The organism is Pectobacterium peruviense (assembly GCF_003312355.2).
GTDB classification, from domain to species: domain Bacteria; phylum Pseudomonadota; class Gammaproteobacteria; order Enterobacterales; family Enterobacteriaceae; genus Pectobacterium; species Pectobacterium peruviense.
In genome coordinates this window covers 518,785-576,455 of the sequence record NZ_CP161826.1, presented here as the reverse complement: position 1 = coordinate 576,455, position 57,671 = coordinate 518,785, and the positions used below count along the sequence as shown (strand labels likewise).

Sequence of the window (57,671 nt, the reverse complement as noted above, 5' to 3'; positions counted from 1 at the left end):
AACATGTTTTAATTCAAGTTGTTCTTTTCCGGCATGTGCTTTTGCCATGTCATCAGCCTGAGCAAATCCACTCATCACCAAAGCCGCCGTTGCTACAACGTGTAAAATAGAACGATTCATTGCATTCATTTTTTCTATCCTCTTTTATCTACAGGGAAACCATATGATCCATGATAACAATCTGTTAGTTATTAAATAAATCCGTTAGTTATTAAATAACTGGAATGCCTCATGAAATTTAAATGATATTTCCCAGAGAAAATAGAATAGAAAAAACAAAAAAAGATAACAACAACCAGCTTGTTTTTGAATGATGTGTTTTTACAAATGCATTCTGGTTATAAACATAGTCAAATTTCAATATTACGTCAAAATCAAATCGACGCAAAAATAAAATAAAAAAAAATATCAGAATAAATATAACCAAGCTAAGCATTTGATGAAATTATTTATCTATAATATCAACGTTCAAGGCGCAACTCGAATGTACAGCCAAGAATGCTCATCGAGTAGAAGATTGGGGATACCACAAGGCCGGTATGCGACTTAACGTACGATCGGTATCTATTTCTGTACAACGGAAGATGCACAACGGAAAAAGCTGAATAGATTTTATACGCAGTAAGGAAAGTGGTGATGTGATCAAAAAGAGAGACTAAAAGATTGGAGCGGGAAACGAGACTCGAACTCGCGACCCCGACCTTGGCAAGGTCGTGCTCTACCAACTGAGCTATTCCCGCATATCGGACAGACAGTAACAGGCGTTACGTCTTATTACTGCACACGGCTTGTATGGTGACAAACAGTGAGAAAACTTGGAGCGGGAAACGAGACTCGAACTCGCGACCCCGACCTTGGCAAGGTCGTGCTCTACCAACTGAGCTATTCCCGCTCGGGAAATCTACATACGATGTTGAAGTTCTTTAATTGAAATTCTTCATCGGTATGGGGTGCGCATTATACGAGAAATCCGTTTAACCGCAAGCCCCCGAAAATGAAAAATTGTCTGACTGCTGATAAAACCGACATCATGGCGTAAATAGCAGCAAAATCGCGGCACATCGCGCCCTACCCGTCTTGCTTAACCTACAGTCGCAGAAAATTCTCACGGTAATAGGCCAGTTCCGCCAGGGATTCACGAATATCGTCCATCGCCTGATGTGTACCTTGCTTCTTAAAGCCCGCCATGATTTCCGGCTTCCAGCGTCGCGCCAGCTCTTTGAGTGTGCTGACATCCAGATAGCGGTAGTGGAAGTAGGCTTCCAGCTCTGGCATATAGCGGAACAGGAAACGGCGATCCTGACCGATGCTGTTGCCGCAGATCGGCGATTTACCTGCCGGCACCCACTTTTGTAGAAACGCCAGCGTTTCCAGCTCGGCGGCGCGTTCATCCGCGGTGCTGGCTTTGACGCGATCCGTCAAGCCGCTGGCACCGTGCGTGCGCACATTCCAGTCATCCATCAGCGCCAGTTGGCTGTCCGACTGATGCACAGCCAATACCGGTCCTTCGGCCAATACGTTCAGATTTGCATCCGTAACCAAGGTTGCGATCTCAATGATGCGATCGTGATCCGGGTTCAGGCCGGTCATCTCAAGATCGATCCAGATCAGGTTATTTTCATCTACCATCGTGGGAATTCCTGTTGCATTGTGCCTTGTCGTCGATACAAGGATACCAGTATCAATCTCAATGCTGATACCGACAAGGTGGTATCAGTTAATTAAAATCAAATAGGGTGTATTATACACCCTAAATAATGCGAGTTGCAGGAAGGCGGCGACACAGTAAATCATCAGGAGCTTACACCAGTAAGTGACTGGGGTGAGCGAGGAAGCCAACGCACATGCAGCTTGAAGTATGACGGGTATAGTCTGTTAAAACGCGGCGGGCGATAACGCACTGCCGCGAACGATAAATCGTCTTAAGTGAGGCTCAGTGAGCAAAAAGAAACTGTCGAAAGGTCAGCAGCGTCGGGTTAGCGCCAACCACCAGCGTCGCCTGAAAAAAACGGAAAGCAAAGTTGAATGGGAAGATAGCCAACTGGGCGATGCGCAGGAAGGCATTATCATCAGCCGATTCGGCATGCATGCCGATGTAGAAGCCACCGATGGCGTGGTACACCGCTGCAACATTCGTCGGACCATTTCATCGTTGGTAACGGGCGACCGCGTCGTCTGGCGTCCCGGCCATGAATCGCTCGCAGGCATCAGCGGGATCGTGGAAGCCGTTCACCCTCGTCATTCCGTACTGACACGCCCTGACTATTACGATGGCATTAAACCGATCGCCGCCAATATCGATCAGATCGTGATCGTTTCAGCGATCTTGCCCGAACTGTCGCTGAACATTATCGATCGCTATTTGGTCGCCTGCGAAACGCTGGATGTCGAACCGCTGATCGTGCTGAACAAAATTGACTTGCTGGATGACAAATCCCGCCAGTTAGTTGATAAATCGATGGATATTTATCGCGCTCTCAAGTATCGCGTGTTGATGGTTTCCAGCCATACCCAACAAGGCATTTCCGAACTGGAGCAGGCGCTCACCGACCGAATCAGTATTTTCGCCGGACAATCAGGCGTAGGGAAATCAAGCCTGCTTAATGCGCTGCTCGCACTGGGTGAAGAACGCATTCTGGTGAATGAGGTTTCTGATAACTCAGGGTTGGGGCAACACACCACCACCGCCTCTCGGCTTTATCACTTCCCGCACGGCGGCGACGTGATCGACTCACCGGGCGTGCGCGAATTTGGTCTGTGGCATCTGGAACCTGAACAAGTTACCAGTGGTTTCATTGAGTTACGTGAATACATCGGCTCATGTAAGTTCCGCGATTGTAAACATGAAAACGATCCGGGCTGTGCGATTAATGCCGCACGTGAGCGCGGAGATATTGCTAAAGAGCGCTTTGATAACTATCACCGGATTCTGGAAAGCATGGCGCAAGTAAAAACGCGTAAAGGCTTTTCGGATACAGATAACTGACATTTATCATGACCATCGTTACAATGCGCCCCCTTTGAGGGTAAGTGAATCCGCTTACTCTCTTTCTGGGTTACCGCTGGCGGCGTCAGCGTGTTCCCCAGACAGCTTGTTTTATGGCGCACTATTAACCCAAGAGGCTCACTGTGCTGGATAATCTCAAAATCAAATTACAGTATTGGCTTCCCAAGATCTGGCTGACCCGCTTAGCGGGCTGGGGAGCAAATAAGCGTGCGGGAAAACTCACCAAACTGGTGATCGATCTGTTTGTCCGTCAATACCACGTCAACATGCAGGAAGCACAGCAACCGGATACTGCATCCTACCGCACGTTTAACGAATTTTTCGTTCGCCCGCTGCGTCCTGGTATTCGCCCTGTCGATCCGCATGCGCATCGTCTGGTGCAGCCCGCAGACGGCGTACTGTCACAGTTTGGTCCGATTACCGACGGCAAGCTGATTCAGGCGAAAAATCACGACTACACGCTGGAAGCGCTGCTGGCTGGCAACTATGTGATGGCCGATCTGTTCCGCGACGGCCTGTTTGCCACCATTTATCTTTCACCGCGTGATTATCACCGCCTCCACATGCCGTGTGACGGTGTGCTGCGTGAAATGATTTATGTCCCGGGTGACCTGTTCTCCGTCAACCTGCTGACGGCAGATAATGTGCCGAATCTGTTTGCTCGTAACGAACGTGTCATTTGCCTGTTTGATACTGAGTTTGGTCCGTTGGCACAGATTCTGGTCGGTGCGACCATTGTCGGCAGTATCGAAACCGTGTGGGCAGGCGTGGTAACGCCACCGCGCGAAGGCATCATCAAGCGTTGGACTTACCCACAGGCGGGCGAAGAAGGCGCAGTCGTGCTGGCGAAAGGCGAGGAAATGGGTCGCTTCAAACTGGGCTCAACCGTGATTAACCTGTTTACCGCAGGCGACCTTCAGTTTGCCGCACATCTTAATACCATGAGTGTGACCCGTATGGGTGAACCGTTTGCCGAAGTCCGTCAGGATGAGCAAACGCCTGTTGTCTTCCCGGAAGGAACCGAGCTGGAAGAAAACGGCACCGTGCAGACGGGTCACAAGCCCGACGCACCGTAAATAACGTCCGACTTTAGTCGCTTGTAAAAGTGTTGTTTGTAAAAGGTAGCTAACGTGCGTTTGATTCTGACTTTTCTTCTGGGATGTTTATTATCAACCGCCGCGTTGGCTGCCACTGCGCCCAATGAGTCGCAGTTACGCCAGCAGCTACAGCAGGCGGAAGCCAACAAAGGCGCAGCCGATCAGGCGAAAATTGTCGAGGAATATCAGGCTGCACTGAATACCTTACAGGATCGCAAAGAGGCGCAGGAACGCGCCACACAGTATCAGCGCGTCATTGATGATTTCCCCAAACTGGTTCAAGAGCTGCGTCGCCAGCTTAATGCCGAAGATGGCAAGTCATCGTCGATTTCAGAGAGTCTCTCCAGCAACGATCTCGAACAGCAGTTACTGCAAACAAGCAGTCAGTTGTTGGAACAGGCTCGCCAACTCCAGCAAGAACAGGATCGGCTGCGTGAAATCGGCGATTCACTGAGCCAGCTTCCACAGCAGCAAACTGAAGCCAGCCGCATGCAAAGCGATGCGGAGCGCCGTATTCAGTCTCTCGGTACGCCCGCCACCCCGCTGGGGCAAGCGCAGCTCGTCGCACTTCAGGCCGAATCCGCACTGCGCAAAAGCCGGGTGGATGAACTGGAGCTGGCGCAGCTTTCAGCCAGTAACCGTCAGGAGCTGTCTCGTTTACGCGTCGAGCTATATAAAAAGCGTCACGACAGGCTGGATCTGCTGCAACAGGATTTACGCAGCCGACTTAACAATCTGCGCCAGCGTGAAGCCGAGCAGGCATTAGAACGCACAGAACTGCTCGCTGAACAAAGTGGCGATTTACCCGCTGTCATCAGCAAGCAGTTACAGATTAACCGTGAGCTATCCGTCGCGCTGAATCAACAAGCCCAGCGGATGGATCTTATCGCCTCTCAGCAACGTCAGGCCGCGACGCACACGATTCAGGTTCGTCAGGCGCTGAGCACCATTCGCGAACAGGCGCAGTGGCTCGGTGTTTCACCGATATTGGGTGAAACGTTGCGGGCACAGATCGCCCGTCTGCCGGAAATGCCCAAACCTCAACTGCTGGATAGCGATATGGCGCAGCTGCGCGTACAGCGCCTGCACTTCGAAGACCTGATTAATAAACCGCAAGATCTTGATAACACCAAACAGGATAACGGCGATCCGTTGACCAGCGCACAGCAGCGTATCCTGACCGATCAGATGCGTACCCAGCGCGATTTGCTGACTTCACTGATCTCCGGCTGTGACTCGCAGATACTCGAACTCACCAAACTCAAAGTCGCCAATAACCAACTGGCGGATGCCTTAACCGAAACGCGCGAAGCAGCCCACCGCGATCTGTTCTGGGTTGCTGATGTTGAGCCTGTGACGTTCGCCTATCCGATCAAGCTGGTGCAGGATCTGACGCGCCTGCTGTCGCTGGATACGCTGACACAGCTGGGTAGCGCACTCGTGATGATGGTGACTAGCCAGGAAACCGTGCTGCCGCTGCTGGGCGCATTGCTACTGGTTGGCTTCAGCATCAGCTCCCGCCGTCACTATCATGCGTTCATGGAACGTGCCAGCAGCCGCGTGGGTAAAGTCACGCTCGATCACTTTATGCTGACGCTGCGTACTGTGTTCTGGTCCCTCCTTACCGCCCTGCCGCTACCGGTGCTCTGGGCGGCGCTGGGTTACGGACTGCAAAACGCCTGGCCTTACCCTATCGCTGTCGCCATCGGCGACAGCGTCACCGCCACCGTACCGTTAATGTGGCTGGTGATGATCAGCGCCTCGTTCTCGCACCCGCAGGGGCTGTTTATTGTTCACTTCCGCTGGTCGCCAGAGCACGTAGCCAGAGCGATGCGCTATTATCGCCTCTCCATCGCCTTTATCGTGCCGCTGATTATGGCGCTGATTACCTTCGATAAGCTCAACGATCGCGAATTCTCCAGCACGCTGGGGCGGCTCTGCTTCATTCTTCTCTGTATGGCGTTGAGTCTGGTCACGGCTGGGTTAAAACGCGCCGGTATTCCGCTGTATCTGGATAAAGAAGGGTCGGGAGAGAACTCCGTTAACCGCGCGATGTGGAACATCCTGATCGGCGTACCGCTCGTTGCCGCGCTGGCCTCCTGCATCGGCTATCTGGCGACAGCACAGGCGCTGTTAGCGCGATTGGAAACCTCTGTCTCCATCTGGTTTTTCCTGTTGGTGATTTACCACATTATTCGCCGCTGGATGCTGATTCAGCGGCGTCGCATCGCCTTCGATCGCGCCAAGCAACGACGTTCGGAAATTCTGGCGCAGCGTGCCAAAGGTGAAGAAGATCCGCAGTCTGCGTCATCCCATGAAAGCAGCTCGGAAGCCGTGGAAGAACCCGTCGTCGATCTGGATGCCATCAGCGCCAAATCCTTGCAGTTGGTACGATCCATTCTGACGTTGATCGCACTGGTTTCCGTGATCGCATTGTGGTCAGAGATTCATTCAGCCTTCGCGTTTCTGGAGAATATCAGCCTGTGGGATGTCTCTAGCACGGTCAAAGGCGTGGAGAGCGTGCAGGCGATTACGCTGGGGTCCGTGCTCATCGCTATTCTGATTTTCATTGTTACCGCGCAGCTGGTGCGTAACCTGCCCGCCCTGCTGGAGCTGGCGATCCTGCAACATCTGGATCTGTCGCCGGGCAGCGGCTACGCCATTACCACCATCAGCAAATATATTCTGATGCTGATCGGCTGCCTGATGGGATTCTCACTCATCGGGATCGAATGGTCGAAACTGCAATGGCTGGTTGCTGCGCTGGGTGTAGGGCTTGGGTTTGGTTTGCAGGAGATCTTCGCCAACTTTATCTCCGGCCTGATCATCCTGTTCGAGAAACCGATCCGCATCGGCGATACCGTCACAATCCGCGATCTCACGGGTAGCGTCATGCGTATTAATACCCGCGCCACCACCATTTCCGACTGGGATCGCAAAGAGATTATCGTTCCGAACAAGGCGTTTATCACCGAACAGTTTATCAACTGGTCGCTGTCAGATTCAGTCACCCGTGTCGTCATGACGGTGCCTGCTCCGGCGAATGCGAACAGTCAGGAAGTCACAGAATTGCTCATGGATGCGGTGAAGCGTTGTTCGCTGATTCTGGATACGCCAGAGCCAGAAGCCTTCCTCGTCGACCTCCAACAGGGGATTCAGATTTTCGAGCTGCGCGTTTTCGCCGCCGAAATGGGGCACCGAATGCCGCTGCGCCATGAACTGCACCAGCTGATTCTGGAAAACTACCGCAAGCACAATCTCGAGCTTCCTTTCCCACCGTTCCAGGTGAAAATGGACAATCTGTCGCGCAGTGGAAAAACGCTGACGCCACGGCAGCGAACGCCGGGCAGCTTATAAGAGAGGAAAATGGGCGGCGGCCAGATGTGGCACCGCCCTATATCAGACGGGTTACGCGCGCTCTACGGAGAACGCAATCACGTCACTCAGCTTCTCGGCATTCAGCGCCAGCATGATCAAACGATCCACACCTAACGCCACACCGGCACACTCAGGCAGACCGTGTTTCAACGCCGCCAGCAGGTTTTCATCAATCGGCTGCTGTGACAGGCCACGCGCGGCACGCTTACGGTTATCCTGCTCGAAACGCTGACGCTGCTCATCGGCATCGGTCAATTCGCGGAAGCCATTCGCCAGCTCAATCCCTTTGAAATAGACTTCAAAACGCTCGGCAACGCGATGGTCTTCCGAGCTGATCTCTGCCAGAGAGGCTTGCGTGGCTGGGAAGTGGTAGACAAATGCTGGCTTGTCGCGCCCGATGTTCGGCTCAACGCCGAAAGTAAACAGCATCTGCACCAGCGAATCGCGATCGTCTTCACGGCAGGCGATATCGCCCAGCCCGAGTTTTTCTGCCGCTTCGCGCAGTTGCGCTTTATCGACAGAAAGAGGATCAATTTCCAGATGGCGTAAAAATGCCTGCTGATAGGAAAGCATTTCCGCGCTTTCACAATCTAGCACCTGCTGTAACAGGTCATCGACCTCATTCATCAGACGATACATATCATAGTGAGGGCGATACCATTCCAGCATGGTGAATTCTGGGTTGTGGTGTCGGCCTGATTCTTCGTTGCGGAAACTGCGACACAGTTGGAAGATCGGCCCGCTACCAGCAGCCAGCAGACGCTTCATGTGGTATTCCGGACTAGTCATCAAATACAGCGTCATGCCATCCGCAGCACCGGGGCCAACGAAGCGGGTTTGGAATGGGTATAAGAAAACATCCGTTACCGTCGCCTGACTCATCGCTGGCGTTTCGACTTCCAGCACTCCACGATCGGTGAAGAAACGTCGGACAGCGGCAACTATCGACGCTCGTTTCAACAAATTAGCGACAGAAGCACTAGGTTGCCAACTTGTCGTCTCGCTCATGGTTCTTACTCCAAAGTCAAACAGGGGGTGCAGTCTACCCGCATCAGCCCAAATTTCCAGCGGAAAAAAGCCAGATGTGCTTTTCCACAAGGCGTGTCCTATCCTTTCAAAGACGGCGAAAAGAGAGCATCCATAAATTATATCCAGTGAATCATTTTCTTATATCCCTCTCAAAAGGGTTATTAAAGAAATAAAAGCATCGTTTCTCTGTAAATAAGCCTTCCGATCACGTTTTTATCAATAAATACGGTACTTGCTGAAAAAACCACAAAATGCAGGATCACATCAAATTTCGCCTACCTATAATTCGGTATAATCATTCCCACACAAAAATTATAGGTTTATCTATTCTTTATATGTCTATCACACAATTTTAATCGGGTTTGATATTAAGCTCGGATATAAAGACAGAAATGAATAGATATTATTTTTTTATTTTAACTTAATTAACTTAAGTAACTGGAGGAATGCATTGCAAACCTTTAATGCTGATTTGGCCATTATCGGGGCCGGGGGTGCTGGCCTACGAGCAGCAATAGCTGCCGCGGAAGCTAACCCTCAACTGAAAATAGCGCTGATCTCAAAAGTCTACCCAATGCGTAGCCATACCGTGGCGGCAGAAGGTGGATCGGCAGCGGTGACTCAGGAACACGATAGCTTTGATTATCACTTCAACGACACCGTATCTGGTGGCGACTGGCTGTGTGAACAAGACGTTGTTGAGCACTTCGTCAAACACTGTCCGGAAGAGATGATTCAACTGGAACAGTGGGGCTGCCCTTGGAGCCGTAAACCCGATGGTTCTGTCAACGTTCGTCGCTTTGGCGGGATGAAGATCGAACGCACTTGGTTTGCCGCCGATAAAACCGGCTTCCACATGTTGCATACGCTGTTCCAAACGTCCCTTAAATATCCACAAATCCAACGTTTTGATGAGCATTTTGTCCTCGACGTACTGGTCGATGACGGCCAGGCACGCGGTCTCGTTGCCATCAACATGATGGAAGGCTCGCTGATTCAGATCCGTGCTAACGCGGTAGTACTGGCGACTGGCGGTGCAGGACGCGTGTACCGTTATAACACCAATGGCGGTATCGTCACGGGCGACGGTATGGGCATGGCGTTCCGCCACGGCGTACCGCTGCGTGATATGGAATTCGTTCAATATCACCCGACCGGTTTACCCGGCTCCGGTATCCTGATGACCGAAGGCTGTCGCGGCGAAGGCGGCATCATGGTCAACAAAGACGGCTACCGTTACCTGCAAGACTACGGCATGGGTCCGGAAACGCCACTGGGCGAACCGAAAAACAAATACATGGAGCTGGGGCCGCGCGATAAAGTATCGCAAGCATTCTGGCACGAATGGCGCGCAGGCCGCACCGTCTCAACCCCGTTGGGCGATGTGGTTTATCTCGATTTGCGCCACCTCGGCGAGAAGAAGCTTCTGGAACGTCTGCCGTTCATCTGCGAACTGGCAAAAGCCTATGTCGGCGTCGATCCCGTGAAGGAGCCGATTCCTATCCGTCCTACCGCACACTATACGATGGGCGGCATTGAAACCGATCAGAATTGCGAAACCCGCATCAAAGGCCTGTTTGCCGTCGGCGAATGTTCTTCTGTTGGCCTGCACGGTGCGAACCGCCTTGGTTCCAACTCGCTGGCCGAACTGGTGGTCTTCGGGCGCGTCGCAGGTGAGCATGCCGTACAACGTTCACAGGCGGCAGCACCAGCCAACGGTACAGCGCTGGACGCACAAACGCGCGATATCGAACAGCGTCTGCATGACCTGATGAATCAGGAAGGCACCGAAAGCTGGGCGAAAATCCGTGACGAAATGGGCATATCGATGGAAGAAGGCTGTGGTATTTACCGCACCACCGACCTGATGCAGAAAACCGTCGATAAGATGGCGGAGCTGAAAGAACGCTTTAAACGCGTGAAAATCACCGACCGCTCCAGCGTGTTCAACACCGATCTGCTATACACCGTTGAACTGGGTCACAGCCTGGATGTTGCGGAATGTATGGCGCACTCGGCAATCAACCGTAAAGAATCCCGCGGCGCGCATCAGCGTCTGGATGACGGTTGCACCGAGCGTGATGACGTTAACTTCCTGAAGCATACGCTGGCGTTCTATAACCCGGAAGGTGCACCTCGTCTGGAGTATAGCGATGTGAAGATTACCAAACTGCCACCGGCCAAACGCGTATACGGTGCAGAAGGCGATGCTCAGGAAGCAAGTAAGAAGGAGCAGGCGAATGGCTGAGATGATCAAAACCCTGAAAATGGAAGTCATGCGCTATAACCCTGAACAGGACAGCGAACCGTATTTTGAGACATTCGACGTCCCGTACAACACGCAGACTTCCCTGCTGGATGCGCTGGGTTATATCAAAGATAACCTGGCACCGGACCTCTCTTACCGCTGGTCCTGCCGTATGGCAATCTGTGGCTCCTGCGGCATGATGGTGAATAAGGTCCCCAAATTGGCCTGTAAAACCTTTCTGCGTGAATACACGAACGGTCTAAAGGTCGAAGCGCTGGGCAACTTCCCTATTGAGCGCGATTTGGTGGTCGACATGACCCACTTCATCGAGAGTCTGGAGGCTATCAAGCCATATATCATCGGAAACGATCGTAAACCTGCTGACGGCCCGAATAAGCAGACACCTGCGCAAATGGCGAAGTATCACCAGTTCTCCGGCTGTATTAACTGTGGTCTGTGCTATGCAGCGTGTCCGCAGTTCGGCCTGAACCCTGAGTTCATCGGCCCGGCTGCGATTACGCTGGCGCACCGTTATAACCTGGACAATCGCGATCACGGCAAGAAAGAGCGTATGGCGCAGTTGAACGGTAATAACGGCGTCTGGTCCTGTACGTTTGTGGGCTACTGCTCAGAAGTGTGTCCGAAGCACGTCGACCCTGCCGCTGCCATCCAGCAAGGCAAAGTCGAAAGCGCGAAAGACTTCATGATCGCCATGCTGAAACCACAATAAGGAGGGACAAGGATGACAACTAAACGTAAAGCGTATGTTCGCGGCATGTCACCGACCTGGTGGAAAAAGCTGGGGTTCTACCGCTTTTATATGTTGCGTGAAGGGACTGCCGTTCCTGCCGTCTGGTTTAGCATCGTTTTGATGTGCGGCGTTTTCGCACTGAAAAACGGGCCTGAAGGCTGGGCAAACTTCGTCAGCTTCCTGCAAAACCCGCTGGTACTGCTGATTAATATCGTGGCTCTGCTGGCTGCTGCGCTGCACACCAAAACCTGGTTTGAGCTGGCACCGAAGGCAAGCATCATCGTCATTAAAGACGAAAAAATGGGGCCGGAGCCAATTATTAAAGGGCTTTGGGCTGTCACCGTGGTGGTAACCGTAGCCGTTCTGGCGATCGCCTTACTATTCTGAACAGGAGAAATAACGTGATTAACCCAACGCCAAAACGTTCCGACGAACCTCCTTTCTGGGGCCTGTTCGGTGCTGGTGGGATGTGGAGCGCGTTCTTCGCTCCAGTAATCATCCTGCTGGTCGGTGTGATGCTGCCTCTGGGGTTGTTCCCAGACGCGTTAACCTATGAGCGTATCGCCGCGTTCAGCCAGAGCTTTATCGGCCGCGTATTTTTACTGCTGATGATTGTGTTACCGCTCTGGTGTGGCCTGCACCGTATTCACCACGCGATGCATGACCTGAAAATCCACGTTCCTGCCGGGAAATGGGTGTTCTATGGTCTGGCGGCAATCCTAACCGTCGTCACCGTCATCGGTGTCGTCACGCTGTAAATGTAACACTACATACTCTAAATAATTCGAGTTTCAGGAAGGCGGCAAGGGAAGGAGTCCCGATGAGCTTACTCCAGTAAGTGATTCGGGTGACTGAACGAAGCCAACGCACATGCAACTTGAAGTATGACGAGTACTTAACGGCCTGTGTAATACAGGCCGTATATTTCTCCACCTGCTTACGCCCATCGTCTACACTGGAACAGAGATAAAAAACGATGAGACGTCAATATGATGCCCTTTAGCGCTATTCGCTTTAACACCACTTTCCTCAAACCTCTTATCTTCAAAATCAGACGATGCGGGAAAGCATGCATTGCCGCGCTAGTGGCACTCGTTTCCGTCGCCTGTAGCGTAATGCCCCCCGATAACGTCACCGTCGTGGAAAATTTTGACGTCAATCGTTACCTCGGTACTTGGCATGAGATCGCCCGCCTCGATCACCGCTTTGAGCGCAATCTGGAGCGCGTTACTGCAACTTACAGCCCGCGGGATGACGGCGGGATCAAGGTTATCAATCGGGGCTTTAACGTCGAAAAACAGGAATGGAAAGAAAGTATCGGGAAGGCATATTTCACGGGGTCACCTCAGCGCGGGGCGCTAAAAGTGTCGTTCTTCGGGCCGTTCTATGGTGGTTATAACATTATTGAACTGGATGACGACTACCGCTACGCCCTGATTTGCGGACCAAACCGTGACTACCTGTGGATTCTCTCACGCACGCCAACGTTAGATGCAGCGACACGCGACAAACTGGTAGCCACAGCCAAACGCTACAGCTTCCCGACAGAGGCGCTCATTTGGGTCAATCAGTAACCTGATCGTAATACGAAAATGAAACGGTGCGTTATCCCATAATCTTATCGCGGAACATAAAGAAAACCGCGCCCAGCAGGCATAACCCCGCCCAAATATAATCGGTGCGGAACGGCTCTTTTAAAATGTATATGGAGAAAGGGATAAATACGGAAAGGCTGATCACTTCCTGCAATATTTTCAATTGACCGGCAGAGGCTACCTGATAACCAATCCTATTTGCAGGTACCTGTAAGAGGTATTCAAATAATGCGATCCCCCAACTGATCAACGCAGCAATTATCCAGGTTCGGCCGCTGAAATAGCGCAAATGCCCGTACCAAGCGAACGTCATAAATATATTGCTCAACGTCAGCATGCCGACAGTAATGAAAAGAGGCGACATTATTACTTCTCCGAGTGATCCACTTTCACATTATCTCGCCGCGGGGAAGAAAACGCCATCACGGCATTTTCTTCCACTCGGAAAAGTTATTACGACTTATTTCCTAAATCATACCCTAGATAATTCGAGTTGCATGCAGGCAGCGACGCCGTGACAAATCGGTTCCAGACCGATTTGAACAGCGCTAGCGCTGGCCCGAAGGGTGGACCTCATTTATGAGGTCCATTAATCCCCAGGAGCTTACATCAGTAAGTGACTGGGGTGAGCGACAAATCTGCTGGGAGCAGATTTGAACGCTGTTCACAGCGGCCCTAAGGGGCGAGGCCCACGGATGGGCCGAGTAACAAAGCCAACACACATGCAGCGTGAAGTATAACGGGTATAGGCTATTGGGCGCTGCGCTGAATGGCCTTCCCACCCGCTTCAACATCTTCCCCAACACCTCGGGTGGTATTACACCCAACCACTGCGGAGAGAATAACCAGAGAGAAAATGGCAACAAATGCTTTCTTCAACATACTCGGTTCCTTCTTTATGAGAATAGGATTTCAACGGTACGAAAGGACTGCTTTTTAAGCGTAGCCAATTTTGATTCTTGTGGAGGTTTTTTCGGATGAAGAGCAAAGCAACGGGGAACTTTAGAGAGGAAAATATGAATTAAAAAAGCCGCCTTCACAGAAGGTCGGCTTTTTTCGCATTAATTACTTAACGCGTGAAACGTATTCGCCAGAACGCGTGTCAACTCTGACCACTTCGCCGATCTGTACAAACAATGGCACTTTAACCACGGCACCGGTGCTCAGTGTTGCTGGCTTACCACCGGTTCCTGCGGTATCGCCTTTCAGACCTGGATCGGTATCGGTAATTTCAGCTTCGATGAAATTCGGCGGCAGAACGGTGATCGGGCGACCATCCCACAGCGTAACGATACATTCTGCGTTGTCTTGTAGCCATTTTGCAGAATCACCAACGGTCTTCTCTTCAACCTGATGCTGTTCAAACGTCTCAGGGTGCATGAAGTGGTAGAACTCACCGTCGTTATACAGGTAGTTCATGTTGGTATCTACTACGTCTGCACCTTCGACTGAGTCGGTAGACTTGAAGGTTTTTTCAACGCGAGAGCCCGTCAACAGGCGACGCATTTTTACACGAGCAAAAGCCTGGCCTTTACCCGGCTTCACAAATTCACTGGATTCGATAGCATACGGCTCGCTTTCGAATATGATTTTAAGACCGGAACGGAAATCGTTGCTAGAATAAGTCGCCATAAAGGCCCTCTACAATTTTAATACTGGTACGAAGCCAAAAAAATGGCACACATTGTAACCCTAAATATACCTTCCAGAGAAGATTGGTTGCAGCAACTTGCAGACGTAATTACCGATCCTGATGAATTACTGCAACTTTTGGCACTGAACGATCACGCAAAACTCCGGCAAGGCAATGATGCACGTAGGCTTTTTGCTCTGCGAGTACCACGCGCATTCGCCGCCCGTATGCAAAAAGGTAATCCTGACGATCCGTTATTGCTACAAGTATTGACCGCCCGCGAGGAGTTTATCGTCACTCCGGGTTTCACGCATGATCCACTTGATGAGCAACACAGCGTCGTACCGGGGCTACTGCACAAATATCACAACCGCGCCCTGCTGCTGGTTAAAGGCGGCTGCGCGGTAAACTGTCGCTACTGCTTTCGCCGCCATTTCCCGTATCAGGATAATCAGGGTAACAAGGCAAACTGGCGTCAGGCGCTGGATTATATCCGCCAACACCCTGAGCTGGATGAGATCATTTTTTCCGGCGGCGACCCGCTGATGGCCAAAGACCACGAACTGGACTGGCTGATCACCGAGCTGGAACACATCCCACATCTGAAACGCCTGCGTATTCACAGCCGCTTGCCTGTGGTGATCCCCGCACGCATTACCGACGTTCTGTGCGATCGTCTGTCCCGCAGTTCACTTCAGGTGCTGCTGGTGACGCATATTAACCACCCGCAGGAAATTGATCCTGATTTAACACAAAGTATGGCGCGTTTGCGCCGCGCAGGCGTGACATTGCTCAATCAAAGCGTGCTGCTGCGTGGCGTGAATGACAGCGCAGAGACGCTGGCTCGGCTCAGTAATGCATTATTTGATGCGGGTATTCTGCCTTATTACCTGCACGTACTGGATAAAGTCCAGGGTGCTGCCCATTTTCTGGTGGATGACAATGAAGCTCGCGTCTTAGTCAAAGCGCTAATGAAGAAGGTATCCGGCTATCTGGTGCCACGTCTGGCGCGGGAAATCGGGGGCGAAGCCAGCAAAACGCCGCTGGATTTAGGGATGAAGCAGCATCAGGACGACGCTGAGCTATAACACTGGGTGGGTAAAAATAAGGTGAGAGCAGGTTTCCCCCACTCTCACCCGGTTTTTCTTTAGCTTAAGGACATTTGTAAACGCTGCCGGTCATCTTGCTGTCTAGCGGCGCAAAGCTTGACCAGAAGGTTTCACTCGGGCTGGTTGCACCATAAATAGTATTACCGCCCATCGCCGCCGCTTTATTACGCAGATCGTTTGCTGCACCGCGCATAGCACTGCCGTCGCTATGGTTACCCGCCAGCCAGTTAGACTGACTACCACTAACTTGCCCCAACAGCTGACATTCGCTTCCTGGCTTGGTATCCGTGAACGTCACGGCCTGCCCAGCCGCGCTAAGTTGACTGCTGCTACTACATCCCGCCAGTAAAACTGCCGCTGATAGACCTAACAAAATACGAACCTGCATGTCTTCCTCCTTGCGATTGAAAAACCAAAGGGCACAGGCCCGATTAGTTACGCCACGCTTTGAAGCGGTTGATCAGCCCGTTGGTGGAACTGTCATGGCTGTCGATCGTACTGTCATTTTCCAGCTCTGGCAGAATACGGTTTGCCAGTTGCTTACCTAACTCCACGCCCCACTGATCGAACGTGAAGATGTTCAGGATCGCGCCCTGAGTAAAGATCTTGTGCTCATACAGTGCGATCAGCGCGCCTAGGCTGTATGGCGTAATGTCGCGCAGCAGGATGGAGTTAGTCGGGCGGTTGCCTTCAAATACTTTAAACGGCGCGACATGTTCCACCTCTTTGGCACTTTTGCCTGCCGCCGCAAACTCGGCTTCAACAACCTCACGGCTCTTACCAAACGCCAGAGCTTCGGTCTGTGCAAAGAAGTTCGACAGCAGCTTGCTATGGTGATCGCTCAATGGGTTATGGCTAACGGCCGGTGCAATGAAATCACACGGGACCAGCTTGGTGCCCTGATGAATCAACTGGTAGAAGGCGTGCTGGCCATTCGTGCCCGGCTCACCCCAGATAATCGGCCCAGTCTGATAATCTACCGGATTACCGTTGCGATCGGCTGATTTCCCGTTAGATTCCATATTCCCTTGCTGAAAATAGGCAGCAAAGCGGTGCATGTATTGGTCATACGGCAGAATCGCTTCGGTTTCTGCACCGAAGAAATTGTTGTACCAAATGCCGATCAGCGCCAACAGCACGGGCAGGTTTTTCTCCGCAGGGGTGGAAGCAAAGTGCTTGTCCATCGCATGCGCGCCGCTGAGCAGCTTTTCAAAATTCTCAAAGCCCAGAGAGAGAATGATCGACAACCCAATCGCCGACCACAGGGAGTAGCGTCCGCCGACCCAATCCCAGAATTCGAACATGTTGTTGATATCAATACCAAATTCGCCGACGGCTTTCGCGTTGGTGGACAACGCAGCAAAGTGCTTGGCAACGTGTTTCTCGTCCTGCGCCGTTTTCAGGAACCAGTCGCGCGCGCTGTGCGCGTTGGTCATAGTTTCCTGCGTGGTGAAGGTTTTAGAGGCAACCAGGAACAGCGTGGTTTCTGGGTTCAGCGGCTTCAACGTTTCAGCAATATGCGTGCCGTCAACGTTGGAGACAAAGTGCATATTGAGGTGGTTCTTATAAGGGTTCAGCGCTTCCGTTACCATGAACGGCCCCAGATCGGAACCGCCGATACCGATGTTAACCACGTCGGTAATCGTTTTTCCGGTATAGCCTTTCCACTCGCCGCCGATCACGCGTTCGCTGAAATCTTTCATCTTCGCCAACACCGCGTTGACTTCCGGCATCACATCTTTGCCATCTACCAGAATCGGCGTGTTACTGCGGTTACGCAGAGCAACGTGCAGAACGGCGCGATCTTCCGTGCGGTTGATTTTCTCGCCAGCAAACATGGCGTGAATCGCCGCAGACAGGTCAGTTTCCCGCGCCAGCGCGTGCAGTTTTTCCATGGTTTCGGCGGTGATGCGGTTTTTGGAGTAATCTACCAGCATCTGATCGTCGAACGTTGCGGAAAAATGCGCGAAACGGTCGCTATCTTGTGCAAACAGCTCGCTGATTTGCACGTCTTTCAGCGCGTCAAAATGGGTTTGTAATGCCTGCCAGGCGGCAGTTTGGCTTGGATTGATATTTTTCATAATGCGACTTTCTCTCTAAGCATGAGTTCAAAGTGACTGAATCGATTGTATCCCTTAAAATCCCAATTGAGATCCCTTTTCTTGCTAAAAGCGGTTCATGCCCTGTAGTTACTGGCAGATTGTTTATTGACAGAAACCGCATAACCCGTTATTTCTAACACCGTACTTGCACACTCGGTGTGCAAGCCAGAAGAGGCGCGTCGCCCAGGTAAGATATCGGAGGAACCGTAATCCGCTGATGATATCCGAGGGGGAGCGACGCCGAGATGCGGTGAAATACGGCTTTCACCCTATCGACTACAGAGGCTGAATCCTCTGGGTTGTCACCGAATTCGTCCTGATGGACATTCAGCAAGGTGGAGCGCTTCTGGGTGTATCGTAGTCATTTTCTACGCCTGCCCCCTACTTCTGCTCTCCCCCTGTGCCAAGGTTGATTAATGGAATGCTGTTTACTGAAAAACAGCCTACCCCTGACACGAGGTTTTTTGACATGTCTGCAACTGAAGTATCCGCAAACGCGAACTCTACCGTTATTGCCAAATTTGGCGGCACCAGCGTGGCGGACTTTGACGCTATGAACCGCAGCGCCGATGTGGTGTTATCGAATCCAAATGTACGCGTTGTGGTGCTGTCGGCATCGGCTGGCATTACCAATTTATTGGTCGCACTCGCGGAAGGTCAAACGCCGGAAACGCGCGCCGAACATCTGGCGAAAATTCGCCAAATTCAATACGCCATCATCGATAAGCTGACCAATCAAAGCGTTATTCGCGATGAGATTGATCGCATGCTGGACAATGTTACCACGCTGTCTGAAGCCGCCGCGCTCGCCACGTCTAACGCCCTGACCGACGAACTGGTCAGCCATGGCGAACTGATGTCTACCCTGCTGTTTGTCGAAATTTTGCGTCAGCGTAATGTCGTTGCAGAGTGGTTTGATGTGCGCAAAATCATGCGTACCGACGATCACTTTGGCCGTGCACAGCCGGATTGCAGCGTGCTGGGCGAGCTAACTCGTAGCCAGTTGCAGCCGCGCCTTGAACAAGGTCTGGTGATTACTCAGGGCTTTATCGGCAGCGAAGCAAAAGGCCGCACGACCACGCTGGGTCGTGGCGGTAGCGATTATACGGCGGCACTGCTGGGCGAAGCGCTTAACGTCAGCCGGATTGATATCTGGACCGACGTTCCTGGTATCTACACCACCGACCCACGCGTGGTACCGACGGCAAAACGCATCGATCAAATCATGTTTGAAGAAGCCGCTGAAATGGCAACATTTGGCGCGAAAGTCCTGCACCCAGCCACGCTGTTACCTGCGGTTCGCAGCGACATTCCGGTGTTCGTCGGCTCCAGCAAAGATCCGGCTGCTGGCGGTACGCTGGTGTGCAATAAAACCGAAAACCCGCCGCTGTTCCGCGCGCTGGCGCTACGTCGTAAGCAAACGCTGCTCACGCTATACAGCCTGAACATGCTGCACGCACGCGGCTTTTTGGTCGAAGTTTTCAGCATTTTGGCCCGTCACAATATCTCCGTTGACCTGATCACCACATCAGAAGTCAACGTGGCGCTGACGCTCGATACGACCGGCTCCACCTCAACGGGCGGCAGTCTGCTGTCCAGCGCCTTGCTGACCGAGCTGTCATCGCTGTGTCGGGTTGAGGTTGAAGAGAATTTGTCGCTGGTTGCGCTGATCGGCAACAAGCTGTCTCAGGCCTGTGGCGTAGGGAAAGAAGTGTTTGGCGTGCTGGAACCTTTCCGCATTCGCCTGATCTGCTACGGCGCCAGCAGCAACAACCTGTGCTTCCTCGTACCCGGTGACGATGCCGAGCGAGTGGTACAGACACTGCACCGTAGCCTATTCGAGTAAATTCGCTGTCTCTTAGTCACATTTTATGTGAGCGCGGATTTTGCCCCTATCTGGCGTAAAAATTATGCATCGGTGGGCTTGGCCGCCGAGTGAGCGACAGGACGTCGCGAAAGCCAGTGCCGCGTATGGAACGCGTCACTGGCGGCTCGACTAGCGGTCACGAACACCGATGGAACCGCGTCAGCGGCATAATTTCCGCCGTAAGCCTAGGGTCACGGGGCGAGCGGCGATTGAACCGCCCCGTGTCGGGCGCGTGCTACGAGGTAGCATGAAAATGGCAGTATTATGGCGCACGAAACGGTCTCTTAGTCCGCATAAAGATGACTATCACCTTCCACCAAAGGAGTCACAATGTTAACGGTGATTCTTCGCGATCTTCGTCCCCATCCTGCTGCACAATCAAGACGTTGTACGCCACCGCACAGAACAGGGAATTCAGTCGGTTCATGTCTCCGAGTAAGCTCAAATGGAGCGAACTGGTTTCCAGACTCTGTACGTTGTGCTGATGTAAGCGATCGACATGCGCATGGGCATAGCGGCGGTTCATAATGCGGAAGCGGTGTTTAGCACGGCGCAAACGTTTCGCACTGGTGACGTCCTCTGACAGGAAGACCGACAGCCCCAGACGCAGATTCGCCAGCAACTGTTCATGCAGTTGATTCAACTCTTCCAGTCCCTGTGCGGAAAACGCCATGCGTACACCGGATGAATGATTGGCAATGTCATCAGCCATGCGTTCGATAATATCTCCCGCTTGTTCCAGATTCAGCGCCACTTCGATAACTTCTGCCCAGCGCCGAGAATCCCGTTCATCCAACCCGTCTTTCTGAATCTGCGCCAGATAGAGCTTAATCGCGGTATAAAGGATATCAACATCATCATCAAGCCGACGAATCTCCCGCCGCTGCATATGGTCGCCCTGCAAGACTTCACGGTACAAACGCAGCATCTGCTCCAGCACATCGCCAATTCGCAGCGTTTCTCGCGCGGCATTGGTTAGCGCCAGCGCAGGGGTATCCAGTGAACTGGTATCCAGATGACGAGGCTTCATCTGGAGATCAACCTGCGGCGAGTCAGCAATCATCGCGCACGACAGGCGCGCCACCACGCCGGTAAGCGGAATCAGCAGCAGGCAACGAATCAGGTTGTAGAACAGGTGGAAGTAGATCACCAACTCTTCAGCGCTTAACGGAATGCGCGTCAGCCAGCGCGAAAGCGGCTCAACCAGAGGCAGCACGACCAAACAGCCTATGAGCTTGAACAGCATACTGCCGAGCGCCACGCGTCGGCCTGCCGCATTCTGCGTCGAGGTGCTCATCATCGTCAGTAATCCGCTACCCAGATTGGCACCGATGACCAGACACATCGCCACTTCCAGCGAGATCACGCCACTTGCCGTCAAGGTTGCCGTCAACAGCACCGCCGCCAGGCTGGAATAGGTAATCACCGCAAACAGCGCGCCAGCCAGGGCGTCCAGCATGACGTCGCCCGTCAATGACGAAAACAGTACCTTCACGCCCGATGTTTGTGTGATCGGAGCCGCAGCAACGACAATCATTTCCAGCGCCAGCAAAATCAGCCCCAGTCCAATCGCCACGCGACCAATCTGGCCGACTCGCATTTGTTTACGGCTGAGGAAAAATACCACGCCAAAAAAAATCAGCAGCGGAGAAAGCCAGGACAGATCGAACGTCAGAATTCGCACCATCAGTGCCGTACCGACATCCGCCCCAAGAATAATTACCAGCGCAGGGGTTAATGCCACCAGCCCCTGTGAGACAAAAGAGGTGGTCAGCAAAGCAGTCGCATTGCTGCTCTGCACCAGCGCGGTTACGCCAATCCCGGCCATAAAAGCCAACGGTTTTTTCTCAACGCTATCGCTGAGAACCCGTCGTAACTGGGTGCCATAAACCCGCATGATACCGGTACGCACAATGTGAGTGCCCCACACCAGTAACGCAATCGCAGAGAGGAGATTCAGCAGTGTTAACAAAAAGTCCGCGCCTCCAGTTAAATCATGTGTTGGGAAATACACAGTATTGGTGAATACGGTGTATTGATGAGGTAATGAACAACCATCTTACCAGATGTTGGCGGGCGGTACTGCGAGGCAACCCGCGTCAGAGAAAAATCACGTAACATCAATTAATGATTAAAGTTAATTAACTCACAATATTTAAAAAACAGAATCCAAATCAATAAGCCGACAATTTCACCTCACGTCTTTTCCGGTTAACGCTATGCTCTTTTTATCTCTATAACTCTTATGGGTTATATGCTTAGAAAACTTTAAGCATGCTTAATATTTAGCAAATTGAGTACGTTAGCGTATGCCCTACAATCCTTCTGACTTTTTAGTAAGGAAAATGGATGAAGACCAAAACCTCGTATGGACTAAACTGGTTCCCACTGATCGTTATTCTTGCCATCGCCGCTTTTTTTTGGCAAATGGAACCCCCAACAGGCTTAAACCCCGCCGCCTGGCACTCTGCCGTCATCTTCGTGGCTACAATCGTTTGTATTGTTGCTAACGTTCTCCCAATTGGCGCGATCGGTATTATCAGTATTACGCTCTTTGCCCTGACGTACGCCGCGGGAGATAAAACGGCCAGCGGCGCGATACAAACGGCTCTCAGCGATCTGAACAGCTCGCTGATCTGGCTGATTGTTGTCGCCTTCATGATCGCACGCGGCTTTATCAAAACGGGGCTGGGTCGCCGTATCGCCTTGCAGATGATCCGTCTGCTAGGAAAACGGACTCTCGGACTAGCTTACGGTCTGGCCTTTGCCGATCTGGTGCTTTCTCCCGCGATGCCGAGCAACACCGCACGCTGCGGCGGGATTATTTATCCGATTGCCGATTCGCTGTCGCGTAGCTTTGATTCCAAGCCGGAAGACGCGTCGCGCAGTAAGATTGGGACCTTCCTGATTACCTGTATCGGTAACGTTAACGACGTGACGGCGGCGCTGTTTATGACCGCCTACACCGGCAACCTGCTGGCGGTGAAGCTCGCGGCCAACGCAGGCGTTACCATTACCTGGGGAAGCTGGTTTCTGGCGGCGCTCGTCCCCTGCCTAATCTCTCTGGCGGTGGTTCCGCTGCTCGTCTATTGGCTGACCAAACCGGAAATTCGCCATACGCCGAATGCGCCAAAGCTGGCCGTCGCAGAGTTGGAAAAGATGGGTAGCATGAGCCGTGGTGAGTGGCTCATGGCCTTCACCGTTATCCTGCTGCTGGTACTGTGGATTTTTGGCGACCGCTTAGGTGTGGATGCAACAACCGCCTCATTCGTCGGACTTTCCTTTCTGCTGTTAACTGGCGTACTCAGCTGGGAAGACGTGAAGAGCGAGAAAGGTGCCTGGGATACGCTGATTTGGTTTGCTGCCCTGCTGATGATGGCAAACCAGTTGAAAAAGCTTGGCTTCACTAACTGGTTCGGCGATCTCATCGGCAGCAACATTGGCCATTTGATGCAGGGAACAAGCTGGGTATTGGTGCTGCTACTGCTGAATGCGGCCTATTTCTACACCCACTATTTCTTCGCTAGCGGCAATGCGCAGATCGCCGCACTTTTTGCGGTGTTCCTCGGTGTCGGGATCAACCTGAACATTCCAGCAGTGCCGATGGCGTTCATGCTGGCATTTACCAGTAGCCTGTACTGCTCGCTGACGCAATATACTCATGCTCGCGGCCCCATTCTGTTCGGTGCTGGCTACGTGCCCACTGCCGTCTGGTGGCGCACTGGCTTTGTCGTCAGTCTGGTGAATCAGGCGATCTTTATGGGAGCGGGTCTATTGTGGTGGAAAGTGATTGGCCTGTATTAACCGTTCGCTAGTTATTATGTGAAAAAGCCGGGTTCCCCCGGCTTTTTCATTTTATCGCCACAAACACACGATCAGAACGAATAAGAAACGCTGCCGACTACGCTGCGCTCTGCTCCGAAGTAACAGAACTCCAGTGAGTTACAGGCCGCTACATAGCGTTTATCGGTCAGGTTGTTGACGTTAAGCTGCGCACTCAGCCCTTTCAGACCCACTTTCGAGAGGTCGTATCCTACCGCCATATCCACCAGCGTATAGGAAGGCAGCGTATGGGTGTTGGCGCGATCTGAGGTCACACCGTTCACGTAACGCACGCCGGAGCCAATGGTCACGCCATCCAGCGGACCGCTTTTCACATCATAGCTGGCCCAGGCGCTGGCCTGATTGCGTGGCGCGTATACGGCACGTTTTCCTTGCTCAGCCACGCTGCTTTTCTTATAGCGAATATCCGTATAGGTATAAGCCGCTTGCAGACGCAGATTATCGGTAATATGGTTCACCGCCTCCAGCTCTACCCCTTCCGATTCGATTTCACCAACGGAGCGGTAAGGATCGTTAGGCTGAACTTTCGTGGCGACATTTTTCTGATTAATACGGAAGACCGACAGACTGTACTGATCCTGAGAGCCTTCCGGCTGATACTTCATCCCCGCTTCCCACTGTTTACCTTTCATCGGCTCCAGCACGTTGCCGTTATCATCAGCGAAGCTGGTCGGCGTAAAGGCCGTAGAATAGCTGACATACGGTGCAAAACCGTTATCAAACAGATAGAGCAAGGCCGCACGCGAACTAAAGTTGTTTTTATCAAGTTCACTATGTGTGCCATTGGTATGGTTAACGTGGGTTACTTTCACCCGATCGTGGCGACCGCCCAGCGTTAAGCGCCAGCGCTCCCAGCTCATTTGATCTTGTAGATAGATCCCCGTCTGTTGCAGTTTATGTTTTTCCAACGTGTTGGACATTGCGGTTGGGCCTGAACCGTAAACAGGGTTAAATGCGTCGATTGCCGGGAAGGAGCCAGACGGCCAGTCTACGTCATTATGGCGTTGCTGATAGTCGATCCCCACCAGCAGGCGATGATTTACTGCGCCCGTATCCACATTGCCATCAAGCTGATTATCTAACGTTAACGCAGACAGCGATTCACGGGAACCGGAGTAGTAGCGAGTCAGTGTATCCGCGCTCGGCTGCGTCCAGCCATAGGCGTAGACCTGATCTAAATGGACTTTAGTGCGCAGGTAACGCAGCTTCTGACGCACCGCCCAACCGCTATCGAAGCCATGCTCAAAGTTGTATCCCACCATGTTTTGCTTACGGTCATATTTCTCATAATTCTCTTCCCCTTCATAGAAGGTGTTCGAGATTTTCCGCCCGTTATGCGCCACCACGGTGCCTTCATACGGTAGACCTGAGTGGCTACCACCTTCAGGATCGCGTTGCAGGTAAGCCATTAATTCCAGACGTGTCTTGTCGGAAATCCGCCACAGCAGGCTAGGTGCGATCGCATAACGCTCTTCTTTGGTCTTTTTGAACTGCGTATCAGCTTCGCGCACAATTCCGCCCAGACGGAACGCAAACCGCTCGTCATCGTCCAGCGGACCGGTAACGTCAAATGCTGCGCCACGCTGCGCATTATTGCCCGCAAACAGTTTGATCTGGCCGCTGCGGTCGAACGACGGCTGACGAGAATTCAGCGCCACAATCCCGCCAGGCGAGGAACGTCCATAGAGTACAGACGCGGGGCCTCTAACCACTTCAATGCTGTCAAGAAACCAGGGATCGACCACCAGCGAGCTATGAGAGTTGGTATCCCCCATCATCTTCAGTCCGTCGAGATAAACGTTATCCAGACTGCCGTCAGAAAAGCCACGCAGCACCATATAATCAAAGCGGTTAGAAGCACCGATCTGATTATTGAACACGCCCGGTGTATAGCCGACCGCCTGCCGAACGCTGGTCGCCCCTTGTTCCTGAATTTGATCGCGCGTAATGATAGAAACGGCCTGAGGAGTCTCAATATCGGGCGTTTCCAACTTGGTTGCACCGCGTTGTGTTTGAGACGTCACGACTAGCGTATCGCCCTGAGAAGAAGAGGATGGCGTATCCTGCGCGAGTGCCGACACAGTAAATCCACTGGTGAAACAGCCAACCACCAGCGCCAGCCGCGTTTTTCTGAACATGGGAATCTCCACAGACCTTATTATTGTAAATAAGAATTATTACTGTTTTTGGTCTGGCGATAGCTATGCGCAGTGACAGCTTACGTATGCGCAATGACAAAATGGGAACTCAGCGGAAAGACGCCAACCGGGAAGCAAAGTGGCAATATTTGGCGTAAACGAGGATCAATACATTGATTAAGAAAGGAAGGACTAGCTGGCGATGCGCGCATCGCTCGGTGCAATACCGTAACGTCGCCGGAAAGCAGTCGCAAAGTTGGTGGCATGTTGGTAGCCCGACATCCAGGCGGCCTGTTGAACGCTATATCCTTGCGCCAGATAGCGCCGGGATAGCTCCAGCCGGCAGTCGCGCAGGTAGTCAAAGACGGAATGACCATATGCCTGACGAAACTTGGTGCGTAAACTGCTGGTGCTCATCGCGGCCATCTGCGCCAGTTCATTGAGCGTGTACTCTTTTTCAGGCTGTTGTGCCAGACGTCGCCGAACATTCTCCAGCCGATCCTGTTCGCCGGGCGGGGGCAATATGCGCCGCTCTTCCCCACATTGGCCAAATGACAGACCATGCCCCAGCAGTTGTAGCATCACGCCTTCCAGCATGAGCTGGCGCGACAAACCTGGCAGGGTATTTTCCAGAGCATGTTGCAAACCAGACAACAAGTAGCCAGGAACCTGCCATAAAAATGTCGGATTACCGCTCTGCTCCCATTCGTTCAACAACAAACCCAACAGCGGTTCCAAAGCAGAAGTCGCGGGAAAAATTCCCAAAGACACGGTACGAAGATGGTGGTCCGCAAGATGGCTAGCGTTCATGACGAGCGGATCACCCAGCCGGGTGCTAAATGCCATACCAGACCGCACGACAAACTCTTTACCGTTCAGGCGCAGCGCGACACACCCTTCCAGCACCACCAGCGTATAAAACGGGCAGCAGTGTAAAGACGTGGATTCGTAAGGCTGCAACACGCGCACGTTCGAGTTCGTCAGACAAATACCGGAGGATAACGTCATCTCTTCGACATCGCCCTGCACCACGATACGCTTTTCTTTCGTGCGATCGCGGCACGATGACAGCTGCGGGAAATGGTAATCAATCCCGTAACGTTCACCGATATCGAAGAAATCCTCGATGGAAAAAAGCCGTTTTAACATGAGCCTGGAAGATACCCTCATCCTGTTTAACGCCCAGAATCAGGCCTGAGATTAGCGGAACTCGCGTGACACGGCGATGTACGCGCTACAGAAATCGTTATCCACCTTAGCATTGCGCGGCAAACGCATCAATAAGACTGATAACTATTCTCATTAAATTCAAAGAAAACCATTTTCACCCAGTCGTTATCGAATCAGCCCCTGCCGTATAATTTCTGCGTATACAAAAGGAGAGTGCTTTTCAAGATAACGAAGCGAGCAATCTTCTAAATGATAATCGGTAAAGTGGCGTGTTCGCATTTTACGGTGCTCTGGGCTGTCCAACCTCAGACGAGATATTGTCGACTCTGCCTGCGTAGCATACAGAGAACCTTCGGGATAAATCGCATAATTAGGGCTAATTTCACCCGATGCGAAATTAATCACAAAGGTATCTGGCTGCAAATTGATGGGATCCAATACGTCATCAAAGAGATTTTTGTTGCGATTTGGCCCCAATGCGCTTAGACGATAATTGCTCCATTCATAGGCATCACCCGCGTTATGGGATTTAGCGACGAAATGATCGGTAGAGGACGCCCCTGTCACCCACTCAAAATAAATCGCCAAATAAGCACAGACACCGCTGTAAGATTCCCAAAGCGAGTAATTGCTGTGCGTCCAGTAGTTAGGTAAATCCGAAGCCTTTGGCGGTGGTGCGTTAAGAGCGATCCCCTCTTTACTCAACCAGTTATGTCCTTTCTGACGCACCTCAACCTCAAAATCATCAGGCTCCGCCTGTAACACCACCGGAATCATCTTTGCGTCCTTTTTTTATATTCTTATCCTGAACAACCCCGGCCTTGCTATCGCGGATCGCTCTCCAGCGAAACAAAAACTCATCTTTTGCATCCAGTGCCATTAGCAGACGCTGATGCATCGCATCCAGCTCGCTGTCAGATGCGGTTGCCTTACCGAGCAATTTGGCAGCTTTTTCCACTAACTTTTCATACTCAAGCGGCCTGCTGCTTTTTAAATCAAATGCGTCACTGGTTAACCAATTTGCCGCATCACCGTATTTCTTGAATTGGCGCTGCACAAGCGCAACCACACCATCGTGAAAATCCAGATCGAACCAGGCATCCTGCTTGTCATCAAATAACGGTTCTACTGACGTCATCACCAATGGGGAGTGCGTGGTAGTAATCAATTGCACCTGCGCTTTGGCGTTCAGCTTTCCAACCACTTTCAGCAACGCCGGAACAATGCTCCTCTGCCAACTTGGGTGAAGATGGGATTCAACTTCATCAACGAGGAACGTAATTTGAGGGCTCACTTCCTCTCCCAGGAACTTCGCAGCTTTCTGGTGTTCTTCCCATGCCCATACCAAAAAGTAGGCAAGAGCCAAAACACGGCGCATTCCTGAAGAAGCATGGAGTATCGGCACATCTTTTTGATAAGGCATCCTAAGCGTCGGGATTTCACGTACATCGTCAAGGCTAATACGCGTCAGCTCTCCCAATGAAAGGGCTTCCGTTGTTGAAGGAGATAATACTTTTAGCACCGAGTTAAAATGTTCAAGCGCCGCGCCTTTTCCTTGCTGCCAGCTGGCGATATCACGAATCAACCCGTTACAAAGCCAGGAACGTTCCTCACCCGGCAAACCATCCCACACTTCCGTTGGGCTTAATACATAAGCAGGAACCCGATCCTGCACATCAATACCTTCCTGCGTATTCCAATAATTACGATGCGGATCCCACACGGCAAAACTGCCATCCACCATGGCATAAAGAACCAAACCTGGGTTAGCAGGACGACCCGCTCGCCCCGTCCAACTTTGTTCACGCCGCGCAAACGTACTTTTGTAATGGCTCTCGTAACGTTCAGTCTTGACCTTGCCTGCAAATGAAAAAGCAATACTGGCCTCTTCTCCTGTAAGGGTCGAGGCAGGCAACGCTTTTCTTCCTGCAGTGAGCTTAGGGTTAATTTCCGCGGGCCATCTGCGCGTGAGCGACCACCAGACAATATCAAGTAAAAAACTTTTACCTAAACCATTGTCGCCCGTTAGCAAGTTAAGCCGGCTGCCAAATGTGAGATGCATCGTGCTGGCAGGCCCAACATTAGCCATGCTGAGATCGTGGATCATCTCACCTCCTTATTTAGATTCATGAGTAATCTTCACCTTAATCCGCATCATAACCCAGATTTGGCGCGAGCCAGCGTTCGACTTCGCTCACATCCATGCCTGTGCGCACCGCGTAATCCTCTACCTGATCGCGTTGAATTTGCGCGACGGCAAAGTATTTGCTGTCAGGGTGGCTGAAATACCAGCCGGATACCGACGCGCCCGGCCACATGGCGTAGGATTCGGTTAGCTTCATGCCAGTATGCTTTTCCACATCCAGCAACTGCCAGATTTGTACTTTCTCCGTGTGGTCTGGACAAGCCGGATAGCCCGGTGCGGGACGAACGCCCTGATAATTTTCACGAATCAGCAGCTCATTACTGAGGTTCTCATTCGGCGCATAGCCCCAGTAAACCTTTCGTACGCGCTCATGCAAGTATTCCGCAAAGGCTTCCGCCAGACGGTCAGAAATCGCCTTCACCATGATCTTGTTGTAATCATCGTGCTGCGCTTCCCACAGATCCGCCAACGTATCCTCTTCTAGCCCGCCAGTCACCGCAAAGGCACCCAGATAATCCGGCTTGCCGCTGGATTTCGGTGCCACGAAATCAGACAGGCAGTAGTTCGGGAAGTCAGTTTTTTCCGTCTGTTGACGCAGATGATGGCTGACTGACAGCACCGTTTCGCGCCGTTCATCAGTATAAATCACTACGTCATCCCCCACGCGGTTCGCCGGGAATAGGCCAACCACGCCACGAGGGTTCAGCGCACCGCGCGCAGACAAACCGTCCAGCATCGCATTAGCATCGGCAAACAATCGCTTAGCCTCTTCACCCACCACTTCATCTTCCAAAATACGGGGATATTTCCCCGCCAGCGACCAAGTCATAAAGAATGGCGTCCAGTCGATGTAGTTGCGCAGTGTTTCGATGTTAGCCGTTACCGCCTGCACGCCCAGCCGATGCGCAACCGGTGGCGTGTAGTTTTCCCAATCCAGATCCGAGGCATTAGCACGAGCGGTCTCCAGCGTCACGGGCGGCGTTCTTGGCTTTTTACGCGCATGCTGAATACGTACGGTGTCGTATTCTTTGCGGGTACGCGCAACAAAGTCGTCATACTGTGTGCTGGACAGTAAAGCCGATACCACACCGACAGAGCGTGAGGCATTCTGCACGTAGACCGTCGGGCCGCTGTAGTTCTGCTCAATCTTCACGGCGGTATGCGCTTTAGAGGTCGTCGCGCCGCCAATCAACAGCGGCAGCGTAAAGCCCTGACGCTCCATCTCTTTCGCCACGTTGACCATTTCATCCAGCGACGGCGTAATCAGGCCGGACAGCCCGATGATATCGACATTCTCTTCACGCGCGGTCTTCAGGATTTTATCCGTCGGCACCATCACGCCCAGATCGATAATTTCGTAGTTGTTACATTGCAGCACCACGCCGACAATATTCTTACCGATGTCGTGAACGTCGCCTTTTACCGTCGCCAGCAGGATTTTCCCAGCAGACGAGCCTTTGTCTTTGCTGGCATCAATGTAGGGTTCGAGGTAAGCCACCGCCTGCTTCATCACGCGCGCGGATTTCACTACCTGCGGCAAAAACATTTTGCCTGCACCGAATAGGTCGCCGACCACGTTCATGCCGTCCATCAACGGACCCTCGATCACCTCGATCGGTCGTGACGCCTGCTGACGCGCTTCTTCCGTATCCAGCTCGATAAACTCGGTAATGCCTTTAACCAGCGAATACTCCAGACGCTTCTTAACGTCCCAGCCGCGCCACTCTGCCTGCGTTTTACTGCCTTCATCTTCTGTTTTGCTACCGCGATATTTTTCCGCCAGTTCGAGCATGCGCTCGGTAGCATCGCTGCGACGGTTAAGGATCACATCCTCAACCGCATCACGCAGCTCAGCAGGAAGATCGTCATAGATCGCCAACTGACTGGCGTTCACGATCCCCATGTCCATACCATTGCGGATCGCGTAATACAGGAAGACGGCGTGGATCGCCTCACGCACCAGATCGTTGCCACGGAATGAAAATGACACGTTGGACACGCCGCCGGAGATCATCGCATGCGGCAACTGCGCCTTAATGTCTGCACAGGCTTCGATGAAATCCACCGCGTAGTTGTTGTGCTCGTCGATCCCCGTTGCCACAGCGAAAATATTCGGGTCGAAAATAATATCTTCTGGCGGGAAGCCGACGTCTTCCGTGAGGATGCGATACGCCCGGCGACAAATTTCAATTTTACGCGCGCGGGTATCCGCCTGCCCGACTTCATCGAAGGCCATCACGACCACGGCGGCACCATAGCGCCGCACCAGCTTAGCGTGATGGACAAAGGCTTCAACGCCCTCCTTCATGGAGATCGAGTTAACAATGCCTTTGCCCTGAATACATTTAAGCCCTTTCTCAACCACATCCCATTTTGAGGAGTCGATCATAATCGGCACACGGGCAATATCAGGCTCACCGGCGATCAGATTCAGGAAGCGGATCATCGCCGCTTCCGCATCCAGCATGCCTTCATCCATATTGATGTCGATGATCTGCGCGCCGCTTTCCACCTGCTGGCGGGCGACATCCAGCGCTTCGTTATATTTCTCTTCTTTGATCAGACGTTTAAAACGCGCAGAACCGGTAACGTTCGTCCGTTCGCCTACGTTAACAAACAGGGTGTTGGCATCGATGGTCAGTGGTTCAAGGCCGGATAAACGACAAGCCACCGGGATCTCCGGCAGCTTGCGCGGCGGCACACCGTCCACGACTTTCACCATCGCGGCAATGTGTGCAGGCGTCGATCCACAGCAGCCGCCGACGATATTCAGGAAACCCGATCGCGCCCATTCTCCGATATGTTTCGCCATATCAGCAGGATCCAGATCGTATTCTCCGAAGGCGTTAGGCAGCCCCGCATTTGGATGTGCGCTCACATAGCATTCTGAAATACGTGATAGCTCGGCGACATACTGGCGTAGCTCATCCGGCCCCAATGCACAGTTCAGGCCGAAGGACAGTGGGCGGGAATGACGCAGGGAGTTATAAAAGGCTTCCGTGGTTTGGCCGGATAACGTACGTCCTGACGCATCCGTGATCGTGCCAGAAATCATCACGGGCAATACGATCCCTAACGCCTCAAATTCACTTTCGACGGCAAAACTCGCCGCTTTAGCATTCAACGTATCGAAAATGGTTTCGATCATGATCAGATCGACGCCACCGGCGATCAGTGCGCGAGTGGATTCACGATACGCTTCGACCAACTGATCAAAACTGACGTTACGAAACGCTGGATCGTTAACATCGGGGGAGATCGACGCAGTGCGGTTCGTCGGGCCAAGCACACCGGCTACATAGCGCGGCTTATCCGGCGTTAATGCTGTCCATTTGTCTGCGCTGGAACGCGCCAACTGGGCGGCGACGGTATTGATTTCCGCCGACAGCGATTCCATATCATAGTCCGCCATCGCGATGGTGGTGGAGTTGAAGGTGTTGGTTTCGAGAATATCGGCACCGGCTTCCAGATAGGCATCATGGATTTCACTAATCACCTGCGGCCTGGTCAGCACCAGCAGATCGTTATTTCCTTTCACATCGCTCGGCCAGTCAGCAAAGCGCTCGCCGCGATAATCTGCTTCCTGCAGGCGATAACCCTGGATCATGGTACCCATACCACCATCCAGCACCATAATGCGTTGCGCCAACTGACGCCGCAATTCATCTACCCGATTACTCACGCGAACCCCATTCCCGGCTAATAAATACGATACGTTGTGTCTATACCCAAAATAATCCGAGTTGCAAGAAGGCGGCAATCGCACAAATCCCCAGGAGCTTACATAAGTAAGTGACTGGGGTGAGTAAGAGAAGCCAACGCACATGCAGCTTGGAGTATGACGGGTATATCCTAGCATAAGTTATGAGCACCCTAACGCGAGGCAGCATGAGACTTTTTCAGGTAATTTGCCGATAAAAAACACAGAGAAAGAAGAGTTGCATTCTGTAGTAAAAAAACGAAAATCAATTCCATTACCATAAAAAGGAATCGACGCCATGACGCCACCAGAGCCAGCCAAACGCGGAAAAAAACCCAGAGCCAGCGCGGGCACCGCTGCGCAGCCAACCGGACAGGTTCAGTCGCTGACCCGTGGTCTGACGCTGCTTGAATATATCGCCAAGGCAAACGGCAGCGTGGCGCTAACCGATTTGGCTCAGCAGGCCGGTTTACCGAATTCCACCACTCATCGTCTGCTCACTACTATGCAACAGCAGGGCTTTGTGCGTCAGGTTGGCGATCTGGGGCTATGGACGATCGCATCGCACGCGTTTATCGTCGGCAGTAGTTTTCTGCAAAGCCGCAACTTGTTAGCGATTGTGCATCCGATACTGCGCAAATTAATGGAAGACTCCGGCGAGACGGTCAATTTGGCCGTTCTCGAGCAAACGGATAGTCAGGCGATCATCATCGATCAGGTGCAATGTACGGCGCTAATGCGTATGTCTGCCCCGATCGGCGGTAAGTTGCCAATGCATGCTTCTGGTGCTGGAAAAGCATTTCTGGCTCATTTACCTGATGCTCAGGTCGCGCAGTTGCTGCACAAGAAAGGGCTGCATGGCTACACGCCACACACATTCAGTTCGCCACAAGCGCTGAAGGAAAATCTCCTGTTGATTCGCAAGCAGGGGTATTCGTTCGATGACGAAGAGCATGCGCTGGGGCTACGCTGCATCGCGGCCTGTATTCTGGACGAACATCATGAAGCCTTCGCCGCCATCTCCATTTCCGGCCCCGTATCGCGCATCACGGACGACCGCGTCACAGAACTCGGTGCGCTGGTGATCAAAGCGGCGAAGCAAGTCATGCAGGAATACAGCGGGCTATGAATAAAGTGTATTTCTCGGAATAAGAGCTTGTTATGACGAGTTTTACTATTACCCGGCGTAAAAATTATGCAGCGGTGAACTTGACCGCCGAGTGAGCGACAGGACGTCGCGAAAGCCAGTGCCGCGTCGGACAAAGCGTCAACGACGTTTTGAACAGCACTTGTGCTGACCCGAAGGGCGAGCCCCATTTATGGGGCGAGTAAACGCGCCACTAGCGGCTCGACTAGCGGTCAAGAGCATCGATGGAACCGCGTAGCGGCATAATTTAGCCGGAAGCCTGGGTTCGTAGGGCGGCGGCGACTGAGCCGCCCTACGTCGGGCACGTATACGGTATCGCATGTAAATGGCAGCGGTGTGGCGCACGAAACGCTCTCTGAGACAGAATACATATAACGAATAACGAGCCACGCTCAAATTGCAGCACGTTGGCTAAAACGCTTCCGGCGTCGGTAAGCGTAAACATCCTCAATATGTCCCTCCCTGATGCGCTGCTGTAATGCCCGCCAGTAATCCGCACAAAACAGATCTCCATGCATTTCCTCAAACAGCGTCCGAATGTGGCGGTCGCTGCACAGGAAATGCGGAAATTCTTCGGGAAACACATCATTCGGCGCGACGCTGTACCACGGCTCCGCGGCCAACTCGTCCTCCGGGTAACGCGGTGGCGGAATCTTGCGGAAATTCACCTCGGTCATGTAGCAGATCTCATCGTAATCATAAAATACGACTCGCCCGTGACGCGTGACGCCGAAATTCTTAAACAACATATCACCGGGGAAAATATTCGCCGCGGCCAGCTGTTTGATAGCATTGCCATATTCTTCAATCACATCGTGTAGTTGCTGTGCGTTTGCCTGTTCAAGATAGAGGTTCAGCGGCGTCATCCGGCGTTCCATATACAAATGTCGGATCACCAACCGATCGCCCAGATCCTCAAGTTTTTCCGGAACCTCACACCAGAGCTCATCCAATAATTCCGGGCTGATGCGGTGCTTATCGATGACGAAGTTTTCATATTCCTGCGTATCCGCCATGCGCCCGACGCGATCGTGTTCTTTCACCAGTTGATAGCACGCCATTACTCGCTCCGCACTCACCTCTTTCTGCGGCGCAAAACGATCTTTGATGACCTTAAATACGCGATCGAACGAAGGCAGTGTAAATACCAGCATCACCATGCCTTTCACGCCGGGGGCGATAATAAACTGCTCTTCTGATTCGGCAATGTAATGCAGATATTCGCGGTAATACTCGGTTTTACTGTGCTTCTGGCAGCCAATAGCCAGATAAAGCTCCGCCGTCGTCTTCCCCGGCAGAATGTCACGAAGCCAGGCCACCAGCGCGAACGGCAACGGGGCGTACACCATGAAGTAAGAGCGGGCGAAACCAAACACAATGCTGGCGTCTGCCTGAGCCGTCAGGCAGGTATCAATAAATAGCGCACCACGTTCGTTGTGGTGAATCGGCAGCAGAAACGGAAAAACACCGTCAGGCAGCGACAGTTTCCCCACCAGCCAGGCCGCTTTGTTACGATAAAACAGCTCGTTCGCTATCTGTAACGTGGCCTGAGCAAGCTGCTCAGCAGAGAAGGTACTCTGTAAATACGTAATGATATAATCAATATCACGCGGTAAATCTTCCCACGGTAGACGCAGCGGCACGTCACCCAGCAATTTTTCCAACATGCTTTGCCAGCCGTCAGTTGACACAAACGTCTTGGCAATCGGTCGGGGAATCTCATGAAAGCGCTGTTCTGGCTGAGAACTGAAAACAAACAGTTTATCGGGAGCGAGTTCCCGATGATTAAACAGTCGACAATAGACGGAATTGAAAAAGCTCTCCGCAATCTCGAAACGCGGATAGTCCGGCAATAAGTCAGTGTAGATATGCTTCACCCGCGCCAAAAACTCCGCATCATCACAGCGGATACCGGTAATACACCGCAACTGTGCGACCACCAGACCAACATGGTGATCGTATAAGTGAATTCGTTGTTTCATTGCCTGTTGCACAGCGGGCCAGTCAGCCTGTTCAAAACGCTGCTGTGCGCCCGCGGTGACTTCGAGAAAACGACCATATTGCGCATCAAACCCTTGCAGGATCGTCTGCGCCACCAGCTTTTCAAGGTCACGCGTCATCATGATCTCCAGATGAAACCCGGCCAGCCGAACACTAGCCGGGTTAGGATCAGAACTGCTGTTCTTCCGTCGATCCCGTCAGCGCCGTCACTGAAGACTTGCCTCCCTGAATGATGTTCGTTACCTTATCGAAGTAGCCAGTACCGACCTCCTGCTGATGCGATGAGAAGGTATAACCGTCTTTAATCGCTTCAAATTCAGGCTGCTGCACTTTTTCTACGTAGTGCCTCATCCCCTCTCCCTGTGCATAGGCATGCGCCAGATCAAACATGTTGAACCACATGCTGTGGATGCCAGCCAGCGTAATAAACTGATACTTGTAGCCCATCGCCGACAGTTCATCTTGAAAGCGTGCAATCGTGCTGTCATCCAGGTTCTTCTTCCAGTTAAAGGAAGGCGAACAGTTGTACGCCAGCAGCTTGCCGGGGAACTTAGCGTGGATAGCCTCGGCAAAACGACGCGCCAACGATAAGTCCGGCGTTGAGGTTTCGCACCACACCAAATCAGCATAAGGCGCGTAGGCCAGTCCGCGACTGATTGCCTGCTCTATCCCCGCACGCGTGCGATAAAACCCTTCCACCGTGCGTTCTCCGGTGATGAAATCACGGTCATATTCATCGCAGTCGGAGGTCAGCAAATCTGCGGCATCCGCATCGGTTCGCGCAACCACTAAGGTCGGCACGCCCATGACATCCGCTGCCAAACGCGCTGCGACTAGTTTCTGAACCGCTTCCTGCGTGGGAACCAGCACCTTGCCGCCCATGTGCCCACATTTCTTCGCCGATGCCAGTTGATCCTCAAAGTGAACCGCCGCCGCGCCCGCTTCAATCATTGATTTCATCAGCTCAAACGCATTAAGCACGCCACCAAATCCCGCCTCCGCATCTGCAACAATCGGCAGGAAGTAGTCGGTATGGCGCTTATCGCCCGGCTCAATGTGGTTCGCCCACTGGATCTGATCGGCACGCCGAAAGGTGTTATTGATGCGTTCGATCACCGCAGGCACGGAATTCGCCGGGTAGAGCGACTGATCGGGATACATGCTGGATGCCAGATTGGCATCCGCCGCCACCTGCCAACCGGAAAGGTAAATCGCTTCAATACCCGCTTTCGCCTGTTGTAAGGCTTGCCCACCCGTCAGCGCTCCCAGACAGTTAACATAGCCTTTGCGGGCTTCGCCATGCAGTAGACCCCATAATCTCGCCGCACCAAGCTGCGCGAGCGTGCATTCTGGATTCACCGATCCACGTAGGTTAATCACATCTTCTGCGCTGTAGGGGCGCGTAATACCTTCCCAGCGAGTAGTTTTCCACTCTTTTTCGATATGCTGGACTTGTTGGGTACGAGAGGTCGTCATAGCAGAGGTTCCTTTTTATTATTGGTCAGGATTAATCAAGCAATGCGTAGCCGGGTAGCGTCAGGAAGTCGATCAGTTCATCTTGCGTAGTGATTTGTTCCATCAGCCGAGCTGCCTCATCAAAGCGCCCTCCGCTAAAACGGGCATCACCTAATTCCTCCTGAATCACAAACATCTCTTCAGCCAGCATCTGGCGGAACAGCGCTTTGGTGATCACTCGACCATCACTCAACGTCTTGCCGTGGCGAATCCATTGCCAGATAGAGGTGCGGGAAATTTCAGCTGTCGCGGCGTCTTCCATCAACCCATAAATCGGGACGCAGCCATTGCCGGATATCCACGCTTCGATGTACTGCACGGCAACACGGATATTCGCGCGCATACCGGTTTCCGTGCGCTCTCCCGGGCAGGGTTCCAGCAATTCCTCGGCACGAATGAGCGCATCGTGTTCACGGCTGATGTCGAGCTGATTCTTGCGCTCACCTAACGCCCGATCGAACACCTCCATCACAGCATCTGCCAGTCCCGGATGAGCGACCCACGTGCCATCGTGACCATTGTTCGCTTCCAACTGCTTGTCTTTACATACCTTATCCAATACCCAATTATTACGCTCTGCATCCTTACTCGGAATGAACGCTGCCATCCCGCCCATAGCGAACGCGCCACGGCGATGGCAGGTTTTGATCAACAGCCGCGAGTAAGCGCTAAGGAAGGGTTTTTCCATCGTCACAGACTGACGATCGGGCAGAACGCGATCGCTATGGTTCTTTAATGTTTTGATATAGCTGAAAATATAATCCCAACGACCACAATTCAGTCCAACGATATGATCACGTAAGTGGTAGAGGATCTCATCCATCTGGAAAACGGCAGGCAGCGTTTCAATCAATACCGTGGCTTTGATCGTCCCACGTGGAAGATCAAAGCGATCTTCGGTATAGCAGAAAACATCGTTCCACCAGGCCGCTTCCTGCCATGACTGCATCTTTGGCAAATAGAAATAAGGACCGCTACCTTTCTTCAGCAGTTCCTGGTAGTTGTGGAAAAAATACAGCGCGAAATCAAACAGGCTGCCGGGAATGGCTTCCCCCTGCCAGGACACGTGTTTTTCAGGCAAATGCAACCCGCGCACGCGGCAAATCAATACAGCAGGATTGGGTTGCAGTTGGTAGATTTTTCCTGTTTCATTGATGTAGGAAATCGTACCGCGAACGGCATCGCGTAAGTTGATTTGCCCATCAATCACCTTTTCCCATCCCGGTGACAGAGAATCCTCAAAGTCCGCCATGAAAACCTTCACGTTGGCATTCAATGCGTTGATCACCATCTTGCGTTCAACCGGGCCAGTAATTTCAACACGGCGATCCTGAAGGTCATCGGGAATGCCGCGAATCGTCCATGCCTTATCTCGAATGGAAGCCGTTTCTGAAATAAAATCAGGTAGCTTGCCCTGATCAATATTGCGCTGCTGCACCTGTCGTTCGGCAAGTAATTGATTACGCGCAGGAGTGAAATGTGCAACCAACTCCGTTAGGAAATCAATCGCCTCTTCCGTAAGAATATGCTTCTCACCTTCGCCAAAACGCTGACTAAACGCCAACTCTCTGTTTATCGTCTGCTGCATCATTCGTGGTTCCTTTTCAAGATTCCGCTTCATTCATCAACAACCGCCGGATCGGCAAACCAGTATGTATATTTCTTAGCCGACAGGATTAAGCGTAATACAAGAAAATACAAAATCAAAAACAATTTCCATTTTTATAAAAAAATCGAATTAACTACATAATAAAATTGAAGATTAAAATTAAAAAAGAAGAGAAATTACTTTCACTAACTAATAAACACGGAATGAGTTGGCACAAAAAAGAAAGGCACCCTTAAAGGTGCCTCAGAGAAAAGGATCAAGATGAGAGTTAGTCCAGCGTAGGATTCATTTTGCGCAAATCGTAAGGCGTAATCTGATAAACGTAGTAATTCAGCCAGTTAACAAAAAGCAGATGCCCATGGCTACGCCAGCTCGCTTTCGGTTCCAGTTCAGGATTGTCGTCTGGGAAATAGTTAACCGGGACAGTCGGATCCAACCCAGCATCACAATCACGGAAAAACTCTCCTGCCAGCGTCAGAACGTCATATTCGGGATGCCCGGTAACGAACGCCAGACGTTTATCTTTACTGGCAAACAGATAGGCACCCGCCTGCTCCGACTCAACCAGAATATCCAAATCCGTATGCTGCCGAATCACATCAGCCGGAAAATCTGCATAGCGAGAATGTGGAGCCAGAAACGTTTCATCAAAGCCGCGGGTCAGCAAAGCGTGGGGTTGTAACGTTTGATGCAAGTAAACACCGGACAGCTTTTCCTTCAGAGTCATCTTGGGGATACCGTAAAGGATATTGAGAGCAGCCTGTACAGCCCAACACACGAATAATGTGGATGTAACATGCTCTTTTGCCCATTCGATGACTCGCGCGATCTGCGGCCAATAAACGACATCACAAAAATCGACTAACCCCAGCGGAGCACCAGTAACAATCAAGCCATCAAAGTTTTCGTCCTGGATGTCATCAAAATTGCAGTAGAAGTTATTCAAATGCTCGGTTGGCGTATTCTTTGATTCACGGCTATCGATACGTAGCAGTTGGATATCGATCTGTAGGGGAGAATTGGACAGCAGACGCAAAAACTGGTTTTCAGTCTCAATCTTCTTAGGCATCAGGTTCAGAACCAGCACTTTGAGTGGACGAATTTCCTGCGTTTTAGCACGCGAGGACGTCATGACAAAGACGTTCTCATTACGCAGAAAATTAACAGCTGGTAACTCATCAGGAACCCGAATTGGCATAACCTTATATCCTCAAAGCATACGTTTAAACGTTTAGACATCCAGATGCCCGAAGATAGCGAGTTTTTGTACTAATGTCGAGTGCTCAACGCATAAGGTGAAAATGTTTCACGAAACACGCTCTACATCATCAGCACTACTTCTGCTGGATACGTTTAAGTGCGCCAGGATTATTCAGGGGACATAACCAGAAATAACAATAAGCCTGGATTTACGGCAGCTCATAACCGTTATTTCCTGAAGTATCCGTTCCTCTACTGGAGAAATTCCACATCATTCATTTTCAGAGCGTAGATAAGCAATATCGTGGTGCTACTGAACCAGTTGCATCAATCTAAGCGCTCCAAACATCCCCCAGATTCTCCATAGCAAAAAGCCCCTGTCTTTCGACAGAGGCTTTCCACGTATTTGATGCCTGGCAGTTCCCTACTCTCACATGGGGAGACCCCACACTACCATCGGCGCTACGGCGTTTCACTTCTGAGTTCGGCATGGGGTCAGGTGGGACCACCGCGCTATCGCCGCCAGGCAAATTCTGTTTCATCCCAACCGTTATGCACTGCTTACGCGCTCGCACAACCATCAGAACCAATCTTTGAACAAGCTGAATTTCGTTTTATATGAGTCTTTCATCACACCAAAACATCTTCGGTGTTGTAAGGTTAAGCCTCTCGGGTCATTAGTACTGGTTAGCTCAACGTATCGCTACGCTTACACACCCAGCCTATCTACGTCGTCGTCTTCAACGGCCCTTCAGGGGCATCTAGTGCCCAGGGAAGACTCATCTCGAGGCAAGTTTCCCGCTTAGATGCTTTCAGCGGTTATCTCTTCCGCACTTAGCTACCGGGCAATGCAATTGGCATCACAACCCGTACACCAGTGGTGCGTTCACTCCGGTCCTCTCGTACTAGGAGCAACCCCTCTCAATCTTCCAACGCCCACGGCAGATAGGGACCGAACTGTCTCACGACGTTCTAAACCCAGCTCGCGTACCACTTTAAATGGCGAACAGCCATACCCTTGGGACCTACTTCAGCCCCAGGATGTGATGAGCCGACATCGAGGTGCCAAACACCGCCGTCGATATGAACTCTTGGGCGGTATCAGCCTGTTATCCCCGGAGTACCTTTTATCCGTTGAGCGATGGCCCTTCCATTCAGAACCACCGGATCACTAAGACCTGCTTTCGCACCTGCTCGAGCTGTCACTCTCGCAGTCAAGCTAGCTTATGCCTTTGCACTAACCTCCTGATGTCCGACCAGGATTAGCTAACCTTCGTGCTCCTCCGTTACTCTTTGGGAGGAGACCGCCCCAGTCAAACTACCCACCAGACACTGTCCGCAACCCGGATTACGGGTCTACGTTAGAACATCAAACATTAAAGGGTGGTATTTCAAGGTTGGCTCCACAAGAACTGGCGTCCTCGCTTCAAAGCCTCCCACCTATCCTACACATCAAGGCTCAAGGTTCAGTGTCAAGCTATAGTAAAGGTTCACGGGGTCTTTCCGTCTTGCCGCGGGTACACTGCATCTTCACAGCGAGTTCAATTTCACTGAGTCTCGGGTGGAGACAGCCTGGCCATCATTACGCCATTCGTGCAGGTCGGAACTTACCCGACAAGGAATTTCGCTACCTTAGGACCGTTATAGTTACGGCCGCCGTTTACCGGGGCTTCGATCAAGAGCTTCGCCTTGCGGCTGACCCCATCAATTAACCTTCCGGCACCGGGCAGGCGTCACACCGTATACGTCCACTTTCGTGTTTGCACAGTGCTGTGTTTTTATTAAACAGTTGCAGCCAGCTGGTATCTGCGACTCCCGCCAGCTCCATCCGCAAGGGACTTCACCGACAGGAGCGTGCCTTCTCCCGAAGTTACGGCACCATTTTGCCTAGTTCCTTCACCCGAGTTCTCTCAAGCGCCTGAGTATTCTCTACCTGACCACCTGTGTCGGTTTGGGGTACGATTTGATGTTACCTGGAGCTTAGAGGCTTTTCCTGGAAGCGTAGCATCGGTTACTTCATCACCGTAGTGACTCGTCATCACGCCTCAGTGTTAACAATGACCCGGATTTACCTAAGTCATCCACCTTCACGCTTAAACCGGGACAACCGTCGCCCGGATAACCTAGCTTTCTCCGTCCCCCCTTCGCAGTAACACCGAGTACAGGAATATTAACCTGTTTCCCATCGACTACGCTTTTCAGCCTCGCCTTAGGGGTCGACTCACCCTGCCCCGATTAACGTTGGACAGGAACCCTTGGTCTTCCGGCGTGCGGGTTTTTCACCCGCATTATCGTTACTTATGTCAGCATTCGCACTTCTGATACCTCCAGCAACCCTCACAGGCCACCTTCAACGGCTTACAGAACGCTCCCCTACCCAACAACACCTAAGTGTCGCTGCCGCAGCTTCGGTGCATGGTTTAGCCCCGTTACATCTTCCGCGCAGGCCGACTCGACCAGTGAGCTATTACGCTTTCTTTAAATGATGGCTGCTTCTAAGCCAACATCCTGGCTGTCTGTGCCTTCCCACATCGTTTCCCACTTAACCATGACTTTGGGACCTTAGCTGGCGGTCTGGGTTGTTTCCCTCTTCACGACGAACGTTAGCACCCGCCGTGTGTCTCCCGTGATAACATTCTTCGGTATTCGTAGTTTGCATCGGGTTGGTAAGTCGGGATGACCCCCTAGCCGAAACAGTGCTCTACCCCCGAAGATGAGTTCACGAGGCGCTACCTAAATAGCTTTCGGGGAGAACCAGCTATCTCCCGGTTTGATTGGCCTTTCACCCCCAGCCACAAGTCATCCGCTAATTTTTCAACATTAGTCGGTTCGGTCCTCCAGTTAGTGTTACCCAACCTTCAACCTGCCCATGGCTAGATCACCGGGTTTCGGGTCTATACCCTGCAACTTAACGCCCAGTTAAGACTCGGTTTCCCTGCGGCTCCCCTATACGGTTAACCTTGCTACAGAATATAAGTCGCTGACCCATTATACAAAAGGTACGCAGTCACCCAACTAGTAGGCTCCCACTGCTTGTACGTACACGGTTTCAGGTTCTATTTCACTCCCCTCGCCGGGGTTCTTTTCGCCTTTCCCTCACGGTACTGGTTCACTATCGGTCAGTCAGGAGTATTTAGCCTTGGAGGATGGTCCCCCCATATTCAGACAGGATGTCACGTGTCCCGCCCTACTCATCGAACTCACAACTTGTGCATTTTTGTGTACGGGACTATCACCCTTTACTGTGCGACTTTCCAGACGCTTCCACTAACACACAAACTGATTCAGGTTCTGGGCTCCTCCCCGTTCGCTCGCCGCTACTAGGGGAATCTCGGTTGATTTCTTTTCCTCGGGGTACTGAGATGTTTCAGTTCCCCCGGTTCGCCTCATGACACTATGTATTCATGTCATGATAATGTGTCGAAACACATTGGGTTTCCCCATTCGGGTATCGTCGGGTATAACGCTTCATATCAGCTTACCGACGCTTATCGCAGATTAGCACGCCCTTCATCGCCTCTGACTGCCTAGGCATCCACCGTGTACGCTTAGTCGCTTAACCTCACAACCCGAAGATGTTTCTTTCGATTCATCATCGCGCTGCGATTATTTGAGAGACTCATTGACAGACTGACTCATCACGACCTACCCGAAGGCAGTCCTGTATGTTCAGCTGTCATGTTTCAATTTTCAGCTTGTTCCAGATTGTTAAAGAGCAATATCGTAAACATGACTCCAAAGAATCATCTTTAAGATATTTGGTGATAATGTCTTTCACTCATTATCGGATTGGCGTCCCCAAGGGGATTCGAACCCCTGTTACAGCCGTGAAAGGGCAGTGTCCTAGGCCTCTAGACGATGGGGACACGAAAAATCCGTACCGAATTAAAAATCCGGCACTATCGCGTCAGCATGAGTCTACACTCATGACATCAACAGGTGCGCTTGCTCAGTATTTTCATCAGACAATCTGTGTGAGCACTTCACGTAACACACATCTTTTTTTGGTAAGGAGGTGATCCAACCGCAGGTTCCCCTACGGTTACCTTGTTACGACTTCACCCCAGTCATGAATCACAAAGTGGTAAGCGCCCTCCCGAAGGTTAAGCTACCTACTTCTTTTGCAACCCACTCCCATGGTGTGACGGGCGGTGTGTACAAGGCCCGGGAACGTATTCACCGTAGCATTCTGATCTACGATTACTAGCGATTCCGACTTCATGGAGTCGAGTTGCAGACTCCAATCCGGACTACGACGTACTTTATGAGGTCCGCTTGCTCTCGCGAGGTCGCTTCTCTTTGTATACGCCATTGTAGCACGTGTGTAGCCCTACTCGTAAGGGCCATGATGACTTGACGTCATCCCCACCTTCCTCCGGTTTATCACCGGCAGTCTCCTTTGAGTTCCCGCCATTACGCGCTGGCAACAAAGGATAAGGGTTGCGCTCGTTGCGGGACTTAACCCAACATTTCACAACACGAGCTGACGACAGCCATGCAGCACCTGTCTCAGAGTTCCCGAAGGCACTAAGCTATCTCTAGCAAATTCTCTGGATGTCAAGAGTAGGTAAGGTTCTTCGCGTTGCATCGAATTAAACCACATGCTCCACCGCTTGTGCGGGCCCCCGTCAATTCATTTGAGTTTTAACCTTGCGGCCGTACTCCCCAGGCGGTCGACTTAACGCGTTAGCTCCGGAAGCCACGCCTCAAGGGCACAACCTCCAAGTCGACATCGTTTACAGCGTGGACTACCAGGGTATCTAATCCTGTTTGCTCCCCACGCTTTCGCACCTGAGCGTCAGTCTTTGTCCAGGGGGCCGCCTTCGCCACCGGTATTCCTCCAGATCTCTACGCATTTCACCGCTACACCTGGAATTCTACCCCCCTCTACAAGACTCTAGCCTGTCAGTTTTGAATGCAGTTCCCAGGTTAAGCCCGGGGATTTCACATCCAACTTAACAGACCGCCTGCGTGCGCTTTACGCCCAGTCATTCCGATTAACGCTTGCACCCTCCGTATTACCGCGGCTGCTGGCACGGAGTTAGCCGGTGCTTCTTCTGCGGGTAACGTCAATCAGCAAGGTTATTAACCTTACTGCCTTCCTCCCCGCTGAAAGTGCTTTACAACCCGAAGGCCTTCTTCACACACGCGGCATGGCTGCATCAGGCTTGCGCCCATTGTGCAATATTCCCCACTGCTGCCTCCCGTAGGAGTCTGGACCGTGTCTCAGTTCCAGTGTGGCTGGTCATCCTCTCAGACCAGCTAGGGATCGTCGCCTAGGTGGGCCATTACCCCGCCTACTAGCTAATCCCATCTGGGCACATCTGATGGCAAGAGGCCCGAAGGTCCCCCTCTTTGGTCCGAAGACGTTATGCGGTATTAGCTACCGTTTCCAGTAGTTATCCCCCTCCATCAGGCAGTTTCCCAGACATTACTCACCCGTCCGCCGCTCGTCACCCGAAGAGCAAGCTCTTCTGTGCTACCGCTCGACTTGCATGTGTTAGGCCTGCCGCCAGCGTTCAATCTGAGCCATGATCAAACTCTTCAATTTAAGATTTGTTTGATTTGCTGAACTCGTCAGCGATGCTCAAAGAATTAAAACTGTTTATTCGTAATGAATTTCACTGTTGTTCACTCTTCAAGACTTTTTATATCGTTAAGATACGGTCTTGTGAGTGCCCACACAGATTGTCTGATTATATTGTTAAAGAGCAGTGCGATGCGGTCTTATCCGCTTCGCGAGGTGGCGTATGTTACGCTTATCACCTTCAGAGTCAACGTTTATTTTAAAGCGTTTTCTCTTTCTTTATCGACCCGGTTGTGTGTTCACATCGCCGTGTTGATGGAGGCGCATTATAGGGATCCGTTTTCGTTACACAACAACTTTCTTGATCTTTTTTTCTATTCGCATGTTTTTCGACCCTTTCGATGAGATCTTATTCGATCCATGCCATTTTTCAGTTGCCGCAGCCGCATATCTGTCGATATTTTGTTTGTTAATGCGAATAATCAGCATGTGGTAAATAACTGTGAGGTTGTCGATGAGTGCAAAAACATTCCGTCGTTATAACGGTATCTCGCCCATTTTAGGTGAAAGAGTCATGGTCGATCATTCCAGCGTGGTGATTGGCAAGGTAACACTAGGCAATGATGTCGGTATCTGGCCTCTTGTCGCCATACGCGGCGATGTTAACTACATCACTATTGGTGCCAGGAGTAATATCCAGGATGGATCAGTGCTTCATATCACCCACTGTTCAGAGAAAAAACCTGAAGGTAACCCACTTATTATTGGGGAAGATGTCACTGTGGGCCATAAAGCAATGCTGCACGGTTGCCAAATAGGAAATCGGGTTCTGGTCGGAATGGGGTCAATACTCCTCGATGGCGTCGTTGTCGAGGATGATGTCATGATTGGTGCTGGCAGTTTGGTCCCGCCTGGAAAACGCTTAGAGAAGGGACATCTATACGTTGGCAGCCCAGTGAAGAAAATTCGGCCACTGACACAAGAAGAAATAGAGGGACTGGTTTACTCGGCCAATAACTATGTTCGTTGGAAAGATGAATACCTTGCTCAGGATAATGAGTAATAGCCCTCATCATCCCATTCTTCAGCAATGATCATTTTTTCCAATTCATCTTCAAGATCCCATTGATGTTCCCTGAACAGCGCCAGCCACTGTTCGGGGCTATCACCGCCATAACGTCGCTGGAGCTGCTCTGCGCTCACTAGACATTCCTGCAGAAAGCCATTTACTAAAACAGGAAAGCGGATCGCCATTACCTTATCATCCCAACTTTCACGATCTGGGAACTGGATCGCCTGATTCATTTAGCGAGATCCTGCTTCAGTAAACCAATCACTGGTTCCACGTCCGGCATCACACCATGCCAAAGTTTAAACGCATGTGCCGCTTGCCCCACCAGCATTCCCAAACCATCTGCATAATGGACAGCCCCCTTTTGTACGCACCATGACAAAAAGGGTGTGAGTTGCGGTAAATAAAACATGTCATAACAGCTCGTTTCCGAAGAAATGAGTTCTGGCGGTAAGTTAGGAATACTGTCGTACATCCCAGAAGATGTTGCGTTAATGATCAGATCGAAAGACTTGCCATGCAGATCGTCAAGAGCAATAGCTTGAATATCACCGATATCACAGAAAATCTTCGCTAATGCATCAGCCTTGGAAAAAGTCCTATTCGTCAACACAACAGTACAACCATAGGCCAGTAAAGGTTGGATAACTCCACGTGCCGCACCACCAGCACCAACGAGCAAAACACGATCCAGAGGTTTTACCAACGCTAATCGTTGTAGATCGCTGAGCAAACCGATGCCATCAGTATTATCACCAAACAGGCGGCCGTTGCTCAGTCTCTTCAATGTATTAACCGCCCCCGCAAGCGCAGCACATTCGCTAAGCTCATCGGCCTCGGCAAAGGCTCGCTCTTTAAAGGGCGCAGTCACATTTGCGCCACCAGCACCATCGTGAAAATACTGACGCAGCATCTGCTCAAAATTATCCAGAGGCGCTAACACGCGCTGGTAGGTCAACGTTATCCCCGTCTGCGCCGCAAATAGCTCGTGTATGCGAGGTGATTTACTATGCGCAATCGGATTGCCAAAAACCGCAAAAGACGTTACTTCAGACACGTTCCCCTCCACCTTGCCGTTACCCCTGACGAATGAGCTCGCCTGTTAATACATCCCTAATTTCTGATGGATTCATTCTTCCACCGACGTCCCCAACTAGCACAGGGAAATCATCGCCAAACTGAAGAGAGACTTCCTGAGCAGTACGGCAAGGGGGCTGACCGCTTAAATTGGCACTGGTCGACACCAATGGTTTACCGTAGCGCTGGCACAGTTCCTTAACTAATGAATGGTCACTAACGCGTACCGCAAGCGAGGAGAATTGCCCCGTTAACCACTGCGGCGCTGTAGGTTTTGCGGGTAATACCCAAGTAACCGGACCTGGCCATGTGGAAAACATCATAGCCTTCTGCTCATCGGATAACGCGCTGTCATCAATGTAAGGCACCAATTGGCTAAAATCTGCCGCAATAAGGATCAGTCCTTTTTGCCAGGGACGTTGTTTCAACGCCAGCAGGCGATTAACCGCCACTTCACTATCAGGATCGCACCCCAACCCAAATACCGCTTCAGTCGGGTACGCAATAACCTGTTCATTATGTAACTCCCGCAAAATGGGAACTAGTAGTTCATCAGACACGTCATTCATTCTTATCAACTTCTGCTGCTATCGGTTTTCCACATGATTTACTCGCACAAAATAGCTTAGTGCCTTGTGCCGTCTTTTTCTCAAACAATAAAGCGTAATGGCAAGAAGGGCATACACCCGCTACCGGCTTATGGTTTAACGTAAACTGGCAATCGGGATAGCGATCGCAAGAATGAAACACCTTACCGTAGCGAGATTTACGCTGTAACAGCGTGCCTTCATTACATTGTGGGCATCGAATCGCCGTTTCATCAGGGCGATCTATAGTCTCGGTATGGTGGCATTCAGGATAATTGCCACAGCCGATGAACATTCCATAGCGGCCTTGCCGTAGTACCAATGTCGACTGACAAAGCGGACATTGCTGCCCATCCAACACTTTGACAATATGCCCATCAGCTTGCGCTTTTAACGGGCGAATGAACTCACATTCTGGATACGCAGAGCAGCTAAGGAATGGACCATGCCGACCAGAACGGATAACCAGCGCTGACCCACAGTCTGGACATATTTCCTGTTTTTTTTCAGCAAACAGTGCAGGCTTAACCATTCGAACTGTTATTCCTCTGGCTATTGCACATAACCGTCATTGACCTCAAAAAGTAATTCTTCCATTTGCTGATAGGCATTCTCACAACCTGGCACATTGAAAAGCACCATGAGAATGACCCACTTCAGATCTTCCAGATCAAACTCCTGCGTATCCAACGCCATCACGCGTTCAATAATCATTTCCCGCGTTTCAAGATTCAGAACCTGAATTTGCTCAAGAAACAATAAAAAACCACGACATTCCGCATCAAGACGCAACGCTTCATCCTGCGTATAGATGCGCATAGCCAGAGGATCGCTCGCCAAATAAAGCGGCGCAGTCTGCCCTTCCTGAATATCGGCTAATTTTTCCAGCCAACTCAACGCGCTATAGATATCGTTACGATGAAATCCAGCGCGGGTGAGGTCATCAGTTAACGTATCCTGATCGACACGTATTTCAGTTTCATTGTGGATATAACTCTCAAACAAGTACATGAGTACGTCGAACATGGCTTGCCCTCCTTAATCGGACATAGCCGCCGGGTACTGCTGCGATCCATCCTGCTAACTCCAGCTCTAATAGCTTAATGACTATCTCTGGCACAGGTTGGCCGGCACGTTCAGCGACAACATCAACAGGTGTAACCTCATCTCCTACGTTAGCCAACACGTCGGCAAATGGCAATTCGCCATCCTCTTCTTCGTTAGAAATAGTTTGCCCACTTTCCGTTGGTAGCCACTGTAATTCACTCACCAACTGTTCAAGAATATCCTTCGGATGTGTAACCAGACTGGCCCCTTGCTGGATTAACCAGTGTGTTCCCTCCGTCATAGGGTTACCGATAGGCCCCGGCAGAGCAAAAACCTCCCGTCCTTGCTCCAGTGCGTAACGCGCGGTAACCAATGACCCACTGCGGATAGATGCTTCAATGACCAAAACTCCCAGCCCTAGCCCGCTAATGATTCGGTTTCTTCTAGGGAAGTTGGTTGGGAAAGGCGGCATAGCGAGGGGGAATTCTGAGACCAAAGCACCACCATCGCCACAAATACGCTCGGCAAGCTTGACGTGACGCTTGGGATAAATATCCCTCAGTCCGCTTCCCAGCACTGCAATTGTTTTTCCTCCCGAATCCAAAGCGGCACGATGAGCAATGCCGTCGATACCAATTGCTAGTCCGCTTGTTACTGTAAGTTCATTCGCGGCAAGCTCTTGGGCGAAAAAGCATCCCCAGCGTTCACCGTAAGCACTACTACCCCGGCTACCAATAATCGATATTTGTGGCGATGCCAATAACTCAGGAGAACCAGAGATAAAGAGCAACAGCGGAAAATCACGAATATTACTTAACAGAAAGGGATAAAGGGCATCTTCGCACGTCACGATATGATGATTGGGATGGGACAACCAGTTGAGTGTGTCTTCCAGGATCCTGCGATCATAGGTACAAAATTGTGCTATTTGAGCATCAGACAGACCTAACGCCCCCAAAGTCTCGTTATCGAACGTATTTAAATCAATCAGCTTTTTGACAATAGTTCGAAGGCGCCTGACACCTAAGTGCCGCACGCCCGTCATGCGTAGCCAGATTTCCGTTGATAGCATCCGCGTCCCTCATGCTGCTCTGTTCCGATTAGTGGTGCAATTCGGTGCTGATGCTGTCAATCGAGGCAGGAAATGTCTAGAATGGGCACTAAAGCTCTCTCACTATTCAGATACAGATCTAAACATATATGTCAGTTTTGCAGGTATTACATTTTCCAGACGAGCGGCTCCGCATCACTGCGCAACCCGTAAAAGAAGTCAATGCAGATATTCAACGTATCGTGGATGATATGTTCGATACCATGTACGAAGAAGAAGGTATCGGCTTGGCCGCGACACAAGTGGACATTCATCAACGCATTATTGTTATTGACGTCTCTGAAGAGCGGGATCAACGGCTGGTGCTGATCAATCCCGAGCTGATTGAAAAGAGCGGCGATACGGGCATCGAAGAGGGTTGCTTGTCGATCCCTGAAACTCGAGCGCTGGTTCCTCGTGCAGAGCATGTAAAAGTTCGCGCATTGGATCGTGAAGGTAAACCGTTCGAACTTGAAGCAAGCGAGCTACTTGCCATTTGCATTCAGCATGAAATGGACCACCTGGTTGGGAAATTGTTTATCGATTACCTTTCCCCGCTTAAACGCCAGCGCATTCGTCAAAAACTGGAAAAACTAGCTAAGCAGAATAGCCGGCCCCGATAATTTTCATCCTGACAGGAAGCACCGTGTCTGATTCTTTACGTATCATCTTTGCCGGAACCCCTGATTTTGCAGCGCGTCACCTTGACGCACTTTTATCATCAGAGCATGAGATCGTTGGCGTTTTCACACAGCCTGACCGACCAGCCGGTAGAGGTAACAAGCTCACACCAAGCCCGGTAAAAGTGCTGGCAGAGCAACATAACATCCCCGTTTTCCAGCCTAAATCTCTGCGACCAGCAGAAAATCAGGCAATGGTTGAAGCGTTAGATGCCGATGTTATGGTTGTTGTCGCTTACGGCTTAATTTTGCCGCAGCCTGTGCTATCCATGCCTCGCCTTGGCTGCATTAATGTACACGGTTCTTTACTGCCTCTCTGGCGTGGAGCTGCGCCGATACAACGTGCATTGTGGGCAGGAGATAGTGAAACGGGCGTGACGATCATGCAAATGGACGTTGGACTCGATACGGGCGCGATGCTACACAAAATTGCGTGCCCCATCCTGCCACAGGATACTAGCGCAACGCTGTACGGTAAACTTGCTGAGCTGGGCCCGCGCGGCTTATTAGAAACGCTGGAACTGCTTGCAGATAGCAGCACTGTCGCTGAAGCACAAAACGATGCTCTTGCCACCTATGCAGAAAAGCTCAGCAAAGAAGAAGCCCGTCTAAACTGGCAGCTATCTGCCGAGCAGCTTGAGCGCTGTATTCGTGCTTTTAATCCTTGGCCAGTCAGCTATTTTATCGTGGATGAACAACCGGTGAAAGTCTGGAAAGCTGAGGTCATCGCCAAAGCACATGACTCACAGCCAGGCACAATCCTACAGGCAGATAAGCAGGGTATTCAGGTAGCAACCGCCAATGGCATTTTGAATATTCAGGAATTACAGCCCGCAGGCAAGAAAGTAATGAGTGCGCAGGATCTACTCAACTCACGCCGTGAGTGGTTCGTTCCCGGTAATACACTGAACTAATCTATTTTTCATACCGGCGTCATGCCGGTATATCCTCTCCCTTTTACGTATACGTCATCGCTAACACATGAAAAGCTCATACAACCTACGCAGTATTGCCGCAAAAGTGGTGGGACAAGTTCTGGATCAGGGGCAATCGCTCAGCGCCTTATTGCCTGTTCATCAGCGTGACGTTTCCGATAAAGATCGCGCTCTTTTACAAGAGCTTTGCTTCGGCGTATTACGCGTTTTACCGCAATTGGAATGGTGTATCCAACAACTGATGGCTAAGCCCCTAACGGGCAAACAACGCACGTTGCATTACCTCATCATGGTCGGCATCTACCAACTGCACTATACGCGAATCCCGCCACATGCTGCTCTGGCAGAAACAGTAGAAGGCGCCGTGGCGTTAAAAAGGCCACAACTCAAGGGGCTGATTAACGGCGTATTACGCCAATTCCAGCGCCAGCAGGAAGAACTCATTCAGCGTGAAGCAACTCACTCGTCTCACTACTTGCACCCAAGCTGGCTGTTAGCCCGTATTGAGCATGCCTATCCAAATAACTGGAAAGACATCGCTGAGGCAAATAATCAACGCCCTCCGATGTGGCTACGCGTGAATCGGTTACACCATACGCGAGAAGCGTATTTAAACCTGTTGGTGCAAGAAGGAATCGAAGCATTTCCTCATACCGAATACAGCGATGCGATACGGCTTGCTTCTCCATGTGCCGTCGAACAATTGCCAGGATTTTCACAAGGGTGGGCTACCGTACAGGATGCTTCAGCCCAAGGCTGCGTCTATTGGCTTGATCCACAAGATGGTGAGCAGATCCTCGATCTCTGCGCCGCTCCAGGTGGAAAAACGACACACATTTTAGAGGCAGCACCAAAATCTCATGTGCTCGCTGTCGATGTTGATGAAACACGCTTAGGCCGAGTAAAAGAAAACTTACTTCGGCTACAAATGCATGCTGAAGTCAAACAAGGCGATGGACGTTACCCCGACTCATGGTGCGAAGGACGTGTATTTGATCGCATTCTGTTGGACGCCCCTTGTTCCGCTACTGGAGTAATTCGTCGTCATCCTGATATTAAATGGCTACGCCGAGACAGAGACATCGAAGAATTAGTTGCACTGCAAAAAGAGATTCTTGATGCCATTTGGCCACACCTCAAAACAGGTGGCACGATGGTTTATGCCACCTGCTCAATTCTGCCGCAAGAAAATGCCCAACAAGTTACGGATTTCCTGTCTCGCCATGCCGATGCAGCACTTGTTGATACCGGTACAAGTGAAATGCCGGGTATACAGATGCTCCCTCATGCTGATGGCGGTGATGGTTTCTTTTATGCGAAGCTGGTAAAAAACTGATATTGAACCCAGTATTGTCTGCAACAAGCGGCAATCAATAGACGGCATGGCTTATTATGAAAATTATCATTCTTGGCGCGGGTCAGGTCGGCGGAACACTGGCGGAAAACCTAGCGGGTGAAAACAATGACATCACTGTCGTTGATACTGATGCAAATCGGTTACGCCAACTTCAGGATAAGTTTGATCTACGTGTCGTTACAGGCTATGCCTCTCATCCGCGTGTGCTGCGCGAAGCAGGAGCGGAAGATGCAGATATGCTGGTTGCAGTTACCAATTCAGATGAAACGAATATGGTAGCGTGCCAAATCGCTTATTCTCTTTTCAAAACACCAAATCGGATTGCACGCATTCGTGCTGCTGAATATATTCGTGAATCAGAGCAGCTATTTTTACCAGAAGCCGTCCCCATCGATCACCTTATCTCCCCAGAGCAGTTGGTGATCGATAACATTTACAAGCTGATCGAATATCCCGGAGCACTTCAGGTCGTCAACTTCGCTGAAGGCAAAGTGAGCCTTGCCGCTGTTAATGCCTACTATGGTGGCCCATTGGTCGGTAATGCACTCACCTCTCTACGTGAACATATTCCCCACGTGGATACCCGAGTTGCAGCCATTTTCCGCCACGACCGTCCAATTCGTCCACAAGGTTCTACCATAATCGAAGCGGGTGACGAGGTGTTTTTTGTCGCCGCTTCTCAGCATATTCGTGCAGTAATGAGCGAATTGCAACGCCTTGAAAAACCGTATAAAAGGATCATGATCGTTGGTGGTGGGAACGTCGGTGCAGGATTGGCACAGCGGTTAGAAAAAGATTACAGCATCAAGCTGATAGAACGAAATGCAGACCGGGCGGTGGAGTTGGCTGAACTTCTGCAAAATACAGTAGTGTTTCATGGCGATGCCTCAGATCAAGAGCTTCTCGCCGAAGAACATATCGAGCAGATCGATGTATTCATCGCTATTACCAACGATGATGAAGCAAATATTATGTCAGCAATGCTGGCTAAACGCATGGGCGCGAAAAAAGTAATGGTGCTCATCCAGCGCCGAGCTTATGTCGATCTGGTTCAGGGCAGTGTCATTGATGTCGCAATCTCACCACAGCAGGCGACAATTTCTGCGTTACTCAGCCACGTGCGTAAGGCAGACATCGTTAGCGTATCCTCTTTACGCCGAGGTGTAGCCGAAGCGATCGAAGCGATCGCCCATGGTGACGAAGGCACATCGAAAGTCGTCGGCAGAATGATTGAAGACATTAAGCTTCCACCAGGTACCACCATCGGAGCAATTGTTCGCGGTGATGACGTCATTATTGCCAACGCAAATAGCAAAATTGAGCAAGGCGATCATGTCATCATGTTCTTGGCTGACAAAAAATTTGTGCCTGATGTTGAACGGTTATTTCAACCAAGCCCCTTCTTTTTGTAATGTAGGAACAAATTCACTGCCAACCAGATAATCTGGCAAAGTTACAGCTATTGGTTAGAATTAATTTATATTTTTGGCAAGGAGAACGGATATGAGCATCATCAAAGAATTCAGAGAGTTTGCCATGCGTGGCAATGTTGTCGATTTGGCCGTGGGTGTCATTATTGGTGCCGCTTTCGGCAAAATTGTTTCCTCTCTGGTATCAGATATTATTATGCCGCCACTTGGACTTTTGATTGGTGGTGTCGATTTTAAACAATTCAGCCTTATTCTTCGTGACGCTCAAGGCGAAATTCCTGCCGTTATCATGAACTATGGTGCTTTTATCCAGAACATTTTTGACTTTGTCATCGTCGCTTTCGCGATTTTTATAGCCATAAAGCTTATGAATAAAATGCGCCGTAAACAGGAAGATACACCAGCTGCACCACCGAAGCCGAGTGCTGAAGAGAAGCTATTAGCTGAAATTCGCGATTTGCTTAAAGAAAAACACAAACAGTAAAAATTGAATTTCCCTTCAAGCACAGCTGTATTACGCAGAAAGTAGAAAGGCCAGTGGTAAATAATCATTTGATTGCTTACCACTGGCCTCCCAACTACCTTTCTTCATATGTTTGTCTTTTCTACGATAACTTCCTTTCCCTTTTTCATTCACTTCGATTCGTTGGCGAAACAGTGGGTCATGTAGCAGTGCCTCAATGGCATTGTCCTGAATTTTCCCACGCTTATGGCGGTATGTGGTCATCATCACTCCTAATAGAATCGATATGGTATGTGCATAAATAAAACGTGCTGAGTATATAGCCCAAATCGATGGATGAGAACAGATAGGTATGTGTTTTTCCACTTATTCAGATACAGGCAATTTCTTACCATGCATGATCTTGCGAAAACGTAGTTTATTTCAGATATAAAAAAACCGGGTTTCCCCGGTTTTTTCACGCTCTTACAGATTACTCTGCAGTAGCTACTTCTTCTGTTTGAGAAACTGAGCGATCAACGAGCTCGATGTATGCCATCGGCGCATTGTCACCAGCACGGAAGCCACACTTCAGAATACGAGTGTAACCACCGGCACGGCTCGCGAAACGCGGGCCCAGTTCATTAAACAGTTTTGCCACGATCTCGTTATCACGAGTACGGGCGAATGCCAGACGACGATTAGCAACGCTGTCGGTCTTGGCAAGAGTAATCAGCGGTTCAACAACGCGACGCAGCTCTTTCGCTTTCGGCAGGGTCGTCTTGATGATTTCATGACGAACCAAAGAACTAGCCATGTTACGGAACATAGCCTGACGATGGCTGCTGTTACGGTTCAGTTGACGACCACTCTTACGATGGCGCATGACCTTATCCTTCTCAGTAAAACCTTAACCTGTGATCTGGTTACTCATCAGCAATACTTGCAGGTGGCCAGTTTTCTAGGCGCATGCCCAGAGAAAGACCACGGGAAGCCAGTACGTCTTTAATCTCAGTAAGAGATTTTTTACCCAGGTTAGGCGTTTTGAGCAGCTCAACCTCGGTACGCTGTACCAGATCACCGATGTAGTGGATAGCTTCTGCCTTAAGGCAGTTAGCAGAGCGGACAGTCAATTCCAGATCGTCAACAGGGCGCAGCAGGATCGGATCGAATTCTGGTTTTTCTTCTTTAACTTCTGGCTGACGAACATCACGTAAGTCAACAAAAGCTTCAAGTTGTTCAGCCAGAATGGTAGCCGCACGGCGGATCGCCTCTTCAGGATCGATCGTGCCATTGGTTTCCATTTCGATGACTAGCTTGTCCAAGTCAGTACGCTGTTCTACGCGAGCTGCTTCAACATTGTAGGCAATACGCTCTACAGGGCTGTAGCAAGCATCAACTAACAGACGACCAATTGGGCGCTCATCTTCTTCCGTATGAATACGGGCAGATGCCGGCACATAACCACGACCACGTTGAACTTTGATACGCATACTAATAGATGCGTTTTCATCGGTCAGGTGGCAAATTAGGTGCTGCGGCTTGACGATTTCGACATCACCATCATGGATGATATCGGCTGCAGTCACAGGGCCAATGCCAGATTTATTCAGGGTAAGAATAACTTCATCTTTACCTTGAACTCTCACCGCCAGCCCTTTCAGGTTGAGCAGGATTTCCAGGATATCTTCCTGTACGCCTTCTTTGGTGCTGTACTCATGCAGTACACCATCAATCTCAACCTCGGTCACCGCGCAACCTGGCATGGATGAAAGCAGAATACGGCGCAGTGCGTTGCCAAGAGTATGGCCGAAGCCTCGCTCTAATGGCTCAAGGGTCACCTTGGCGTGCGTCGAACTCACTTGCTCGATATCAACCAGGCGCGGTTTTAGAAACTCTGTCACAGAACCCTGCATTGTGTCCTCTCTTTGGTACTAAGCTTTACTTGGAGTAAAGCTCGACGATCAGGTGTTCATTAATGTCCGCAGACAGATCGGTACGTTCAGGAATACGTTTGAACACACCTTCCATCTTGGCAGCATCAACTTCCAGCCAAGTTGGCTTTTCACGCTGTTCAGCCAGCTCCAGAGCGGCTTTCACGCGAGATTGCTTTTTCGCTTTCTCACGGATGCTGACTACGTC

Annotated in this window: 46 protein-coding genes, 3 tRNA genes, 3 rRNA genes and 1 riboswitch (2 of these 53 only partly in view); of the genes, 18 read left to right on the top strand and 34 right to left on the bottom strand. The window is 51.1% G+C overall.

Annotated features, from left to right (window positions below; genetic code table 11):
* The 4 genes from DUT67_RS02660 to orn all read right to left on the bottom strand — a co-directional run.
* Positions 1–129, bottom strand: the 5' end (the start) of a protein-coding gene (locus DUT67_RS02660) for a hypothetical protein (RefSeq protein WP_113633194.1). Its footprint begins 417 nt before the window's first position; the window shows 129 of its 546 coding nt (coding positions 1–129); it begins with the start codon at positions 127–129; its stop codon lies beyond the left edge, outside the window.
* A 535-nt stretch (positions 130–664) separates the two neighbouring features.
* Positions 665–740: transfer RNA gene (locus DUT67_RS02655), tRNA-Gly, on the bottom strand.
* Between the two features lie 76 nt (positions 741–816).
* Positions 817–892 (bottom strand) — tRNA-Gly (locus DUT67_RS02650).
* Between the two features lie 194 nt (positions 893–1,086).
* Positions 1,087–1,629, bottom strand: coding sequence for an oligoribonuclease (gene orn / locus DUT67_RS02645; protein WP_039308982.1), 543 nt, complete (start codon positions 1,627–1,629; stop codon positions 1,087–1,089).
* A gap of 307 nt (positions 1,630–1,936) precedes the next feature.
* Between orn and rsgA the strand changes: the two genes are divergently transcribed.
* The 3 genes from rsgA (at position 1,937) to mscM (ending at position 7,461) form a co-directional block, all read left to right on the top strand.
* Positions 1,937–2,986 carry a small ribosomal subunit biogenesis GTPase RsgA gene (gene rsgA / locus DUT67_RS02640; protein ID WP_113627995.1) on the top strand — a complete coding sequence of 350 codons (1,050 nt, stop codon included), beginning with the start codon at positions 1,937–1,939 and terminating at the stop codon, positions 2,984–2,986.
* A gap of 143 nt (positions 2,987–3,129) precedes the next feature.
* Positions 3,130–4,083 (top strand): archaetidylserine decarboxylase, encoded by a 954-nt coding sequence (asd, locus tag DUT67_RS02635; RefSeq protein ID WP_048262608.1) that lies wholly within the window; start codon positions 3,130–3,132, stop codon positions 4,081–4,083.
* A gap of 54 nt (positions 4,084–4,137) precedes the next feature.
* Positions 4,138–7,461 carry a miniconductance mechanosensitive channel MscM gene (gene mscM / locus DUT67_RS02630; protein ID WP_113633196.1) on the top strand — a complete coding sequence of 1,108 codons (3,324 nt, stop codon included), beginning with the start codon at positions 4,138–4,140 and terminating at the stop codon, positions 7,459–7,461.
* A 51-nt stretch (positions 7,462–7,512) separates the two neighbouring features.
* On the opposite strand, the gene epmA is transcribed toward mscM, so the two are convergent.
* Entirely contained in the window at positions 7,513–8,490 is a 978-nt protein-coding gene (epmA, locus tag DUT67_RS02625; RefSeq protein ID WP_113627933.1) for an elongation factor P--(R)-beta-lysine ligase, read from the bottom strand.
* A 472-nt stretch (positions 8,491–8,962) separates the two neighbouring features.
* Between epmA and frdA the strand changes: the two genes are divergently transcribed.
* The 5 genes from frdA to blc all read left to right on the top strand — a co-directional run bounded on the left by frdA (position 8,963) and on the right by blc (position 13,084).
* Positions 8,963–10,759, top strand: coding sequence for a fumarate reductase (quinol) flavoprotein subunit (frdA, locus tag DUT67_RS02620; RefSeq protein WP_113633197.1), 1,797 nt, complete (start codon positions 8,963–8,965; stop codon positions 10,757–10,759).
* Positions 10,752–11,489, top strand: coding sequence for a succinate dehydrogenase/fumarate reductase iron-sulfur subunit (locus tag DUT67_RS02615; RefSeq protein ID WP_048262615.1), 738 nt, complete (start codon positions 10,752–10,754; stop codon positions 11,487–11,489). The genes frdA and DUT67_RS02615 overlap by 8 nt, the downstream gene beginning before the upstream one ends.
* 12 nt (positions 11,490–11,501) lie before the next feature.
* Positions 11,502–11,897 (top strand): fumarate reductase subunit FrdC, encoded by a 396-nt coding sequence (gene frdC / locus DUT67_RS02610; protein WP_101781790.1) that lies wholly within the window; start codon positions 11,502–11,504, stop codon positions 11,895–11,897.
* A gap of 14 nt (positions 11,898–11,911) precedes the next feature.
* Positions 11,912–12,268 carry a fumarate reductase subunit FrdD gene (gene frdD / locus DUT67_RS02605; protein ID WP_005972985.1) on the top strand — a complete coding sequence of 119 codons (357 nt, stop codon included), beginning with the start codon at positions 11,912–11,914 and terminating at the stop codon, positions 12,266–12,268.
* A gap of 231 nt (positions 12,269–12,499) precedes the next feature.
* Complete coding sequence (gene blc / locus DUT67_RS02600; protein ID WP_113633198.1) at positions 12,500–13,084, top strand: outer membrane lipoprotein Blc; 585 nt, start codon at positions 12,500–12,502, stop codon at positions 13,082–13,084.
* Between the two features lie 31 nt (positions 13,085–13,115).
* Here the strand turns inward: blc and DUT67_RS02595 are convergent, their stop codons facing one another.
* From DUT67_RS02595 to efp, 3 genes are all read right to left on the bottom strand, one after another.
* Positions 13,116–13,469 carry a DMT family protein gene (locus tag DUT67_RS02595; protein WP_011095468.1) on the bottom strand — a complete coding sequence of 118 codons (354 nt, stop codon included), beginning with the start codon at positions 13,467–13,469 and terminating at the stop codon, positions 13,116–13,118.
* Between the two features lie 386 nt (positions 13,470–13,855).
* On the bottom strand, positions 13,856–13,987 hold the full coding sequence (locus tag DUT67_RS02590) for an entericidin A/B family lipoprotein (protein ID WP_014916783.1): 132 nt from the start codon (positions 13,985–13,987) through the stop codon (positions 13,856–13,858).
* A gap of 183 nt (positions 13,988–14,170) precedes the next feature.
* Positions 14,171–14,737, bottom strand: coding sequence for an elongation factor P (gene efp, locus DUT67_RS02585; RefSeq protein ID WP_048262621.1), 567 nt, complete (start codon positions 14,735–14,737; stop codon positions 14,171–14,173).
* A gap of 42 nt (positions 14,738–14,779) precedes the next feature.
* Here efp and epmB point away from each other — a divergent pair, with 42 nt between their 5' ends.
* Positions 14,780–15,826, top strand: a complete 1,047-nt coding sequence (epmB, locus tag DUT67_RS02580) for an EF-P beta-lysylation protein EpmB (protein ID WP_113633199.1) — start codon at positions 14,780–14,782, stop codon at positions 15,824–15,826.
* 64 nt (positions 15,827–15,890) lie between these two features.
* On the opposite strand, the gene DUT67_RS02575 is transcribed toward epmB, so the two are convergent.
* Both DUT67_RS02575 and pgi read right to left on the bottom strand, forming a co-directional pair.
* Complete coding sequence (locus DUT67_RS02575) at positions 15,891–16,235, bottom strand: DUF4156 domain-containing protein (protein WP_113633200.1); 345 nt, start codon at positions 16,233–16,235, stop codon at positions 15,891–15,893.
* A gap of 43 nt (positions 16,236–16,278) precedes the next feature.
* Positions 16,279–17,928 (bottom strand): glucose-6-phosphate isomerase, encoded by a 1,650-nt coding sequence (gene pgi, locus DUT67_RS02570; RefSeq protein WP_113633201.1) that lies wholly within the window; start codon positions 17,926–17,928, stop codon positions 16,279–16,281.
* A gap of 182 nt (positions 17,929–18,110) precedes the next feature.
* A riboswitch (Lysine riboswitch) is annotated at positions 18,111–18,303 on the top strand.
* Positions 18,304–18,418: 115 nt separating this feature from the next.
* Between pgi and lysC the strand changes: the two genes are divergently transcribed.
* Positions 18,419–19,795 carry a lysine-sensitive aspartokinase 3 gene (gene lysC / locus DUT67_RS02565; protein ID WP_113627945.1) on the top strand — a complete coding sequence of 459 codons (1,377 nt, stop codon included), beginning with the start codon at positions 18,419–18,421 and terminating at the stop codon, positions 19,793–19,795.
* A 346-nt stretch (positions 19,796–20,141) separates the two neighbouring features.
* Here the strand turns inward: lysC and DUT67_RS02560 are convergent, their stop codons facing one another.
* Entirely contained in the window at positions 20,142–21,788 is a 1,647-nt protein-coding gene (locus tag DUT67_RS02560; protein ID WP_113633202.1) for a Na/Pi cotransporter family protein, read from the bottom strand.
* A gap of 377 nt (positions 21,789–22,165) precedes the next feature.
* Here DUT67_RS02560 and DUT67_RS02555 point away from each other — a divergent pair, with 377 nt between their 5' ends.
* Positions 22,166–23,620: a DASS family sodium-coupled anion symporter gene (locus tag DUT67_RS02555; protein ID WP_048262632.1), complete on the top strand. Its 1,455-nt coding sequence runs from the start codon at positions 22,166–22,168 to the stop codon at positions 23,618–23,620.
* Positions 23,621–23,691: 71 nt separating this feature from the next.
* Here DUT67_RS02555 and DUT67_RS02550 read toward each other — a convergent pair whose 3' ends face one another.
* The 5 genes from DUT67_RS02550 to metH form a co-directional block, all read right to left on the bottom strand.
* Complete coding sequence (locus DUT67_RS02550; protein WP_113627939.1) at positions 23,692–25,797, bottom strand: TonB-dependent siderophore receptor; 2,106 nt, start codon at positions 25,795–25,797, stop codon at positions 23,692–23,694.
* 192 nt (positions 25,798–25,989) lie between these two features.
* Positions 25,990–26,946 (bottom strand): helix-turn-helix transcriptional regulator, encoded by a 957-nt coding sequence (locus tag DUT67_RS02545; protein ID WP_113627940.1) that lies wholly within the window; start codon positions 26,944–26,946, stop codon positions 25,990–25,992.
* Between the two features lie 186 nt (positions 26,947–27,132).
* Entirely contained in the window at positions 27,133–27,744 is a 612-nt protein-coding gene (locus DUT67_RS02540) for a hypothetical protein (protein WP_113627941.1), read from the bottom strand.
* Positions 27,713–29,074, bottom strand: a complete 1,362-nt coding sequence (locus tag DUT67_RS02535) for an AAA family ATPase (RefSeq protein ID WP_113627942.1) — start codon at positions 29,072–29,074, stop codon at positions 27,713–27,715. The genes DUT67_RS02540 and DUT67_RS02535 overlap by 32 nt, the downstream gene beginning before the upstream one ends.
* A gap of 37 nt (positions 29,075–29,111) precedes the next feature.
* Entirely contained in the window at positions 29,112–32,747 is a 3,636-nt protein-coding gene (gene metH, locus DUT67_RS02530) for a methionine synthase (RefSeq protein ID WP_368350132.1), read from the bottom strand.
* Positions 32,748–33,111: 364 nt separating this feature from the next.
* Between metH and iclR the strand changes: the two genes are divergently transcribed.
* Complete coding sequence (gene iclR / locus DUT67_RS02525) at positions 33,112–33,942, top strand: glyoxylate bypass operon transcriptional repressor IclR (protein WP_113633204.1); 831 nt, start codon at positions 33,112–33,114, stop codon at positions 33,940–33,942.
* A gap of 410 nt (positions 33,943–34,352) precedes the next feature.
* Here the strand turns inward: iclR and aceK are convergent, their stop codons facing one another.
* The 8 genes from aceK to DUT67_RS02485 form a co-directional block, all read right to left on the bottom strand.
* On the bottom strand, positions 34,353–36,080 hold the full coding sequence (gene aceK, locus DUT67_RS02520; protein WP_113633205.1) for a bifunctional isocitrate dehydrogenase kinase/phosphatase: 1,728 nt from the start codon (positions 36,078–36,080) through the stop codon (positions 34,353–34,355).
* Positions 36,081–36,129: 49 nt separating this feature from the next.
* On the bottom strand, positions 36,130–37,437 hold the full coding sequence (gene aceA / locus DUT67_RS02515) for an isocitrate lyase (protein ID WP_113633206.1): 1,308 nt from the start codon (positions 37,435–37,437) through the stop codon (positions 36,130–36,132).
* A 31-nt stretch (positions 37,438–37,468) separates the two neighbouring features.
* Positions 37,469–39,067, bottom strand: coding sequence for a malate synthase A (gene aceB, locus DUT67_RS02510; protein ID WP_113633207.1), 1,599 nt, complete (start codon positions 39,065–39,067; stop codon positions 37,469–37,471).
* Between the two features lie 286 nt (positions 39,068–39,353).
* The gene (metA, locus tag DUT67_RS02505; protein WP_048262648.1) at positions 39,354–40,283 is read right to left on the bottom strand and encodes a homoserine O-succinyltransferase; all 930 of its coding nucleotides are present in this window, start codon (positions 40,281–40,283) and stop codon (positions 39,354–39,356) included.
* A gap of 413 nt (positions 40,284–40,696) precedes the next feature.
* Positions 40,697–40,812, bottom strand: a 5S ribosomal RNA gene (gene rrf / locus DUT67_RS02500).
* Between the two features lie 129 nt (positions 40,813–40,941).
* A 23S ribosomal RNA gene (locus DUT67_RS02495) occupies positions 40,942–43,847 on the bottom strand.
* 228 nt (positions 43,848–44,075) lie between these two features.
* Positions 44,076–44,151 (bottom strand) — tRNA-Glu (locus DUT67_RS02490).
* 142 nt (positions 44,152–44,293) lie between these two features.
* Positions 44,294–45,836 (bottom strand): 16S ribosomal RNA (locus DUT67_RS02485).
* Together the 16S, 23S and 5S rRNA genes with 1 tRNA gene alongside form the textbook arrangement of a ribosomal RNA operon.
* Before the next feature lie 490 nt (positions 45,837–46,326).
* Between DUT67_RS02485 and DUT67_RS02480 the strand changes: the two genes are divergently transcribed.
* Positions 46,327–46,875: a gamma carbonic anhydrase family protein gene (locus DUT67_RS02480; RefSeq protein ID WP_113628024.1), complete on the top strand. Its 549-nt coding sequence runs from the start codon at positions 46,327–46,329 to the stop codon at positions 46,873–46,875.
* Here DUT67_RS02480 and DUT67_RS02475 read toward each other — a convergent pair.
* From DUT67_RS02475 to dprA, 6 genes are read right to left on the bottom strand one after another with little or no spacing between them, the layout of a single operon-like run.
* Positions 46,860–47,117, bottom strand: a complete 258-nt coding sequence (locus DUT67_RS02475) for a DUF1488 domain-containing protein (RefSeq protein ID WP_113628025.1) — start codon at positions 47,115–47,117, stop codon at positions 46,860–46,862. The genes DUT67_RS02480 and DUT67_RS02475 overlap by 16 nt on opposite strands.
* Complete coding sequence (gene aroE, locus DUT67_RS02470; RefSeq protein WP_113628026.1) at positions 47,114–47,941, bottom strand: shikimate dehydrogenase; 828 nt, start codon at positions 47,939–47,941, stop codon at positions 47,114–47,116. Before aroE ends, DUT67_RS02475 begins: the two co-directional genes overlap by 4 nt.
* 19 nt (positions 47,942–47,960) lie before the next feature.
* Positions 47,961–48,530 (bottom strand): L-threonylcarbamoyladenylate synthase type 1 TsaC, encoded by a 570-nt coding sequence (tsaC, locus tag DUT67_RS02465; protein WP_113628027.1) that lies wholly within the window; start codon positions 48,528–48,530, stop codon positions 47,961–47,963.
* A complete protein-coding gene (locus tag DUT67_RS02460; RefSeq protein ID WP_113628028.1) occupies positions 48,523–49,080 on the bottom strand; it encodes a type I DNA topoisomerase in 558 nt (185 codons plus the stop codon). The genes tsaC and DUT67_RS02460 overlap by 8 nt, the downstream gene beginning before the upstream one ends.
* A 20-nt stretch (positions 49,081–49,100) precedes the next feature.
* The gene (smg, locus tag DUT67_RS02455) at positions 49,101–49,574 is read right to left on the bottom strand and encodes a DUF494 family protein Smg (RefSeq protein WP_113628029.1); all 474 of its coding nucleotides are present in this window, start codon (positions 49,572–49,574) and stop codon (positions 49,101–49,103) included.
* Positions 49,546–50,667 carry a DNA-protecting protein DprA gene (gene dprA, locus DUT67_RS02450; protein ID WP_113628030.1) on the bottom strand — a complete coding sequence of 374 codons (1,122 nt, stop codon included), beginning with the start codon at positions 50,665–50,667 and terminating at the stop codon, positions 49,546–49,548. The genes smg and dprA overlap by 29 nt, the downstream gene beginning before the upstream one ends.
* Positions 50,668–50,795: 128 nt before the next feature.
* On the opposite strand from dprA, the gene def reads away from it, so the two are divergent.
* The 5 genes from def (at position 50,796) to mscL (ending at position 55,571) form a co-directional block, all read left to right on the top strand.
* A complete protein-coding gene (def, locus tag DUT67_RS02445; RefSeq protein WP_048262659.1) occupies positions 50,796–51,308 on the top strand; it encodes a peptide deformylase in 513 nt (170 codons plus the stop codon).
* 23 nt (positions 51,309–51,331) lie between these two features.
* The gene (gene fmt / locus DUT67_RS02440; RefSeq protein ID WP_113628031.1) at positions 51,332–52,279 is read left to right on the top strand and encodes a methionyl-tRNA formyltransferase; all 948 of its coding nucleotides are present in this window, start codon (positions 51,332–51,334) and stop codon (positions 52,277–52,279) included.
* A 67-nt stretch (positions 52,280–52,346) separates the two neighbouring features.
* A complete protein-coding gene (rsmB, locus tag DUT67_RS02435; RefSeq protein ID WP_113628032.1) occupies positions 52,347–53,636 on the top strand; it encodes a 16S rRNA (cytosine(967)-C(5))-methyltransferase RsmB in 1,290 nt (429 codons plus the stop codon).
* 56 nt (positions 53,637–53,692) lie between these two features.
* The gene (trkA, locus tag DUT67_RS02430; protein WP_010304922.1) at positions 53,693–55,069 is read left to right on the top strand and encodes a Trk system potassium transporter TrkA; all 1,377 of its coding nucleotides are present in this window, start codon (positions 53,693–53,695) and stop codon (positions 55,067–55,069) included.
* Between the two features lie 91 nt (positions 55,070–55,160).
* On the top strand, positions 55,161–55,571 hold the full coding sequence (mscL, locus tag DUT67_RS02425; RefSeq protein ID WP_113632079.1) for a large-conductance mechanosensitive channel protein MscL: 411 nt from the start codon (positions 55,161–55,163) through the stop codon (positions 55,569–55,571).
* Positions 55,572–55,601: 30 nt separating this feature from the next.
* On the opposite strand, the gene DUT67_RS02420 is transcribed toward mscL, so the two are convergent.
* The 4 genes from DUT67_RS02420 to rpsD form a co-directional block, all read right to left on the bottom strand.
* Positions 55,602–55,814 carry an alternative ribosome-rescue factor A gene (locus DUT67_RS02420; protein ID WP_113628034.1) on the bottom strand — a complete coding sequence of 71 codons (213 nt, stop codon included), beginning with the start codon at positions 55,812–55,814 and terminating at the stop codon, positions 55,602–55,604.
* A 208-nt stretch (positions 55,815–56,022) separates the two neighbouring features.
* Positions 56,023–56,415 (bottom strand): 50S ribosomal protein L17, encoded by a 393-nt coding sequence (gene rplQ / locus DUT67_RS02415; RefSeq protein WP_005970246.1) that lies wholly within the window; start codon positions 56,413–56,415, stop codon positions 56,023–56,025.
* 40 nt (positions 56,416–56,455) lie between these two features.
* The gene (rpoA, locus tag DUT67_RS02410; RefSeq protein ID WP_005970247.1) at positions 56,456–57,445 is read right to left on the bottom strand and encodes a DNA-directed RNA polymerase subunit alpha; all 990 of its coding nucleotides are present in this window, start codon (positions 57,443–57,445) and stop codon (positions 56,456–56,458) included.
* A gap of 25 nt (positions 57,446–57,470) precedes the next feature.
* Positions 57,471–57,671: the final stretch of a 30S ribosomal protein S4 gene (rpsD, locus tag DUT67_RS02405; RefSeq protein ID WP_005970249.1), read on the bottom strand. Its footprint extends 420 nt past the window's final position; the window shows 201 of its 621 coding nt (coding positions 421–621); its start codon lies beyond the right edge, outside the window — the gene reads right to left on this strand; it ends in the stop codon at positions 57,471–57,473.

What these genes read in the sequence shown, in the direction of transcription:
- mscL (WP_113632079.1), top strand. Translation starts at nt 55,161, where the DNA reads ATGAGCATCATCAAAGAATTCAGAGAGTTTGCCATGCGTGGCAATGTT.
- rplQ (WP_005970246.1), bottom strand. Translation starts at nt 56,415, where the DNA reads ATGCGCCATCGTAAGAGTGGTCGTCAACTGAACCGTAACAGCAGCCAT.
- DUT67_RS02595 (WP_011095468.1), bottom strand. Translation starts at nt 13,469, where the DNA reads ATGTCGCCTCTTTTCATTACTGTCGGCATGCTGACGTTGAGCAATATA.
- DUT67_RS02555 (WP_048262632.1), top strand. Translation starts at nt 22,166, where the DNA reads ATGAAGACCAAAACCTCGTATGGACTAAACTGGTTCCCACTGATCGTT.
- metH (WP_368350132.1), bottom strand. Translation starts at nt 32,747, where the DNA reads ATGGTGCTGGATGGTGGTATGGGTACCATGATCCAGGGTTATCGCCTG.
- rpoA (WP_005970247.1), bottom strand. Translation starts at nt 57,445, where the DNA reads ATGCAGGGTTCTGTGACAGAGTTTCTAAAACCGCGCCTGGTTGATATC.
- dprA (WP_113628030.1), bottom strand. Translation starts at nt 50,667, where the DNA reads ATGCTATCAACGGAAATCTGGCTACGCATGACGGGCGTGCGGCACTTA.
- efp (WP_048262621.1), bottom strand. Translation starts at nt 14,737, where the DNA reads ATGGCGACTTATTCTAGCAACGATTTCCGTTCCGGTCTTAAAATCATA.
- DUT67_RS02540 (WP_113627941.1), bottom strand. Translation starts at nt 27,744, where the DNA reads ATGATTCCGGTGGTGTTACAGGCGGAGCCTGATGATTTTGAGGTTGAG.
- DUT67_RS02535 (WP_113627942.1), bottom strand. Translation starts at nt 29,074, where the DNA reads ATGATCCACGATCTCAGCATGGCTAATGTTGGGCCTGCCAGCACGATG.
- DUT67_RS02615 (WP_048262615.1), top strand. Translation starts at nt 10,752, where the DNA reads ATGGCTGAGATGATCAAAACCCTGAAAATGGAAGTCATGCGCTATAAC.
- aceB (WP_113633207.1), bottom strand. Translation starts at nt 39,067, where the DNA reads ATGATGCAGCAGACGATAAACAGAGAGTTGGCGTTTAGTCAGCGTTTT.
- tsaC (WP_113628027.1), bottom strand. Translation starts at nt 48,530, where the DNA reads ATGAATGACGTGTCTGATGAACTACTAGTTCCCATTTTGCGGGAGTTA.
- iclR (WP_113633204.1), top strand. Translation starts at nt 33,112, where the DNA reads ATGACGCCACCAGAGCCAGCCAAACGCGGAAAAAAACCCAGAGCCAGC.
- DUT67_RS02550 (WP_113627939.1), bottom strand. Translation starts at nt 25,797, where the DNA reads ATGTTCAGAAAAACGCGGCTGGCGCTGGTGGTTGGCTGTTTCACCAGT.
- orn (WP_039308982.1), bottom strand. Translation starts at nt 1,629, where the DNA reads ATGGTAGATGAAAATAACCTGATCTGGATCGATCTTGAGATGACCGGC.
- DUT67_RS02590 (WP_014916783.1), bottom strand. Translation starts at nt 13,987, where the DNA reads ATGTTGAAGAAAGCATTTGTTGCCATTTTCTCTCTGGTTATTCTCTCC.
- epmA (WP_113627933.1), bottom strand. Translation starts at nt 8,490, where the DNA reads ATGAGCGAGACGACAAGTTGGCAACCTAGTGCTTCTGTCGCTAATTTG.
- epmB (WP_113633199.1), top strand. Translation starts at nt 14,780, where the DNA reads ATGGCACACATTGTAACCCTAAATATACCTTCCAGAGAAGATTGGTTG.
- DUT67_RS02420 (WP_113628034.1), bottom strand. Translation starts at nt 55,814, where the DNA reads ATGACCACATACCGCCATAAGCGTGGGAAAATTCAGGACAATGCCATT.
- DUT67_RS02475 (WP_113628025.1), bottom strand. Translation starts at nt 47,117, where the DNA reads ATGAATCAGGCGATCCAGTTCCCAGATCGTGAAAGTTGGGATGATAAG.
- blc (WP_113633198.1), top strand. Translation starts at nt 12,500, where the DNA reads ATGATGCCCTTTAGCGCTATTCGCTTTAACACCACTTTCCTCAAACCT.
- DUT67_RS02575 (WP_113633200.1), bottom strand. Translation starts at nt 16,235, where the DNA reads ATGCAGGTTCGTATTTTGTTAGGTCTATCAGCGGCAGTTTTACTGGCG.
- DUT67_RS02460 (WP_113628028.1), bottom strand. Translation starts at nt 49,080, where the DNA reads ATGGTTAAGCCTGCACTGTTTGCTGAAAAAAAACAGGAAATATGTCCA.
- trkA (WP_010304922.1), top strand. Translation starts at nt 53,693, where the DNA reads ATGAAAATTATCATTCTTGGCGCGGGTCAGGTCGGCGGAACACTGGCG.
- pgi (WP_113633201.1), bottom strand. Translation starts at nt 17,928, where the DNA reads ATGAAAAATATCAATCCAAGCCAAACTGCCGCCTGGCAGGCATTACAA.
- smg (WP_113628029.1), bottom strand. Translation starts at nt 49,574, where the DNA reads ATGTTCGACGTACTCATGTACTTGTTTGAGAGTTATATCCACAATGAA.
- rsmB (WP_113628032.1), top strand. Translation starts at nt 52,347, where the DNA reads ATGAAAAGCTCATACAACCTACGCAGTATTGCCGCAAAAGTGGTGGGA.
- DUT67_RS02480 (WP_113628024.1), top strand. Translation starts at nt 46,327, where the DNA reads ATGAGTGCAAAAACATTCCGTCGTTATAACGGTATCTCGCCCATTTTA.
- aceK (WP_113633205.1), bottom strand. Translation starts at nt 36,080, where the DNA reads ATGACGCGTGACCTTGAAAAGCTGGTGGCGCAGACGATCCTGCAAGGG.
- DUT67_RS02545 (WP_113627940.1), bottom strand. Translation starts at nt 26,946, where the DNA reads ATGTTAAAACGGCTTTTTTCCATCGAGGATTTCTTCGATATCGGTGAA.
- frdC (WP_101781790.1), top strand. Translation starts at nt 11,502, where the DNA reads ATGACAACTAAACGTAAAGCGTATGTTCGCGGCATGTCACCGACCTGG.
- metA (WP_048262648.1), bottom strand. Translation starts at nt 40,283, where the DNA reads ATGCCAATTCGGGTTCCTGATGAGTTACCAGCTGTTAATTTTCTGCGT.
- def (WP_048262659.1), top strand. Translation starts at nt 50,796, where the DNA reads ATGTCAGTTTTGCAGGTATTACATTTTCCAGACGAGCGGCTCCGCATC.
- aceA (WP_113633206.1), bottom strand. Translation starts at nt 37,437, where the DNA reads ATGACGACCTCTCGTACCCAACAAGTCCAGCATATCGAAAAAGAGTGG.
- lysC (WP_113627945.1), top strand. Translation starts at nt 18,419, where the DNA reads ATGTCTGCAACTGAAGTATCCGCAAACGCGAACTCTACCGTTATTGCC.